The sequence below is a fragment of the Pseudoflavonifractor sp. AF19-9AC genome (assembly GCF_003478995.1).
Taxonomy (GTDB): domain Bacteria; phylum Bacillota; class Clostridia; order Oscillospirales; family Oscillospiraceae; genus Lawsonibacter.
The window spans coordinates 310,536-366,285 of sequence record NZ_QUGI01000002.1; the positions used below are offsets into that span (position 1 = coordinate 310,536).

Annotated in this window: 59 protein-coding genes and 1 riboswitch (1 of these 60 running past the window's edge); of the genes, 18 read left to right on the top strand and 41 right to left on the bottom strand. The window is 62.2% G+C overall.

Features of this window, described 5'->3' with window-relative positions; all coding sequences use genetic code 11:
• Window positions 1–113: 113 nt before the first annotated feature.
• From DWX58_RS04360 to DWX58_RS15325, 7 genes are all read right to left on the bottom strand, one after another.
• Complete coding sequence (locus tag DWX58_RS04360) at window positions 114–635, bottom strand: host-nuclease inhibitor Gam family protein (RefSeq protein ID WP_110441517.1); 522 nt, start codon at window positions 633–635, stop codon at window positions 114–116.
• 288 nt (window positions 636–923) lie between these two features.
• Window positions 924–1,898: an AAA family ATPase gene (locus tag DWX58_RS04365; protein ID WP_118641751.1), complete on the bottom strand. Its 975-nt coding sequence runs from the start codon at window positions 1,896–1,898 to the stop codon at window positions 924–926.
• Window positions 1,899–1,908: 10 nt separating this feature from the next.
• Window positions 1,909–3,978 (bottom strand): Mu transposase C-terminal domain-containing protein, encoded by a 2,070-nt coding sequence (locus DWX58_RS04370; RefSeq protein WP_199648680.1) that lies wholly within the window; start codon window positions 3,976–3,978, stop codon window positions 1,909–1,911.
• A 22-nt stretch (window positions 3,979–4,000) separates the two neighbouring features.
• Entirely contained in the window at window positions 4,001–4,222 is a 222-nt protein-coding gene (locus DWX58_RS04375) for a helix-turn-helix transcriptional regulator (RefSeq protein ID WP_021920678.1), read from the bottom strand.
• Window positions 4,223–4,256: 34 nt separating this feature from the next.
• A complete protein-coding gene (locus DWX58_RS04380; protein WP_147382234.1) occupies window positions 4,257–4,667 on the bottom strand; it encodes a hypothetical protein in 411 nt (136 codons plus the stop codon).
• A gap of 8 nt (window positions 4,668–4,675) precedes the next feature.
• The gene (locus tag DWX58_RS04385; protein WP_118641753.1) at window positions 4,676–5,809 is read right to left on the bottom strand and encodes a hypothetical protein; all 1,134 of its coding nucleotides are present in this window, start codon (window positions 5,807–5,809) and stop codon (window positions 4,676–4,678) included.
• A gap of 31 nt (window positions 5,810–5,840) precedes the next feature.
• Window positions 5,841–6,005 (bottom strand): hypothetical protein, encoded by a 165-nt coding sequence (locus tag DWX58_RS15325; RefSeq protein WP_021920682.1) that lies wholly within the window; start codon window positions 6,003–6,005, stop codon window positions 5,841–5,843.
• 481 nt (window positions 6,006–6,486) lie between these two features.
• On the opposite strand from DWX58_RS15325, the gene DWX58_RS04390 reads away from it, so the two are divergent.
• A complete protein-coding gene (locus DWX58_RS04390; protein ID WP_118641754.1) occupies window positions 6,487–6,972 on the top strand; it encodes a helix-turn-helix domain-containing protein in 486 nt (161 codons plus the stop codon).
• 667 nt (window positions 6,973–7,639) lie between these two features.
• On the opposite strand, the gene DWX58_RS04395 is transcribed toward DWX58_RS04390, so the two are convergent.
• The 6 genes from DWX58_RS04395 to DWX58_RS04415 all read right to left on the bottom strand — a co-directional run bounded on the left by DWX58_RS04395 (window position 7,640) and on the right by DWX58_RS04415 (window position 11,474).
• On the bottom strand, window positions 7,640–7,852 hold the full coding sequence (locus DWX58_RS04395) for a hypothetical protein (protein WP_118641755.1): 213 nt from the start codon (window positions 7,850–7,852) through the stop codon (window positions 7,640–7,642).
• Window positions 7,853–7,873: 21 nt separating this feature from the next.
• Window positions 7,874–8,449: a hypothetical protein gene (locus tag DWX58_RS04400; protein ID WP_147382235.1), complete on the bottom strand. Its 576-nt coding sequence runs from the start codon at window positions 8,447–8,449 to the stop codon at window positions 7,874–7,876.
• Between the two features lie 171 nt (window positions 8,450–8,620).
• A complete protein-coding gene (locus DWX58_RS15100; protein WP_147382236.1) occupies window positions 8,621–9,022 on the bottom strand; it encodes a hypothetical protein in 402 nt (133 codons plus the stop codon).
• Between the two features lie 25 nt (window positions 9,023–9,047).
• Entirely contained in the window at window positions 9,048–9,464 is a 417-nt protein-coding gene (locus tag DWX58_RS04405) for a helix-turn-helix transcriptional regulator (RefSeq protein ID WP_243093254.1), read from the bottom strand.
• A 257-nt stretch (window positions 9,465–9,721) separates the two neighbouring features.
• A complete protein-coding gene (locus tag DWX58_RS04410) occupies window positions 9,722–10,156 on the bottom strand; it encodes an ACT domain-containing protein (RefSeq protein ID WP_118641757.1) in 435 nt (144 codons plus the stop codon).
• Window positions 10,157–10,172: 16 nt separating this feature from the next.
• Window positions 10,173–11,474 carry a phenylacetate--CoA ligase gene (locus DWX58_RS04415; RefSeq protein WP_118641758.1) on the bottom strand — a complete coding sequence of 434 codons (1,302 nt, stop codon included), beginning with the start codon at window positions 11,472–11,474 and terminating at the stop codon, window positions 10,173–10,175.
• A 73-nt stretch (window positions 11,475–11,547) separates the two neighbouring features.
• A riboswitch (Fluoride riboswitch) is annotated at window positions 11,548–11,620 on the top strand.
• Window positions 11,621–11,693: 73 nt separating this feature from the next.
• On the opposite strand from DWX58_RS04415, the gene DWX58_RS04420 reads away from it, so the two are divergent.
• The gene (locus tag DWX58_RS04420) at window positions 11,694–12,905 is read left to right on the top strand and encodes a cation:proton antiporter (protein ID WP_118641759.1); all 1,212 of its coding nucleotides are present in this window, start codon (window positions 11,694–11,696) and stop codon (window positions 12,903–12,905) included.
• 3 nt (window positions 12,906–12,908) lie between these two features.
• Here the strand turns inward: DWX58_RS04420 and DWX58_RS04425 are convergent, their stop codons facing one another.
• From DWX58_RS04425 to DWX58_RS04435, 3 genes are read right to left on the bottom strand one after another with little or no spacing between them, the layout of a single operon-like run.
• On the bottom strand, window positions 12,909–13,481 hold the full coding sequence (locus tag DWX58_RS04425; protein ID WP_118641760.1) for an indolepyruvate oxidoreductase subunit beta: 573 nt from the start codon (window positions 13,479–13,481) through the stop codon (window positions 12,909–12,911).
• Between the two features lie 3 nt (window positions 13,482–13,484).
• Window positions 13,485–15,224 carry an indolepyruvate ferredoxin oxidoreductase subunit alpha gene (gene iorA / locus DWX58_RS04430; RefSeq protein WP_118641761.1) on the bottom strand — a complete coding sequence of 580 codons (1,740 nt, stop codon included), beginning with the start codon at window positions 15,222–15,224 and terminating at the stop codon, window positions 13,485–13,487.
• A 55-nt stretch (window positions 15,225–15,279) separates the two neighbouring features.
• On the bottom strand, window positions 15,280–15,597 hold the full coding sequence (locus DWX58_RS04435; protein ID WP_118641762.1) for a YerC/YecD family TrpR-related protein: 318 nt from the start codon (window positions 15,595–15,597) through the stop codon (window positions 15,280–15,282).
• A 593-nt stretch (window positions 15,598–16,190) separates the two neighbouring features.
• Between DWX58_RS04435 and DWX58_RS04440 the strand changes: the two genes are divergently transcribed.
• Window positions 16,191–17,825 carry a class I adenylate-forming enzyme family protein gene (locus DWX58_RS04440; protein ID WP_118641763.1) on the top strand — a complete coding sequence of 545 codons (1,635 nt, stop codon included), beginning with the start codon at window positions 16,191–16,193 and terminating at the stop codon, window positions 17,823–17,825.
• A 65-nt stretch (window positions 17,826–17,890) separates the two neighbouring features.
• On the opposite strand, the gene DWX58_RS04445 is transcribed toward DWX58_RS04440, so the two are convergent.
• The 25 genes from DWX58_RS04445 to DWX58_RS04560 all read right to left on the bottom strand — a co-directional run bounded on the left by DWX58_RS04445 (window position 17,891) and on the right by DWX58_RS04560 (window position 37,647).
• Complete coding sequence (locus DWX58_RS04445; RefSeq protein ID WP_118641764.1) at window positions 17,891–18,895, bottom strand: ATPase P; 1,005 nt, start codon at window positions 18,893–18,895, stop codon at window positions 17,891–17,893.
• Window positions 18,896–18,988: 93 nt separating this feature from the next.
• Window positions 18,989–20,473 (bottom strand): carbon starvation CstA family protein, encoded by a 1,485-nt coding sequence (locus DWX58_RS04450; RefSeq protein ID WP_118641765.1) that lies wholly within the window; start codon window positions 20,471–20,473, stop codon window positions 18,989–18,991.
• A gap of 251 nt (window positions 20,474–20,724) precedes the next feature.
• Window positions 20,725–21,795, bottom strand: coding sequence for an NAD/NADP-dependent octopine/nopaline dehydrogenase family protein (locus tag DWX58_RS04455; RefSeq protein WP_118641766.1), 1,071 nt, complete (start codon window positions 21,793–21,795; stop codon window positions 20,725–20,727).
• 14 nt (window positions 21,796–21,809) lie between these two features.
• Window positions 21,810–22,811, bottom strand: a complete 1,002-nt coding sequence (locus tag DWX58_RS04460) for an ornithine cyclodeaminase family protein (RefSeq protein WP_243093255.1) — start codon at window positions 22,809–22,811, stop codon at window positions 21,810–21,812.
• A 146-nt stretch (window positions 22,812–22,957) separates the two neighbouring features.
• Complete coding sequence (locus tag DWX58_RS04465) at window positions 22,958–24,394, bottom strand: sodium:solute symporter family protein (RefSeq protein ID WP_118641767.1); 1,437 nt, start codon at window positions 24,392–24,394, stop codon at window positions 22,958–22,960.
• 209 nt (window positions 24,395–24,603) lie between these two features.
• Window positions 24,604–25,173, bottom strand: a complete 570-nt coding sequence (locus DWX58_RS04470) for a DUF2313 domain-containing protein (protein WP_118641768.1) — start codon at window positions 25,171–25,173, stop codon at window positions 24,604–24,606.
• Complete coding sequence (locus DWX58_RS04475) at window positions 25,170–26,225, bottom strand: baseplate J/gp47 family protein (protein WP_243093256.1); 1,056 nt, start codon at window positions 26,223–26,225, stop codon at window positions 25,170–25,172. The genes DWX58_RS04470 and DWX58_RS04475 overlap by 4 nt, the downstream gene beginning before the upstream one ends.
• Before the next feature lie 19 nt (window positions 26,226–26,244).
• The gene (locus tag DWX58_RS04480) at window positions 26,245–26,589 is read right to left on the bottom strand and encodes a hypothetical protein (RefSeq protein ID WP_118641769.1); all 345 of its coding nucleotides are present in this window, start codon (window positions 26,587–26,589) and stop codon (window positions 26,245–26,247) included.
• 1 nt (window position 26,590) lies between these two features.
• Window positions 26,591–26,992: a hypothetical protein gene (locus tag DWX58_RS04485; RefSeq protein ID WP_158579213.1), complete on the bottom strand. Its 402-nt coding sequence runs from the start codon at window positions 26,990–26,992 to the stop codon at window positions 26,591–26,593.
• Between the two features lie 10 nt (window positions 26,993–27,002).
• On the bottom strand, window positions 27,003–27,953 hold the full coding sequence (locus DWX58_RS04490) for a hypothetical protein (protein WP_118641770.1): 951 nt from the start codon (window positions 27,951–27,953) through the stop codon (window positions 27,003–27,005).
• Complete coding sequence (locus DWX58_RS04495) at window positions 27,950–28,516, bottom strand: LysM peptidoglycan-binding domain-containing protein (protein WP_118641984.1); 567 nt, start codon at window positions 28,514–28,516, stop codon at window positions 27,950–27,952. Before DWX58_RS04495 ends, DWX58_RS04490 begins: the two co-directional genes overlap by 4 nt.
• A 42-nt stretch (window positions 28,517–28,558) precedes the next feature.
• Window positions 28,559–29,113: a hypothetical protein gene (locus DWX58_RS04500; RefSeq protein ID WP_118641771.1), complete on the bottom strand. Its 555-nt coding sequence runs from the start codon at window positions 29,111–29,113 to the stop codon at window positions 28,559–28,561.
• Window positions 29,110–29,370, bottom strand: coding sequence for a molybdopterin oxidoreductase (locus DWX58_RS04505; protein ID WP_243093257.1), 261 nt, complete (start codon window positions 29,368–29,370; stop codon window positions 29,110–29,112). Before DWX58_RS04505 ends, DWX58_RS04500 begins: the two co-directional genes overlap by 4 nt.
• Window positions 29,364–29,747 (bottom strand): hypothetical protein, encoded by a 384-nt coding sequence (locus DWX58_RS15105; RefSeq protein WP_147382237.1) that lies wholly within the window; start codon window positions 29,745–29,747, stop codon window positions 29,364–29,366. The genes DWX58_RS04505 and DWX58_RS15105 overlap by 7 nt, the downstream gene beginning before the upstream one ends.
• Window positions 29,748–29,750: 3 nt before the next feature.
• Window positions 29,751–30,140 (bottom strand): hypothetical protein, encoded by a 390-nt coding sequence (locus DWX58_RS04510; protein ID WP_118641772.1) that lies wholly within the window; start codon window positions 30,138–30,140, stop codon window positions 29,751–29,753.
• Between the two features lie 26 nt (window positions 30,141–30,166).
• Window positions 30,167–31,225, bottom strand: coding sequence for a phage tail sheath C-terminal domain-containing protein (locus DWX58_RS04515; RefSeq protein WP_118641773.1), 1,059 nt, complete (start codon window positions 31,223–31,225; stop codon window positions 30,167–30,169).
• The gene (locus DWX58_RS04520; RefSeq protein ID WP_118641774.1) at window positions 31,222–31,722 is read right to left on the bottom strand and encodes a hypothetical protein; all 501 of its coding nucleotides are present in this window, start codon (window positions 31,720–31,722) and stop codon (window positions 31,222–31,224) included. Before DWX58_RS04520 ends, DWX58_RS04515 begins: the two co-directional genes overlap by 4 nt.
• Window positions 31,719–32,051 carry a hypothetical protein gene (locus DWX58_RS04525; RefSeq protein WP_118641775.1) on the bottom strand — a complete coding sequence of 111 codons (333 nt, stop codon included), beginning with the start codon at window positions 32,049–32,051 and terminating at the stop codon, window positions 31,719–31,721. Before DWX58_RS04525 ends, DWX58_RS04520 begins: the two co-directional genes overlap by 4 nt.
• Entirely contained in the window at window positions 32,048–32,401 is a 354-nt protein-coding gene (locus tag DWX58_RS04530; RefSeq protein WP_118641776.1) for a hypothetical protein, read from the bottom strand. Before DWX58_RS04530 ends, DWX58_RS04525 begins: the two co-directional genes overlap by 4 nt.
• Before the next feature lies 1 nt (window position 32,402).
• Window positions 32,403–33,416, bottom strand: a complete 1,014-nt coding sequence (locus DWX58_RS04535) for a phage major capsid protein (protein ID WP_118641777.1) — start codon at window positions 33,414–33,416, stop codon at window positions 32,403–32,405.
• Window positions 33,417–33,439: 23 nt separating this feature from the next.
• Entirely contained in the window at window positions 33,440–33,778 is a 339-nt protein-coding gene (locus DWX58_RS04540; protein ID WP_118641778.1) for a hypothetical protein, read from the bottom strand.
• A 23-nt stretch (window positions 33,779–33,801) separates the two neighbouring features.
• Entirely contained in the window at window positions 33,802–34,734 is a 933-nt protein-coding gene (locus DWX58_RS04545) for a hypothetical protein (protein ID WP_118641779.1), read from the bottom strand.
• A 173-nt stretch (window positions 34,735–34,907) separates the two neighbouring features.
• Window positions 34,908–36,059, bottom strand: coding sequence for a serine/threonine protein phosphatase (locus DWX58_RS04550; protein ID WP_118641780.1), 1,152 nt, complete (start codon window positions 36,057–36,059; stop codon window positions 34,908–34,910).
• 28 nt (window positions 36,060–36,087) lie between these two features.
• The gene (locus DWX58_RS04555) at window positions 36,088–37,347 is read right to left on the bottom strand and encodes a PBSX family phage terminase large subunit (RefSeq protein WP_118641781.1); all 1,260 of its coding nucleotides are present in this window, start codon (window positions 37,345–37,347) and stop codon (window positions 36,088–36,090) included.
• Window positions 37,348–37,350: 3 nt separating this feature from the next.
• Entirely contained in the window at window positions 37,351–37,647 is a 297-nt protein-coding gene (locus tag DWX58_RS04560) for an XRE family transcriptional regulator (protein WP_118641782.1), read from the bottom strand.
• A 230-nt stretch (window positions 37,648–37,877) separates the two neighbouring features.
• Here DWX58_RS04560 and DWX58_RS04565 point away from each other — a divergent pair, with 230 nt between their 5' ends.
• The 15 genes from DWX58_RS04565 to DWX58_RS04635 all read left to right on the top strand — a co-directional run.
• A complete protein-coding gene (locus tag DWX58_RS04565; RefSeq protein ID WP_118641783.1) occupies window positions 37,878–39,026 on the top strand; it encodes a D-alanyl-D-alanine carboxypeptidase family protein in 1,149 nt (382 codons plus the stop codon).
• A gap of 226 nt (window positions 39,027–39,252) precedes the next feature.
• Complete coding sequence (gene glgB / locus DWX58_RS04570) at window positions 39,253–41,448, top strand: 1,4-alpha-glucan branching protein GlgB (protein ID WP_243093258.1); 2,196 nt, start codon at window positions 39,253–39,255, stop codon at window positions 41,446–41,448.
• 83 nt (window positions 41,449–41,531) lie between these two features.
• Complete coding sequence (locus DWX58_RS04575; protein WP_118641784.1) at window positions 41,532–42,740, top strand: glucose-1-phosphate adenylyltransferase; 1,209 nt, start codon at window positions 41,532–41,534, stop codon at window positions 42,738–42,740.
• Window positions 42,737–43,852 (top strand): glucose-1-phosphate adenylyltransferase subunit GlgD, encoded by a 1,116-nt coding sequence (gene glgD, locus DWX58_RS04580; RefSeq protein WP_118641785.1) that lies wholly within the window; start codon window positions 42,737–42,739, stop codon window positions 43,850–43,852. The genes DWX58_RS04575 and glgD overlap by 4 nt, the downstream gene beginning before the upstream one ends.
• Before the next feature lie 112 nt (window positions 43,853–43,964).
• A complete protein-coding gene (glgA, locus tag DWX58_RS04585) occupies window positions 43,965–45,401 on the top strand; it encodes a glycogen synthase GlgA (protein WP_118641786.1) in 1,437 nt (478 codons plus the stop codon).
• A 134-nt stretch (window positions 45,402–45,535) separates the two neighbouring features.
• Window positions 45,536–47,968: a glycogen/starch/alpha-glucan phosphorylase gene (locus tag DWX58_RS04590; RefSeq protein WP_118641787.1), complete on the top strand. Its 2,433-nt coding sequence runs from the start codon at window positions 45,536–45,538 to the stop codon at window positions 47,966–47,968.
• A 187-nt stretch (window positions 47,969–48,155) separates the two neighbouring features.
• Window positions 48,156–49,313, top strand: a complete 1,158-nt coding sequence (locus DWX58_RS04595; protein WP_118641788.1) for a DUF4317 domain-containing protein — start codon at window positions 48,156–48,158, stop codon at window positions 49,311–49,313.
• Window positions 49,314–49,816: 503 nt separating this feature from the next.
• Window positions 49,817–50,113 (top strand): PTS sugar transporter subunit IIB, encoded by a 297-nt coding sequence (locus DWX58_RS04600; RefSeq protein ID WP_118641789.1) that lies wholly within the window; start codon window positions 49,817–49,819, stop codon window positions 50,111–50,113.
• A 61-nt stretch (window positions 50,114–50,174) separates the two neighbouring features.
• Window positions 50,175–51,464: a PTS ascorbate transporter subunit IIC gene (locus tag DWX58_RS04605; protein WP_118641790.1), complete on the top strand. Its 1,290-nt coding sequence runs from the start codon at window positions 50,175–50,177 to the stop codon at window positions 51,462–51,464.
• A 4-nt stretch (window positions 51,465–51,468) separates the two neighbouring features.
• Window positions 51,469–52,104: a cyclase family protein gene (locus tag DWX58_RS04610; RefSeq protein WP_118641791.1), complete on the top strand. Its 636-nt coding sequence runs from the start codon at window positions 51,469–51,471 to the stop codon at window positions 52,102–52,104.
• On the top strand, window positions 52,101–52,976 hold the full coding sequence (gene rfbD / locus DWX58_RS04615) for a dTDP-4-dehydrorhamnose reductase (RefSeq protein WP_118641792.1): 876 nt from the start codon (window positions 52,101–52,103) through the stop codon (window positions 52,974–52,976). Before DWX58_RS04610 ends, rfbD begins: the two co-directional genes overlap by 4 nt.
• The gene (locus DWX58_RS04620) at window positions 52,973–53,887 is read left to right on the top strand and encodes a phosphoglycerate dehydrogenase (RefSeq protein ID WP_118641793.1); all 915 of its coding nucleotides are present in this window, start codon (window positions 52,973–52,975) and stop codon (window positions 53,885–53,887) included. Before rfbD ends, DWX58_RS04620 begins: the two co-directional genes overlap by 4 nt.
• Window positions 53,888–53,901: 14 nt before the next feature.
• Complete coding sequence (locus DWX58_RS04625) at window positions 53,902–54,363, top strand: PTS sugar transporter subunit IIA (RefSeq protein ID WP_118641794.1); 462 nt, start codon at window positions 53,902–53,904, stop codon at window positions 54,361–54,363.
• Window positions 54,360–55,355, top strand: a complete 996-nt coding sequence (locus DWX58_RS04630; RefSeq protein WP_118641795.1) for an Ldh family oxidoreductase — start codon at window positions 54,360–54,362, stop codon at window positions 55,353–55,355. Before DWX58_RS04625 ends, DWX58_RS04630 begins: the two co-directional genes overlap by 4 nt.
• Before the next feature lie 66 nt (window positions 55,356–55,421).
• Window positions 55,422–55,750, top strand: the 5' portion of a protein-coding gene (locus DWX58_RS04635) for a dihydrodipicolinate synthase family protein (RefSeq protein WP_118641796.1). Its footprint extends 571 nt past the window's final position; 329 of the gene's 900 nt are visible here — the first part of the coding sequence; it begins with the start codon at window positions 55,422–55,424; the stop codon falls past the right edge of the window.

A 55,750-nucleotide genomic window follows, 5' to 3' on the forward strand; every position in this document is an offset into this window, starting at 1 on the left:
CCCGCGTTTTTCCAGTTGCTTCCTTGCTGCTGAACTTCCATGGAGGGTCGGCGTAGATGACCCGGTACTTCTTTCTCGTGGTGGTGATGTCGACCCGCATGAAGCCCGCCCCCTTACATGCCGCTCTTGACCTGTTCCAGCTTCGCGAAGTCCAGCTCGTAGCCGAAGACGTCTTGCTGCTTCCAGGTAGCGCCGACCGCGTTGACGGTGTCCTCGCCGTACTTCTTGAGAGCCTCCTTCGAGACGTCCTCCTTGACGACGATGCAGTCCATCATCTGCCGGTTCTTGAGGCGGCGGATGATCTCCTCGATCTTCTCCTTCGCCCTGGGGAGGGACACGGAGGTCGAGAGCCGGAAGCCGACCTCGCCGAAGGTGAGGATCTTCGACTTCGCTTTCCCCATGTCCGCCCGGTGCTCGGTGACGAAGTCCTTGAGCTCGCGCTCGAGCTTGGCGATCCTGTCCTTGTGGGGCTTGCTCTGCTCCTCTGCGGCCTTCTTGGCCCCGAGGATCTGCTTGTTCATCTCGCCCTCAATGTCCTGGACGGCGAGCTGCGCTTCTGCAATCTGACGGAGGGCGTCGTTCGCGTCCTCCCAGGTCTTGACCCCGGAGGGTTCGACCACTCTTTTCCTTGCCATGTGTAGGCTCCTTCCTTTCTGTGCTTTTTGATATATGCCCGGGGAGTTGCCTCCCCGCTGCGGCTTGCTTCGGTGGCCTCCTCCGGCTCCTCTCCATCGTATAGGACGTAGGTCTTAGAGAGGAGCATATAGAGGCCGATCGGCCCGGTGAGGAGAGCGGCGGTCGCGTCGCTGTCCTCCGGCGTCTTCCCGCCTCGGGCCATGACCAGGATGAGGGCGGTGATCGCCAGCATAGCGAGACCCATGAGACGCTGCTTTCTCATTTTCATTGTCCCGGCCCCCTCCGTGTTAGAGCATCATGAGGCTCGAGGCTTGCTCGATGATCTTCACGGTGACGACTCTCTCACCGCGCTCCTCAAGGATGCGGGAGACGTTGGAGAGGGTTCGGTCGAGAAGTCGGAAGCATCCGGTCTGCATGTTGCAGGCCCGGGCCTTGAGCTCTACCATCGCGTCGGGAGCGACCTCGAAGCCCTCGAGGTAGCCCTCCACCTCCGAGGGGTCGAGCCCCTTGAGGGAGACGTAGAAGTCGACCCGGTTCGCCATGCGGACGAGATAGGTCTTGATCTGTGCCTCGAGCTTCGGTTCTCCGGCGATGACGAGCCCCACGTCGGATTGGTCGAAGATTGCCCGGAGGATCTCCATCTTCTTTTGGGTGTACTTCGAGACGAGCTTGTCCGCCTCGTCGATGATGAGGAGGTAGCCCTTGTTCGTGTTGAAGAAGTCCCGGATGCCGTTGACCCTGCGCCAGATAGTGCCGTAGCCGCTGGGGATGCCGAGGGCTTTCTCGATTGCCTCCACAAGATCGCGGCTGCTCATGGTGTCGTCGCACTCAATGTAGGCGACCCGGGGGAGCTTCGCGTACTGCCGGAGGGAGTAGGTCTTGCCGTAGCCGCTGCGGGCGACCACGATGCCGAGGCCGATGTACTCTTGACAGCTTTGACACACGCCGAGCACCTTGAGAGCGTCCCGGCTCTCATAGAAGACGGGCTTCCGTCCGGTCTTGCGTCCCGGCTCCGGGAGCTCCACGGCCTCGCCGGTGTGCTGGGCCAGCCAGTCCGCGAGGAGCTTCTCGATGGTGGAGATGTCCCCCTCGTACTTGCCGGAGAGGTAGCGGGAGATCGTCGGGCGGGAATAGCCCGGGATCTCGCTCGCCAGGGTGGCGATGCTGGTCTTCGAGGCTGCGAGGTAGTCGTTGATCTGCTCGGCAAGGGTCTTGCCGGTGGTGTAGGTTGTGGCCTGGGCCGCTGCTGCTGTGATTTCCATGTTGTTCCTCCTATTCGTTCATAGCCCTCAAGCGAGCGAGGGCGTCGTCTGCCTTCTTCCCGAGGAACTCGTCCCCGGATGCCTTCTTCCCGGTTTTCCGGCCCGCCGCCATCTCCGCCCGGAACTCCTTGTCGTTCGGGAGGGAGATGAGCTTCGAGGGCCGTTCCGCCTTGATGGTCAAGTCGATCATACCGACCGCCTCGGAGGGCCGTCCGCCCTCCTGGATGCGGGCCTCGTAGGGCCGCGTCATGCTGTCCAGGATCTCCCGCATTTCCTTCTCCTGCCGTTTCTGGTCGCGGAGGTGGCGCTCGAGCGCCGCTTGCGAACAGTGAGGCCCGAAGGCCAGCAGCTCGGCGGAGACGGCTTCGCATATCTTCCGGCCCTCCTGGTCGAAGACGTAGAGCTTCGTGACGTCGTCGATGTCCCACTTGATGCCGACATGCTTGCCGACGTAGTGGCAAAGCTCGTAGTCCGTGTAGAGGGTGCCGAACTTGTTGATCCCCTGGTTCGTCACGCGGGCGGTGTCGGCCTTCATGAGCAGCATCGCCGCATACTCGCGGGGCGGAGCTGCCTTCTCGTAGCGCTCGCCATTCTCAAAGAGAGAGATCGGCGTGATCCACTTCTCACCCGCGTCCTTGAGGCCCCGGTGCTCCCGGGTGTGGTACTTCTCGTTCTTCCACTTCGTCCACGCCTCGAAGAACTCCTCCATCGTCAGCAGCTCGCCGCGCTCGAGCATCCCGTCGATGTCCTTCTGCCGCTTGGCGTAGGTCTTGGAGCCGGTGAGGGTTCCCGTGTAGCTCTCGAACCATTTCGAGAACTTGGAACACACGGTCGAGAAGAAGCGCTCGATCGGCTTGTCCCACGGCTGATAGGGGAGCGACCGCCCGACCTCCTCGATGCCGATGCTCTGGTAGAAGCCCACGGTCTCGGCGTCGAACTCGAAGTCGATGTTCCGCTTCTTGCGGCTCTGTCCGGTCATGGTCTTCGCCGTGTAGTCCTTGCCGTTGTCGACGTGGAGGATGTGAGGGACGCCGCCCGGGTTGGAGTAGAGCATCTTGACGAGGCTCTCCTTTAGGGTCTGGTTGTTGGCGTCCACACAAGCGACGTCGCCCACGATCGCCCGGCTCCGCATGTCCATCCATGCGACGAGCTTCGGGCGGACGGCCTTGATCTTCCCGTTCGGGGCGACCCACTGAACCCAAAAGTCGAAGGTGTGCTCGTCGCCGACGACGTACTCCATGACCTTGAGGCTCGTCGCGTCGCGCTTGCCCTTGAGCATCTTCTTGTTCTTCCACTCCCGGGAGCCGTTGGCCGCGAGGTAGCGGGCCGACTCTCCGCCCCGGCTGTCCATGAGGTGCTTGATGTACCGGGCGACCGTCTTGATGCTGGGGTAGTTCTCCCAGCCCCGCCCCTCGGCGACCTCCTCGAACTTCTCGTAGAGCATTTCGATCGTTCCCAGGTTGGCCGCGAAGCGCCGGTCGAACCATATATTTTGAATGAGCGCCTTTTGCTCATCCGTGAGACTCGGGAAGGTGGCGGTCGCCTTCGGCTTCCGACACAAGGACAGCGCCCGGAAATAGTCCCGGCTCTGGCCGTCCTCCTTCTCCATCTTGAGGGCCCAGGCGTTCGCCTTGAGGATGTTGTCGACGTAGCGGTAGAGGGTCGGGAGACTCACTCCCAGGCCCAGCGCGTACCGCTCGGCGTAGGCCGTGCGGTCGGGGCCGTCGTAGTCGATGAAGTCTTGCACCCTCGCCGCCAGCTCGACGGCCTCATAGAACGCCTTCTTGTGCTGCTCGGTGTAGTGGTTGAGGTCGACGCCCACATACCAGGGCGCGGACTCTGTTCGCTTCTCTATGACGACATCCCTCCCGTCTATCTTCTGTGCCGCCCGCCACGCCTTCCGGCCCTTGGCTGTGAGGGAGTCGACGGAGACGAGCACCTGCTCCTTGCCGCCGTTCTCCTGGGGCTGCGTTCTGGTCTTGTACTGCTTGGGGTTGCGGGCTATGCGCTGGGCGAAAGTTCCGTACTTGACGCCCTCGAACTCCGCCGCCTCCTTCATGGTGATGAATACGTCCGGCACTCCTGTCCCTCCCTTCCTGGTGTTACGCTGCCGTTACCTTCTCGACCTTCCGGGGGTCGAGGTTGAGGGCCGCGATGATCGCCGGGAGGTACTTCTCGCCCGAGCGGACGCCGTAGAGAATGTAGCTTAGATACTGCGGCGACGTTCCGATCTCGGCGGCGAGCTGCGTCTTCGTCTTGTCCTGGTCAGTGAGCGCCTTGACGACGAGCTTCCCCAGGGGGCAAAGTTTACCGTTGCTTTTCACCGCTGTCCTCCTTCCTGTGTAGTGGTTCTTGGATTTACTTCCGGTTCCTCCATGCGGTCACGGCCAGCGCTCCCACGGCCAGCAGGGCCAGCAGGAGGCCCGGCGGGCCTACCCGGTCGGCGGCGATCCAGAACCCAGCCGCCGCCAGGAAACCCAGCCCCACCGCCGCCATGGAGGCGAGCAGCGTCGCCAGATAGTCCGCCGCGAAGCGCCGGGCCCGGGCGAGCCGCCGACCGCCCGCGAGGAGCCGTTCGAGCCGGGCCTCTCTCTCAAGCAATTTGAGAATGAGATCCAGCGCCGCGAGATCGGCTTCCGCCTTCCAGAACGCCGCCTCCTGCCCGGGCCGGGCCCGCATAGGGGCGCGGGGTTCTCCCGCCGCCCGCTTCTGCCGGAGCGCCTCATAGCGAAGGGCCTCGGCCCACGCCTGGGCGTCCCTGGTGCTCATCTTCGGCCTCACAGTTTCGCCTCCTTCCGGTACTGCTCGACGGCGTAGTTGTCTTCCATCATTTCCCCCAGCTCTCCAACCCGTTCCCGGAGTTCCTTCCGCAAGGCCAGCGCCGGGGCTCCGTAGGCGTCCAGGCTGTCCAGGGCGGCGTCCAGCTCCCGGGCCGCGTTGAAGATGTTGAGGTAGACCCGGCAATCGTTGGGCGGGCAGTTCTTGGACAGCGCCAGCCCCAGGGCGTAGATCTGCGCCGTCTCCCGGTGCCGCTTGAGATCCGGGTGAAGGTGCTCGAAGGTCTTCCGCTCCGCCGGAGCCGACCGGGCCTTGACCGCGTCCTCAATGGCTGCGGCGAAGGAGTCCCGCTCTCTCCCCGTGATGACCTGGACAGTCGCCAGCGCCCGGAGATAGGCCCGGGCCTCTGCGCCGACTCGGTCGGCCTCGGCGCTGCTCTCTCGGTCTCGGATGCGGTCGACGAGCCCATAGAGCGCCCCGAGGGCTTTCTCCCGAACTTGGAGATCCCGCCCGTCGGCCTCGTTCGCCAGTCGCTCGAGGGAGCACTCCTCACAAACCGCGTCGAGCTCCTCTTGCGTCATCTCCGGGCGGCGGTGCCGACAAAGCTCGTCGCACACATAGGAGAGGAGCTCCTCCGGCTTCTTGGGGAGCGGCCCCGGGGCATCCCCGAAGGTGTCCGGGAGGACGTAGCAGTCTTCCCGATCCAGGAGGCCAAGGTCGCGGAGGGCGACCTTGTAGCCGTAGAGCTCATGCGCTGCCGTGCGCTCGTCCACGTCCTTATAGTGGGGGCTCTCGACCTGCCCCCGGAGGACGGTCTCCCATCCGGCGATCATCTGCTGGGCGTCGACTTCCTCTTCCTCGGTGGTCTCGTCGGTCTCCTTGACGATCGTGACCTTGACCTCGGGTTCCTCGGCGTCGAGCTCCGACTCGAGGCCCCGGGCCAGCTCCACGGCCTCCTCCATGCTGCCCGCGTTGTCGTACTCCATCGCGCCCCGGTCGACGTCCAGGTTGCCGGTGTAGAGCTCGGCGTCGATGACGCCATACTCGCCGAGGGCCGTCCCCTCGTACTCCCGGAGCTCCCGGGCATTGAACTTGACGACGAGGTAGCCGTTGATCTTCTTCATCTTTCTCATGCTGCTGTTCCTTCCTTTCTGTGTGTGGGGGTCACTGTCCCAGGGGAGGGACGACCCGGATCGTGTCCGTGTGCTTGTGGAGGATGACGAGCTCCCCGTTCTGCTTCTGCTTCACGACGAGCCAGTTCTCCGGCGAGAGGCCCGCTTGTCCGAGCCGGATCTTCTGCTTCCTGGTTGGCTTCTTGCCGCGTCTCAAAGAGATCGCCTCCTTTGCGTTTCGGTGCGGTATATGGTAGAGTAAAAGCGGGCGGCGAGGGCTGCTCAAAATGAGGGAATTTTCCATTCGTAAGTACAAGACAATCATCCGCAAGGGCTCCGGCTCCGGTGCTGTTCCAGCAGCTCCGGCCCCAGGGCCCGGCCCCTTTTGCTATGCTTCGGTTTGCAAACTCTCGAAGCATCGGTGCTGCTCTTGCGGCGCTCCCATCCGTTCGGTGTCCATTCGTCGGGTGGTGCTTTGCCCTGTCTGTGGGTCGAGGAACAAATTGAAGTAAAGAGGGGGTGAACAGGCCCTCGCCGCTCGCTTTTACTCTACCGCCGCCTCCTTTGGTCTTTCCTTTTGGTGGGTGGTGTGCTATGCTTGATTTGCTTAAATTTTTAATCCTACTTCATTATAGTAGCCGTTCGGAGATTTGTCAATAGGAAAATCTCCATGTGGAGACTTTTCGAGGAGGTATATCATGTCTGACCTTGTGAATAGAATTGAGAAACGAATCAAAGAAAAAGGAACCAATTTCAAGCGCGTCGAGCAGGAATTGGGGCTCGGAAATGGTACAATAAAGCGATGGTCGACGCAAAGCCCGCGCCTTGACAAGCTGGTTCCGGTCGCCGAATATCTACAAGTGTCCCTTGACTATCTTGTCTTCGGTAGTAGCGTTTCGGAGACTTCGACGAATGGAGACCGACCGGATCTCGAGGCGGAGAAGGAGCGCCAGGGCCTCACCTGTGACGGCCTCCCGCTGTCCGAGGATGAGGTGGATCTCGTCGCCATGTACCGGCTCCTTCCGCCGTCCCATCGGGAGGAGATCTTCGACCTCGTCTACTTCAAGTACAAGCGCCACGTCGAGGAGAAAAAAGCATCTATCTACTCGACATATTTCGACGGGAGCGAGGACGAAGAAAGCGGCCCCGCTGGGAGCCGTGAGGCCCGCGACGGAACCGCCTAATTTTTTGTCCTGCCATGATTAAAAACTAAATCAAAATCATGTAGAATTGAGAATAGGGGGCGGAGGGGGCTCCGAACCCTTGAAAACCCCGGTATTACGGGCAATTCTACAATTCTACACGAGAATGTGGAAAATGTAGAATTGCTTTTCCGCATTTTCCCCCGGTTATGGCCCGGTCGCCGCCGTCGTCGTAACGCCTGGAATAACAGCTCGTAACGCCGCCGCGCCGCCGATCCACGCCGCCGAACCCCTGTTTTTGCCCCCCTGCCGTTAATTTATGCACGGATTAACGCCCCGTTTGCACAGCTCGCCCGCTTGCCTTCCGGGGCCGTCTCTGCTATACTGTGACCATGGGCCGCGAAGCCCGTCCTCTTTGTCTGCTGCTGTGACTTCCGGGACGGGCCGAGCGGCCCTCTTTTTGCCCTCAAATGCCCTTGTTTCAAGGGTTTCGCCCCGTTGTGGGTACGATATGCCCCAGCAGCGCCGCCGCCGTTGTAGGGCCTCCCAGGGCCTCCCAGGGCATGAAAAAAGGACGCCGACCGCGTCGACGCCCTCGTCTCAAGTTGTCTGATAGAGCCGGGCCGGATCAATGCCCTGTCCCGGGTGAAAATGCCCTGTTTCCCGCACAAATAGCGGGTTTTCTCGCGGTCTCCCGTCCTATCCCGGTTTATCCCGTGTTTCTCAAATACGTTGTCTCCGTACACAGCAGGAAGCAGTAGGGGGCGGCGATCAATCCGCAGACAAGAAGGCGGAGGTCTTTCTCCGATCCGGGCAGGAAATACCGCACAATGGCCCACAGGCAGATACAGCCCAGGATACCGTCTATCACCGCCGCTTTGAGGCAGTCGGAGGGGCGTGTGTTCTGATCGTTCAGCTTCATGGCGATGTTCCCCCATTTCGCTTATCGAACCGTTATTGTTGAAAATGTAAAGTCGGGATCGTCGGAAAATCCTCCCCCGTAGAAAACTTCATTTTTCTGACGAATGCCCACCTTGGGAGAATAATCTACATAGTTAAATTCAAGAGACACTCTCCAATAAAGGGTTTCCGCGCCACTGGCAATAATTTGCGCAATCAAACCCGCCGGAATATCATGTATACCATAGGCCAACAGCAACGCATGAATTGCAAATTCTCCTAGGTCGGCAATTGGAATTGTGTACTCAGTCGGATCGCTTAAAGATGGTTTCCAGTTGTCTTCTGAAGCGGCCATGGGTATTTGATTCCGTACTTCTTGACGGATTACATATCCCACAACCTGACCGTCAATCGAGATTGCGCCATTGGCATTGTCTCGTACAATCGTAGTAATTGTCCCGTCTACCTCTGTGGCGACAAAAATATCTTTGCTTCCATCCTCATAAACGGAAATACTTCCCACACCTTTTGTTGTTTCACCGCAGAACGTTTGGCCTTCTTCAGATACCACTGCTCCAACAGAGAAACTAGAAACAGAAACCATAACACTCAATGCCAAGCCAAAACAGTTCCTATAATACGTTTTAACATATTCCTTCCTCCTATTCAATGGTATTGGCAAAAATTCGCGCACTTTATTTACCGTACACTCTGCATTGGCCTGCTCCTTTCGTGCCCCCAATGGCGTGGGCTCACATTATGAATACAGTCAACGATAAGATGGAATGCTTTAATATTTCACTGTGCCTGTTACAGTTACAGTATAGGACGCATTATTGCGGATCGCCAGCGTGTATTGGCCTGTTTGGTTGACTTCAATAGACTCGTTGACACTTCCACTGGTACATTTGATAGAATAAAACAGACCGTTTGGGGCAATAAAGCCAAAATCAACACTGGCAGACTTAGGCGTATAGGTGCAATTATAACTAATAGTGTCGCCTGCAGCCAAATAAAACCCTTCTGCTGTTGTGACTGTGGATTTTGCTGGAATGCTTTGATCTATACGCCCGGAAACACGGAGAATAAACGTATCATCATCTGGAGTATGTACTGCACTCATAGGAGCAGCCATGCAGCCCAAGGTTAAGATGCTGGCTAACAGAAAAGCCCAAAGTTGTTTTTTCTTCAAGGATATTCCCGCCTTCCTACTGCAATTATTCCGGGGGCAATATGTCAAGCCCCCCGATGATAGGATTATCTATCACCTCGCCTTGCATTTCCGCTTGTGGGACAGGGCGCTCGCCCCGTTCGTAAAACACCAGAGCACCGATCAGGATCCCCGCCGCCAGTATCAGGGCGGCCGCCAGGACCAGCAGGCGCCGCCGCCCAAGCCCGTGGGGCGGTACCTGGGCGGTTCCAGTCTCCGGCGGCACCCATCCGTCGTTCAGCAGGGCGTCCGCCGGGACTTCCAGCGCCCGGCTCAGCTGGGCCAGGTTATCGCTGGAGGGAACGGCCAGACCGTTTTCCCACTTGGAGATGGTCTGCCGGGAGACGTGTATCTGTTCCGCCAGCGTTTCCTGTGAAATCCCCCGCTCCGTTCGGATGTGCTTCATCCGTTCTGCCAACTTCACTCTAACAGTCCTCTCTCGCTATTTCTATCAACTTCTCGTTCCATAGGCTGCTTTTGAAACAGAATTTCATGTCAACTTCTGTTTACATGGCCGTTTCCCGCCCGCGCGGAGCCATTGGACCTCCACACCATACGCTCCCCGCCGGAGAGACAAAACGCTCCCCCCGTGAGTGACAGTGAGGGAAACCACTGCGCTCACGGAGGGAGCGGATCCGGGACTCAGGGGAGAAGGCCCTTCCAGAGGATGGGCGGGCGTCCTTACAGGCTCTCCATCTCCTCCTGCTGCACCACCTTGATGCCGCGGGAGGCCAGAGCCGCGGCAGCCGCGGCTTCATCCTCCACCCGGAAGATCATATAGGCGTGGTCCACATCCTTGCCCCCCAGGAAGGCGTACATGTACTCCACGTTGACCCGGGCGTCGGTCAGCACCTGAAGTACCCGGTTCAGGCCGCCGGGGGTGTCGGGGATAGCCACCCCCAGCACAGGTGTAACGGAGTGGACGTAGCCGGCGTCCTTAAGAATGGTGGTGGCGGCGTAGACGTTGTCCACAATCATGCGCACGATGCCGAAGTCCTTGGTCTCGGCCAGGGACAGGGCGCGCATGTCCACCTTATTCTGGGCCAGCACCCCGGTCATGGCGTACAGGGCGCCGGGCTGGTTCTCCAAAAAGACGGAAATCTGCTTGATGCTCATGCAAGTCTCCTCCTTATCAAATTTTGCGCTTGTCGATGACGCGCACGGCCTTGCCCTCGCTGCGGACGATGGACTTGGGGGCCACCAGGGTGACCTTGGCGGCCAGGCCCAGCATGGAGCGCAGTCCGTCCACCAGCTCCTTCTGCCGGCGCTCGATCTCGCCCAGGTTGTCGGTGAACATCTCGGGGGTCATCTCCACCTGCACGTCCAGGGTATCGGTGGAGCGGACACGGTCCACGATAATCTGGTAGTTGGCGGGGTAGCCGTGGTTGAGGAGCACCGTCTCGATCTGGGAGGGGAAGACGTTGACGCCCCGGATAATGAGCATGTCGTCGGAGCGGCCCATGGGCTTGCACATCTTCACGTGGGTGCGGCCGCAGGAACACTTCCCCCGGGTGAGCATGCAGATGTCACGGGTGCGGTAGCGCAGCAGGGGGAAGGCCTCCTTGGTAATGGAGGTGAACACCAGCTCACCCTTGGAGCCCTCGGGCAGGACCTCGCCGGTCTCGGGATCGATGATCTCGGCAATAAAGTGGTCCTCGTTGATGTGCATGCCGTTCTGGGCGGAGCACTCAAAGGCCACGCCCGGACCGGACAGCTCGGTGAGGCCGTAGATGTCGTAGGCCTTGATGCCCAGGGTGTTCTGGATGTCCTGGCGCATCTCCTCGCTCCAGGCCTCGGCGCCGAAGATACCCGCCTTCAGGGGAATCTGGTCGGGGGTGAGGCCCATCTCCTTCATGGTCTCGCCCAGATAGGCGGCGTAGGAGGGGGTGCAGCAGAGGATGGTAGCAGAGAGGTCCCGAATGAACATGATCTGCCGCTCGGTGTTGCCCGAGGAGGTGGGGATGGTGAGGCAGCCCACCTTGTGGGAGCCGCCGTTCAGGCCGGGTCCGCCGGTGAAGAGGCCGTAGCCGTAGCTGATCTGGCACACATCCTCGTTGGTGCCGCCGGCGGCCACGATGGCCCGGGCGCAGCAGTCCTCCCACAAGTCGATGTCGTGCTGGGTGTAGAAGGCCACCACACGCTTGCCGGTGGTGCCGGAGGTGGATTGGATGCGGACGCAGTCCTTCAGGGGCCGGGCCACCAGGCCGTAGGGATAGGCCTCCCGCAGGTCGGCCTTGGTGACAAAGGGCAGCTTATGAAGGTCTGCCACACCCTTGATGTCGTCGGGGGTCAGGCCCTTCTCCTCCATCTTCTTGCGGTAGTAGGGCACGTTGTCCCACACGTTGCGCACCTGCTTTACCAGGCGCTCGTCCTGCCAGGCCTTGATCTGCTCCCGGGAGGCGCACTCAATTTCCGGCTGATAATACCGTTCCATCGGAATCATCCCTCTCTAAGAAAAAAGTTTTATGTTGCGAAGGGGTTGCATTCCCGGCGGTTCCCCGCTATAATAGGGCTCCGGGAATGAAGTTCTCCCTTGGGTAACCTAAACCGCTTTTGTAAGCTGATGACTTCTGCGATGACGACGTCGCGGGGGTATCAGCTTTTTTTGTGCCCTGCGCGGGGCCGTACACTCATTGGGAAAGGATCTGTTTGTATGCTCACATCCCTGGCCTATGTCTTTCTGGTGGGGCTGGCTGCCGCCGCCCTGTGCCAGAAACTCCGTCTGCCCCGCATCATCGGCATGCTGTTCACCGGCATTCTGTTGGGGCCCTATGTGCTCAATCTGCTGGACCCCTCTATCCTCTCTGTCTCCGCCGACCTGCGCCAACTGGCCCTGGTCATCATCCTCATGAAGGCGGGACTGTCCCTCAACCTGGGGGATTTGAAGCGGGTGGGCCGTCCGGCCCTGCTCATGTCCTGCCTGCCCGCCACCTTTGAGATTCTGGCCTATACTCTGCTGGCTCCGGTGATTTTCGGTGTCAGCTGGGTGGAGGGCGCCGTCATGGGGGCGGTGCTGGGGGCGGTGTCCCCGGCGGTGGTGGTCCCCCGGATGGTCACGTTGATGGACGGAGGCTGGGGGACGGAAAAGAGCATCCCCCAGATGATTCTGGCCGGGTCCTCCATGGACGACGTATATGTCATCGTCCTCTTCTCCACCTTCGTGGGAATGGCCCAGGGTGGAACCGTCTCCCTCAGCGCCTTTGCGGGCATCCCCATCTCCATCCTTCTGGGCATCGCCGTGGGCGCGGGCGTGGGCTGGCTGCTGGCCGTCTTCTTTGAGTACAACTACAACCACCAATCCCACATCCGCAACAGCACCAAGGTCATCATCCTCCTGGGCACTGCCTTCCTCCTCCTGGCGGTGGAGGACTGGCTGGAGGGGATGGTCCCCTTCTCCGGCATTCTGGCCGTCACCGCCATGGCCTGCGGCGTCCACCTCAAGTGCCCCCAGCCCGTGTCCGCCCGCCTGTCCGAGAAGTTCGGCAAGCTGTGGCTGGCGGCGGAGGTAGTCCTCTTCGTGCTGGTGGGTGCCGCGGTGGACATCCGCTACACCATGGAGGCCGGTCTGGGGGCCGTTCTCATCATCTTTGCCGCCCTGGCCATCCGGGCCGTGGGCGTCTCGCTGGCGGTGTCGGGCACCGACCTCACCGCCAAAGAGCGGCTCTTCTGCGTCATTGCCTATCTGCCCAAGGCCACCGTTCAGGCAGCCATCGGCTCTGTCCCCCTGGCCCTGGGGCTGCCCTGCGGCAATCTGGTGCTGTCCGTGGCCGTGCTGGCCATTCTTCTCACCGCGCCCCTGGGGGCCTTCGGCATGGACCACACCTACCGCCGGCTGCTCCGCCGGGCCGGGGAAGGGGAAGGCTGAGGCTCAGGCGTTCTTGCCCAGCTCAAAGGCCTTCTTGTTGAGCTCCAGGAACTTGGGGGGCACCATGGCCTCCAGGGACTTCTGCCAGGCCTCCTCGGGGAGGTCAAAGTAGTGGGACAGGCGTCCCATGAGGACGATGTTCACCGCCTTGCTGCTGCCCGCCTTCTCGGCCAGCTTCAGGCAGTCCAGGGCATCCACCTTGGCGCCGGCGGCCTTCATCTTCTCCACCAGGTTCTCGGGGTACTGGGCCGCCCCGGTGATGACGGGCATGGGGTCAATCTGCTGGGTGGAGGTGACGATCTGTCCGTCAGGCTTTAAGTACTCCAGCCAGCGGGCGGCCTCCAGCAGCTCGAAGGAGACAATGTAGTCGGCCTCGCCCTTGTCGATAACGGGGGAGTTCACCTTGTCTCCGTAGCGCACGTAGGTGACCACGCTGCCGCCCCGCTGGGACATGCCGTGGACCTCGGACACCTTCACGTCATAGCCCTGCTCCATGAGCAGGTGGCCCAGCAGCTTGCTGGCCAGCAGGGAGCCCTGGCCCCCCACGCCTACAATCATAATATTTTTCGTTTCCATGGCTTACTCCTCCTTGCCGGTGCTCTCAAAGGCACTCACGGGACACAGCTGCTCGCAGACGCCGCAGCCCACGCACAGGGTGTTGTCCACATGGGCCTTGCCCTCCTTGATGGAGATGGCGGGGCAGGCGATCTTCATGCAGCTCTTGCAGCCGATGCACTTGTCGGTGTTCACCTTCAGGGGCGCCTTGTGCTTGACGTACTTCAAGAGGGCGCAGGGCCGGCGGGAGATGATCACCGAGGGCTCCTTGGCCGCCAGTTCCTCCTTCACCGCCTGGTCGCAGGCCTTCAGGTCGTAGGGGTCCACCACACAGACGCGGTTAAAGCCCATGGCCCGGCACAGGGCCTCCAGGTCGATTTTGCCCGCCGGGTCGCCCTTGATGTTGTAGCCGGTGGTGGGGTTCTGCTGGTGGCCGGTCATGCCGGTGATGGAGTTGTCCAGGATGATGACGGTGGAGTTGGACTGGTTGTAGGCGATGTTGGCAAGGCCGGTCATGCCGGAGTGCATGAAGGTGGAGTCGCCGATGACGGCCACGGTCTTGCCCTCGCTCTCCTCACCCAGGGCCTTGTTGAAGCCGTGGACAGCGGAGATGGAAGCGCCCATGCACAATGTCATGTCCATGGCAGACAGGGGGGCCACGGCGCCCAGGGTGTAGCAGCCGATGTCGCCCAGGACGGTGCACTTATTCTTGTTCAGGGTGTAGAAGAGGCCGCGGTGGGGGCAGCCGGCGCACATGACGGGGGGACGGGGAGGAATGGCGTCGGCCAGGGCTTTGCCGGTATGTACCGTGCCGCCCAGCTTGGCAGCCACCAGATTCTGGGAGAACTCGCCCTCCATGGGCAGCACGTCCTTGCCGGCCACATCCAGGCCCAGACGGCGGCAGTGCTCCTCGATGATGGGGTCCAGCTCCTCCACCACCACCAGCTTGTCTACCTTGGCGGCGAAGTCCTGAATGAGCTTCACGGGCAGGGGATTGGCCATGCCCAGCTTGAGGACGGACACGCTGTCTCCGAACACTTCCTTCACGTACTGGTAGGAGGTGGAGGAGGTGATGATGCCAAGCTTGGTGCCGCCCATCTCCACACGGTTGATGGGTGCGGTCTCCGCCCACTCGATGAGCTTGCGGGTGCGCTCCTCCACCACGGGGTGGCGGCGGATGGCGTTGCCGGGCATCATGACGTACTTGGCGATGTTCTTCTCGTAGCTCTTCACGGGCACGGTGCGCTCGCCCAGCTCCACCAGGGACTGGGAGTGGGCCACACGGGTGCACATCTTCAGGATGACGGGGGTGTCAAACTTCTCGGAGAGCTCATAGGCCAGCTTGGCAAAGGCCAGGGCCTCGGCGGAGTCGGAGGGCTCCAGCATGGGCACCTTGGCGGCGATGGCGTGGCGGCGGGAGTCCTGCTCGTTCTGGGAGGAGTGCATCCCGGCGTCGTCGGCCACTCCGATGACCATACCGGCGTTAACGCCGGTGTAGGACATGGTAAAGAGGGGGTCGGCGGCCACGTTCAGGCCCACGTGCTTCATGCCGCAGAAGGAGCGCTTGCCGGCCAGGCACGCGCCGAAGGCAGCCTCCATGGCTACCTTCTCGTTGGGGGCCCACTCGCAGTAGATGTCGTCGTACTTGACGGCCTCCTCGGTAATTTCAGTGCTGGGGGTGCCGGGGTAGCTGGAGACGACACAGCATCCGGCCTCATACAGTCCCCGGGCAACGGCGGCGTTGCCCAACATCAGTTCTTTCATGGCTTTCCCTGCTTTCTTTCCGTTGTTCTGTCTGTGTTCTCAAGGTCCCGGAGTCTCACTCCGGCTGGTTCTCGGCCTTGTCCAGCCCCTCCCGGACAATGACCTCCTGCATCACGCCGCCGGCGCCGTTGTCCAGCATGGACCGACGCACCCGGCTGATGGTGGCGCTGCTGGCCCCCGTCTTCTCCAGGATGTCCAGATACACCAGACCCTGCTGGAGGTAGACCGCCACGTCAAAGCGCTGCTCCAGAGAGCGCAGCTCCGTGGGGGTGCACAAATCGTCAAAAAACTTGCAGCACTCGTCCAAATCCTTCAATTTCAGGATGGTCTCGTACAGCGCCAGGCTCCGGGCTCTCTTTTCCGCTTTCGCCATGGTACCACTCCTTTTCCGGCAGCCCCTCCAGGGGGCTAATTCATTCCCTTAAAGTGTAGCACATAAAAGCGCAAAGGTAAAGAGAATTCCCTGCGATTCCCACGCTTGGGGCAAAAAGGGTACAAAAAAACCTCTGGCGTCCAAAGACTGCCAGAGGACGGGGAACATCTCCCGCGGTACCACCTCTATTTGCCGCCCCCTCGCGGAGCACGGCCTCGCCGGGTGTCCCACAACACCCTGCCCCTGTAACGGGAGGCCCCCGTTCCGCTCTACTTGGCCCCACGGCCGTTCCTCGGACAGCTCGGAAGATGAAATTTCACCCACAGCGCCATGCCCCTCGCACCGACCGGGAACTCTCTGAATTGGCGGATCTGCAGACTACTTTGTCTTCGTCATCACGTTTATTGGTTGCATTATACACCCGCCGGACCATTTGTCAAGGGCCTTTTTGCGCCGCCCCGCCCGGTCCCCGGGGAAATTTTTTGCCCCCCTTGACATTTGGGGAAAAATTGGGTATGATACTTTAACGGTTTAAAGATTAAAACCATTGAAGCACAGCGGGGTCCGCCCCGTTTGGAAAGGAACGACTGGTTATGCCCATTACCGATCTGCTGGAGCGCAACAGCAAGCTCTACGGCGAGGAGATCGCCCTGGTGGAGATTAACCCGGAGATCCAGGAGGAGCCCCGGGTCACCTGGCGGGAGTACGCCCTCATTCAGCCCACCTCCTCCACCCCCTACCGCCGGGAAATCACCTGGTCCGTCTTTGATGAGAAGGCCAACCGGGTGGCCAACATGCTGCTGAGCCGTGGCCTGAAAAAGGGCCAGAAGGTGGCCATTCTGCTGATGAACTGCCTGGAGTGGCTGCCCATCTATTTCGGCATCCTGAAGGCGGGGGCCATTGCGGTGCCCCTGAACTTCCGCTATACCGCCCAGGAGATCGAGTACTGCGTCAAGCTGGCCGACGTGGATGTGCTGTTCTTCGGTCCGGAGTTTATCGGCCGCGTGGAGGACATTGTCCCCTCCATCGGCCGGGACCGTCTGTTGTTTTTTGTGGGGGAGACCTGCCCCTCCTTTGCCGAGGACTACCACCGGGCCACCGCCAACTGCTCCTCCGCCGCCCCCAAGGTGCTGGTGGATGACGAGGACGAGGCGGCCATCTACTACTCCTCCGGCACCACCGGCTTCCCCAAGGCCATCCTCCTCAAGCACCAGGCCCTCCTCCAGGCCGCCCGCATGGAGGCCATCCACCACGCCACCACCCATGAGGACGTGTTTCTGTGCATCCCGCCCCTGTACCACACCGGAGCCAAGATGCACTGGTTCGGCTCCCTGTTTACCGGCAGCAAGGCGGTCCTGCTGAAGGGCAACACCCCTCAGGCCATCTTTGACGCCGTGTCCCAGGAGCGCTGTACCATCGTGTGGCTGCTGGTGCCCTGGTGTCAGGATATCCTGGCCGCTCTGGACCGGGGCGATCTGAAAATCGAGGAGTACCAGCTCAGTCAGTGGCGGCTCATGCACATCGGCGCCCAGCCCGTGCCCCCCTCCCTCATCAAGCACTGGCTGAGCTACTTCCCCCACCACAAGTACGACACCAACTACGGCCTGTCCGAGTCCACCGGCCCGGGCTGTGTCCACCTGGGCATGGACAACATCGGCAAGGTGGGCGCCATCGGCGTGCCCGGCTACGGCTGGAAGGTAAAGATCGTGGACGAGCAGGACCAGGTGGTTCCTCAGGGCGAGGTGGGCGAGCTGTGCGTCAAGGGCCCCGGCGTCATGGTGTGCTACTACCACGATCCCCAGGCCACCGCCGCTGTCCTGAAGGACGGCTGGCTCCACACCGGCGACATGGCCCGCCAGGACGCGGAGGGCTTCTACTACCTGGTGGACCGGAAGAAGGACGTCATCATCTCCGGCGGCGAGAACCTGTACCCCGTTCAGATCGAGGACTTCCTGGCCGCCTACCCCAAGATCCACGACGTGGCCGTCATTGGCCTGCCCGACAAGCGTCTGGGCGAGATTGCTGCCGCCATCATCCAGCTCAAGGACGGCATGACCTGCACCGAGAGCGAAATCAACCAGTTCTGCATGGATCTGCCCCGCTATAAGCGCCCCCGGAAGATCATCTTTGCCGACGTACCCCGCAATCCTACGGGCAAAATTGAGAAGCCCAAGCTGCGGGAGAAGTACTGCGGCGTGCGCCTGGTGGAGGCCCAGGCCCAGGGCTGACGGTTCCTTACTTACAAGCAAAAAATCCCCGTCCGACTGTTGTGCCGGACGGGGATTTTTTATGGTTATTGGTAGTCCTCGTTGAGGAACATGGCCTTGATGGCCACTACCTCGTCGTACTCCTCCTGGTCCACCTCCACACTGGAGTTGAGGGCCTGGAGGTCTTTTTTGACCACCTCCAGGGCCTGCCCCCCGTTGGCGGCCCGGCCATACTCCAGGGCGCGCACCATCCGCCGCAGCACCACCGGGTGAGCGTAGCGGGCGGGGAGGGGGAAGTCAGGCCGGGAGGCCAGGTAGTCCTCCATGGCCTTCTGGGCTTTCTCCGCCCGGCCCATCACCGCCTTGCGGTTATTCTGGGCGGTGGGCAGGACGCTGGCGCCGGAGAAGAGGAAAATGGCCGCCAGACCCAGCAGCAGGAAGTAGACGGCAAAGCCGCCCCCATTGAGGATGGAGTAAATTCCAAAGCCCAGGGACACCACGCCCAGCAGCGTAATGGCCATGGCCACCCAGCGGTAGCTGGGGTTGGTGCACAGGTAGGCCCGCTTGCGCCGGGCCGCCTGAGAGAGCTCCAGGGTGAGCTCCGGCCGCCCCTCCAGGAAGGCGGAGGCCTCCTCCAGCCGAGCAATTTCCGCCCGGGCCTCGGGGGTGATCTCCGGCTTTTTCTCCTTCCGCCGGGCCTTCTCCCGCTGGGCCAGCCGCTTTTCCGCCGCGGCGCTCACCCGCTTGATCTCCGGGTGGGACTGCTCCAGCAGGGCCAGCAGCTGGTCCACCTGCTCCTCATACTTGAAGTTGCACTGCTTCTCCTTCCCGCCGTCGTACTCCACCACCAGATAGGCCATGGAGGCGAAGACCCCCTTGCGGGTGAAGCCGCCCTTGCTCATGGCCACCCGCTTGAAGACCCGGGTAATGGCGGAGTAGGGGATATAGTACCGGCGGTCAATGTAGAAGCTGTTGAGGTACAGGGCCTTTTCTCCCAGGCCGCAGGGCCCCACCCGGCGGCAGCGCTTTTTGTCCTCCGCTAGGACGGCGGGCTCCAGCGAGGCGGATGAGAGCTGTATGGGCTTGAACATGCAATCCACTCCATAGAAAAATCTGCCAGCTGCCGCGCTCGGGCAGCAGCTGGCAGGCCGCCGTGCCTCAGCACAGCGGGAGATTTTGTTTGATTACTGGTTCACCGGCTGCTTCTTGGTGGCGCGGATGAAGATGAACAGCAGCAGCGCAGCGAAGATGACGCCGATGGGGTAGGCCACCACGGTGTTGTAGCCGCCCTCAGGATTCACCAGGCCGCCCAGGCACTCGGGGGCCAGGATGAAGTAGGTGCAGGACACAGCGCTCATGAAGGTGGCGGGAACAGCCGTGATCCAGTAGTTCTTCTTCTGGAGATAGAGGTACATGCTGCCGGCCCACAGAACGATCATGGCCAGGGTCTGGTTGGTCCAGCTGAAGTAGCGCCAGATCACGGTGTAGTCGATGTAGCCCAGGGCATTGCCCACGCCCAGGATGGTGCCCACGCCCAGCACGGGGATGCACAGCTTCAGGCGGTTGACCCAGGTGTCCTGCTCCAGGTGCATCCAGTCAGCCAGGGTCAGACGGGCGGAACGGAAGGCGGTGTCGCCGGAAGTGATGGGGCAGACCACCACGCCGATCATGGCCAGGGCAATGCCGATGCCGCCCATGGTCTTGGCGCACACGTCGTAGATGGCGGCGGACTGGCCCTGGGCCAGAACCTCGGACAGGCCGGTGCTCAGGCCGTCGGTGACGGCGTAGATGGCGCAGCCGGCAGCGGCCCACACCAGAGCGATAACGCCCTCACAGACCATGGCGCCGTAGAACACCATGTGGCCCTGACGCTCGGACTTCATGCACCGGGCCATCAGAGGAGACTGGGTGGCGTGGAAACCGGAGATGGCGCCGCAGGCCACGGTGATGAACATGAAGCTCCAGATGGGGGTTCCGGAGGGATGCATGTTGTAGAAGTGGGTCCAGATCTCGGGGATGACGAACTCAGACTTGGTGATGACGCCGAAGCCCACGCCCACAGCCATGATGATGAGGCAGATGCCGAAGATGGGGTAGACCTTGCCGATGATCTTGTCGATGGAGATAAAGGTGGCGATGAAGTAGTAGACCAGGATAATGACCAGCCAGAACAGGGTGGTGGTCAAAAGACCGCTGTGACCGCCGTTCTTAAAGAGGGTAACCAGCAATCCGGCAGGACCCACGGCGAACACAGTGCCCACCATCACCAGCAGCACCACGGAGAACACACGCATAACGTTCTTCATCACAGGGCCCAGGTACTTGCCGGTGATCTCAGCGATGGAGGCGCCGTCGTTGCGCTCACTCATCATACCGGAGAAGTAGTCGTGGACACCGCCGGCAAAAATGGTACCGAACGTGATCCACAGGAACACCACAGGTCCCCACAGGGCACCCTGCATGGCACCGAAGATGGGGCCGAGTCCAGCAATGTTCAGCAGCTGGACCAGGAACAGCTTCCACTGGGGCATGACGACGTAGTCAACACCGTCGTTGATGCGGACAGCGGGAGTTTCGCGATCATCCGGGCCGAAGGTGTTGTCAACCACTTTGCCGTAGGTAAAGTAGCCGCCTACCAGGATGATCAGACACAGAAAGAAACTGATCATAAAGAAACCTCCCTCACACAATTTGCGACAGATTCCGCCGATGGGCAGACTGCCGCTTACCACTGGCTATTATAGGAGGATTTTAGGAAAATGCAACCCCAAGGGCTCCGTCCCTTTTTACAAAAAACATTGCATTTTTTCGTCTTTTTGCTCAGTGAAGCCACATTTTCAATTACTAACACGGGATGAAAGATGCCCCAAATCAACAAAGGCCGACGGAACAGTACTCCGTCGGCCTTGTTAAAATAGAATTACAGCTTTTTCAGCAGTTCCTCCCGGCTTAGTCCGGCAATTCCAAGAGCCTCCAGCGTACGGCCCTCCTGCCAGAAGTTCCGCTTCACCAGAGCTCCGGCCAGCGTAATCACCGCGTCCATAATGGGGGTGGGAACGCCCGCTGCCTTGCCCAGCTGCGAAATGGGCACCAGCCCCATGGGCACGTCCTCCACAATGAGGCGGGAGTCCAGCACAGCAGGTGCCATAATGGTGGCGTGGGCGGGGGTCATGTGGCAAAGATCGGACATTTTCTCCGCCTGCACATGATAGTAGTGGACGTAGGCATCCCGCAGGCTGAGAATATCCAGCCCATAGGCTTTTCCCACCGCCACCCGCTCCTTGTCCATCTCTTCGGCCAAATCGCCGATGGCGGGGGTGATTCCGTCAAAATAATGGCGGAATTGTTCTCCGCTTTCGATCCGCCCCGCGTTGAGCAGCACAGGCAGAGGGTGAACAATGGTATTCATGTTATTCAGGCTGGTCTCCAGTACGTTGGCGGCGGGGATGAGCTGAGGATACACATCGGCCAGATCGTCGATAATTGCCTGGGTGTCTCCGGCGGGCAGGGCTGCCAGACTAAGCTCGTCCTTCACTCCGGAAACCACTGCCACGGCATCCTTGGCCCGGGCGGCGTAAAAGAGGCTGTTGGTCTCGCACAGGCGCACCTGGGCAGAACAGCCCGCCTGATTCCAGATGGCCCGGAACTCCAGGGCACCGCCGGTAGCACCAGGACAGACCACCACCGTTTGTCCATCCTCCAGGCAGCCGGCCAGTTCCCCGGCTACATAGGCGTGGGCAAATGCAGGCAGAACCACGAAGATGACCTGAGCTCCCTTTACCGCCGGGGCCACCTGGTCATAAACACCGTCCAGCTGGGCAAAGCCGGCCTCTGGCAAGCCCTCCAGCTGGATACCGCCCCGGTCCCGGATGGGCTGGAGCACCTGGGCAAAGCGGTCATAGAGGGTGACCTGCTTGCCCCTGCGCTTTAAGTAGGCGGCAATCACCTGGCCGCCGTTGCCGGCGCCCAGAACCGCAAAGCGTTCCTTCATACTCCGCCTCCGGATCACTCGTCGAAGGCAAAGGTCTCGCCCATGCCCAGGGAGAAGGCCTTGCGGTAGGCGATGCCAGCCACTGCCACGTCCAGGCAGCCCATGCCGATGGGCACCACCAGCAGCTTCTGGTCGGCCACGCTGCCCACGTCCTTCAGTCCGGCAGCCAGCTCACCCACGGTACAGTAGACGCTCTCCTCCGTGATTTTCCCCTGCTCAGCCAGGGCCTTCAGATTGCCCCGGTGCAGGCACTGGCCCACGTGGTCGCAGATGAGCTTGTCGGCGCCCAGGATAGCCTCGTCATCACACTCCTGATAGGAGCCCATGGCAAAATAAATGGTGCCCTTCTCCAGCCACTCGCCCTTCAGGAAGGCCTGGGTGGCAGGGGTGACGGTAATGACGGCATCGGCCTTGGCGGCATCCTTGGGGTGGTCCACCAGAATGATTTCGCCCTGAACCTTGTCCTTCATCTCCTCCTTGAACTTGGCGGCGGCAGCGGGGACAGGATCATAGACGTAGAGCTTCTGCACGTTGAAAATGGTGGTAAGGGCCTCGGTCTGGGTACGGCCCTGGACACCGGCGCCGTAGAGGCCCACGGTAATGTCCTTCTTGTCCTTCAGCAGATAGCGCAGAATAACGGCGGTCTGGGCACCGGTGCGCATATTAGTGATCCATGCACCGTCCATCACCGCCAAAAAGTCGCCATAGTTGGGGTGGACCAGCATGATGAGGGCGTTGATGAAGGGGCGGCCAATCTCCCGGCGGCCCTTGCCCCAGCCGCCGGCCCACTTCTGACCGGCCATATCCTGCCAGGCGATGTAGGCCGGCATGGCGTTCAGAGAAGCCTTGTAGGGCAGGTTGGTGGGCTCACTGTCACCCAGATTCAGGTTGAGCTTGGTGGGATTGATGGTCTTGCCCTCGCCCAGGTCCACAAAGGTCTTGTCCACAATGTCAATGACATCCTGCATGGAGATGATCTTCTGGATGTCAGACTGTTTGAGCAGCATGGTGTTCATAATACAAGATTCCTCCTTATTATTCTTTGGGGAGGCGGCCGACACGGGGTGTCCGCGCCGGCCGCCTCTCACTGATTCACTAATGCTGTATTGTAGCACAGTTCCCATAACCGTGCAAGCAGACAGTCATAGGCCGAAGCGGAGTTTTATGCCTTAGTCTTCTCCTTCTTGGTAACGGCTGCCGCAATCAGCAGGCAAACGAGAGAGGCAAGAATGCCGTAGATGGCATAGGGCATCTGGATGCCGAAGATAGGGGGCAGAGAGCTCTCAAAGGCTTGGGCCAGACCACAGCCCACTACACCGCCCACCATACCGGCAATGCCGCTGACGGGAGTCAGAATATTCTTGTGACGGAAGGCATACCCACAGTAGATCGGCACCAGCAGACCGGAGGCGGAGTAGGCATAGGAGGCCACAATAAGGTTCAGCACCTGGGGGAAGGCGATGGCCAGCGCCACGGCGGCGATAGCCACCAGCACGGTGCAGATCCGGGACACGGACAGCAGCTTCTTATCATCGGCGTTGGGATTAATGTACTGTTTGTAGATGTCTTGAGTCAGGTTCACGGATACCGACTGCAGGGCGCTGTCCGTGGTGGAGATGATGGTAGTGGCAATAAAGCCGCTGAACAGGGCCAGGGCCCAGGTGGGAATCTGAGTAAGGAACCAGCCGCTGGCCAGCTCGGAATCCAGGCCAGGATTCAGGGCCCGGCACACATTGCCTACCACAACAACCCACAGCTCAATGCCGGCAATGAGGATACCGCCCACAATAAGAGTACGGCGGGCATTCTTGGCGGAGTTGGCCGCACACACCCGCTGCAGGGTCATCTGGTTGGTCATCATACCGGGGGTAGCGGCAATAAACCACAAGGCCGTGGTGGTAAAGCCGGCGGAGAGAAGACCGCCGGGGAAACTGAGCACCTCCGGGTCGGGGTGGGCAGCCACCACATTGCTCCAGCCACCGCCCATATCCAGGGCCAGGTAGCCAGTGAGCACACACAGCGCCAGCATCATCACACCGAAAACAAAGTCGCTCCAGGCCACGGCACTGAATCCGGCAGGGATGGTAAAGAGCACACAAATGATAACCAGCACCACAATGAGTACGTTCATGTCAATGCCAGTAATCTCAGCGTAGAGCTTGGCAAAGGCTGTGGCCTGAGAGGCAATCCACCCGAAGGGCACTACCATGGCCATAATGGCGCCTACAAACTGCAAAAAGCGGTTCTTTCCATATACCTTTTCCAGAATATCCGGAATGGTGGTAAACTCATTTTCGCGAAGCCAAGCGGCAATAATGGCCATAATAAAGCAGCCGGCCGCACCGCATACGCCGTAGGTCAGGGGGGCCAGGCCATAACTGAAGCCAATGCTCACATGACCCACCAGCACGCCGCCGCCAACCAGGGTGGCAAACTGAGTAAAGACGATGACGTAGGAGGGCAGCTGCCGGCCGCCCATGGCCCAGTCCTCAGCCGTTTTGGTTCGTTTTTGGAAATAAAGGGCAATGCCCAGGCCAATGAGCATTACCACTACGGTGCTGATTAGGACCAGTACCGTTCCGCTTGCAGATTCAGGCATAATGTTGCTTCCTCCTTCTTTCTTCAAAACACACCGCAGGGAGGAATCCTCCCTGCGCTTTGCGTCATTATAATTCCATCTCACTAATTAGTCAATAGTTTAAACTATTAAAGTGAATAATTTTTCTGTTTTTTTATTTACGGCGAATAAAAAACCGCGGGATGGAGCACGCTCCATCCCGCGGTTTTCATGCAGATCACTGCCGCTGTTTAGGAATCTCCCACATAGGTCTCCAGCTGCTCCCAGGTCAAATCCAGGGCTTCGATATCGGCCCAGCAGGAGAATTTTGCCTCCAGCTCCGCCCAGGTTAGGTACCAGAACCAGTACTCAATGGCCAGATGGGCGGGGAGGATGTCCTCCACAATTTTCTTCAGCCGCTCAAAGCCCTCGGGCACGCCGGCGGTGCCGGGGAAGCGCACCTGCACCGTGCCCACACCGGTCTCCTCCACCCACGCGGGAATGCCGCAGCCGGAAATGGTGTCGTTGATGGCCTGCGGAGTAAAGCTGTCCCCGCCGATGCGCAGCAGGGCGGCCAGGGCCTGGCCCAGCTCCTCCGGGGTGCCCGCCGCCGGGCGGCGGACAAAGAGGCGGGCCAGATTCTCCAGCCCCCAGTCCCGGGCGGAGGTGAGGTCCACCTCCCGGCCCACCTCCTCCAGCGTCCCCTCGGCCCCGTCCAGGGCCGCTCCCTCCGTGTCCAGCTCGCCCCCGGAGAAGGGGGCCTCCAGATCGTAGACCCCCAGGGGGCGCAGCAGCTCTCTGAGATATTGGGCGTAGCTCATACCAATTCCTCCACCGTCAGGGTGCCCAGCACGGGCAGCACGTCAGAGGCCACCGCCACATCGGCGGCAGGGGCGGAGATGGCGTAGTTCTCCACGCCCTCGCAGCCGTAGACGAGGCTGCCCAGCTTGGCCAACAGCACGCTCTGGCCCAGGATTTTTCCGGTAAACCAGTCCCGCAGGGCCTGCTCCACCCCCTGCTCCACCGCCTGCTGGTCCCGGCCCTCCCCGGCCTTCACCCGCACAGTCACATCCACCGACACCGTCTCCGGGGCCCGCACCTGCACATCCACGGCAATCTCCCGCCGGGCCTGGAAGTACTCCGTCAGCTCACGCAGCAGCTCCTCCCCGGGCAGGCCGGAGAGGGTGGCCACCACCACATCCACGCTGCCTGTCCCTCGGGGGCGGGGCACCACCGCCGCGGCGGCCACCCCGTCAAAGGACAGGGCGCTCTGCTCGTAGAAGGCGGCATTGGCCCCGTTGGGCAGGCGCTTGAAGGTGTCCAGCACCCGGGCCCGCAGGGCCTCATCGTCCTCCGCCTCCTCGCCGCCGGTGCAGGGCTCAGGATTGGTGCAGGACAGCACCCCCACCGGGGCCACCGCCATGGTCACAATGGTGCCCGCTCCCACGTTGCCCGCCGCACCCTCCGTGAGGGCCCGGACGGGCACATCGGCGGTCAGTTCTCCCGCGGAAATGACGCCCTCCTGGGTGGTCTCAAAGCGCACCAGGCCCACCGTCATGCACACGGTCCCCTGAGGGATGACCCGGTCCACCGCCGCCGTCTCTCCGGCGGTGAAGCGCACCACCCCCTGGGCGGCCACCGCGCCCTTCCGCTCCAGGCTTCTCAGCTGGGCGTGGCGGTCCAGATACCCCCCCTGGGCGGTCTGAGGGAAGGCCTGCCGGGCCACCCAGTCAGCCTGGACGTACAGGGCATACACCTGGGCAGCCACGGCGTACAGCCGGGCGGACAGGTCACAGCCCTCCACCGGCTCCAGCCCCGTGTACTGGCCAAACTGCTCCAGCATCTCCTTATAAATGGTCTCAACCGTTTTCAACTTGCCGTCACCTCATTTTTCACAGATCCACCTGGGCGGTAAGGGTCTCCCCCCGCCACTCCAGGCGCACCACCACCCGACCGCCGTTCTCTGTGTCCTGCCACTCCACCCGGGAGAGCTTCAGATCCGTCTCCTCCTCCAGGGCTTCGGCGGCGTACTGGGCGGCCAGGGCCTGGCGGGCGGAGGGTTTCTCCCTCAGCACCTGGTAGAGGCGGCTGCCCAGATTGGGACGGAAGGGCAGTCCGCCCCGCCGGGCGGTGAGGCGGAACAGCACCCGTGCCAGTACCTCCTGTGCCCCCTCCAGGGTGGTCAGTCCCCCCGCCCCGTTGGGTACATATTCGCCGTTTATCAGCTTCCGTTCCATCTTAACCTCCCATGGCGCCCAACATCTCGCCCACGATCTCCCGGATGTACCGCTCCAGGTCCATGCCGTTGACCATAATGTGGCCGTTGAGCTCCAGGCTGCCCTGTCCCAGCCGCACCTGGCTGCTGCCGCCCCGGAGGCTCACCTCCCCGGGCTTCAGATCGGTCTCCTGCTGGACGGTGCCCACAATGCAGGGCAGCTCCCGCTCGCCCCCCGCCTTGAGCACCAGCACCTTTTCTCCCGCCGCCGGGCGCCAGCTGTACCCGCCGGGGGCGTAGACGCTGAGCCATCTCCGCTCCCCGCCCAGGGCCACCCCCGCGGGGTCGCCCCCCAGGGTCACCGCCCCCAGCTCCGCCGCCGGCTCCTGCTGGACCGGCCTCCGTGTCCGTTCCGATGTCCACATACCCCTCACCTCACATCACAAAGTCCGGCCGGGCCAGATCCAGCCGCGTCCAGTAGCCCCGCTCATCCATACCTACCGTGGCCTGAGCCACCCGGTAGCGGCCATTCCGATCCCACTCCTTGCGCTCCAGCACCACCAGGTCCCCCGGCCAGGCGCAGAAGGGCAGGGCCACCTCCACCTCCAGCCGCTCCAGCTGGGCCTTGGATTTGTCCAGCTGGAACTGGCCGGAGTAGCGCATGGTCTTGTAGGAGCTCCGCCCCGGCATGGTGATGACCCGCCGGGCCATACCTCCCCGGGCCAGAAAGTCCCCGTTTTCCACCGTCTGCACCGCGCCGGAGTACCGGTCCCGCACCAGCACCCGGGAGAGAACGCCATACCGCCGGTCCCGGCATACCAGTTTTGTCACCGGCACGCCGTCTCCCAGCACCCGCTCCTCTCCCTCCGTCCAGCCGGTGAGCACCAGCCGCCCTAGCTTGTCAAAGCGGGGTGCCACGCCGCCGTAGTACCGGGCAAAGTCGTAGACCACCGACCACTCGCTGCTGCCCACCGCCACCGAGAACTGGGACACGGCGGGCAGGCTGGCCCCCGGGGCCGCCGTGATGCCGTAGGGGGTCACGTGGTCCCGCAAAATGTCGGCCAGGGTGGCGGTCTCATAGTCCTGCCCCAGGGCCTCGTTGTCCAGAAGGCGGGCGGCCATCCCCCGGCCGGAGATCTCCATAATCTCCCCGTCGCTGTCCCGTGTGCGCTCGCACTCATCCACCAGGCCGGTAAAGACCCGCTCACCGTTGTCTTCCGCCTGAAATTCCACCCACTCCCGTGGGTCGGTGTCGCTCCCCAACTTCCAGAGAAAGCGCAGCCAGAAGCTGTCACAGGGTACTCCGGCGGTGTAGTCCAGCTGCCAGGCCAGCAGGGACGGCAGCTGCCACCGCACCCCGGCCCGGTCAATGACATAGCCCGTCACTTCACTCTCACCTCATCTCCCACATAAATGAGGTTGGGATTTTTAATCTGGGGGTTGAGGGCGATGAGCTCGCTGAGGGTAAGCCCGTAGGTCTTGGCCAGCGCCCACAGGGTGTCTCCCTTCACCACCCGGTGGTACTGGGGAACAGAGGAGACCGACGCACTCTGTGTGCCCCCCTCCGTCCCGCCGGCAGAGCCGGTGACCCGGAGCACCAGGTCGCCCTCTGTGCTGTGGTCCTCCCAGAAGACAAAGGAGTAGCGCACATAGTCGGGCCGGGGCTCCTGCTCCAGCCGCAGGGACACAAAGTAGGCGTTGGACACCTGCCACAGGGGATGGACCAGCAGCCCGGGCTTTTCCTCATAAAAGACGTTGGCCAGCATGCCGAACTGGCTGTACGCGTTTTCGCCCACAAACTCCCCCTCGCCCGCCATAATCCGGTTGGTCCGGCCCAGATTCTGCAGGCGGTAGAGCTCAAAGGGAATCTTGTGCACCACCAGCTCCTTGTTGTAGTCGATGGAGTACACCCTGGGGTTATGGGGCCAGATGTAGTTTTTGTATCGCATGGGGGACAGCATCCTGTGATCGCTCCCTTTCCGCTTGCTGTCTCAGTATAGAAAAAAGCCGCCGTCGTAGCGGCGGCTGTCCCGGCGGAAGGCCCGGTCCACCTGTTGGGCGGTGTCCAGCTCCCCGCCGGTGCCGTCCCGGCCTCTCTGGGCCCGCCCCACGGCGGTCCGGGCCAGGTCCTCCGCCTTCGTCCGGTCTCCGGTGGGGTGGACGGCAGACGCGCCCCGGGTCAGCGCTCCGGCCTGGGCGGCGCTCCGGTCCGCCCTCTGGAGGGCCCCGGCCAGGGGCCGGGCCTCAGGCCGGGCAATTTCCGGGGCAATCCCATCTTCCGCCCCGCCCCGGAGGGCCGTATTCATCGCTTCCTGGGCAAACTCCCGGGGCAGCCCCTGGGGAAGCCCGGCCTTTTCCTTGGGGGAGCGGTCCGTGTCCAACCGTTCGGTCTCAGGCTCCGCCCATGCCGTCTCGTCAATAGGGTAGGATTCCTCCCTCTCTGTCTCCCTGGGCCTTCCCCCGGCCAGGGCGTTTTCCGCCTGCCGGAGGGCCCACTCCAGGGCGTCCTCTTCCGGGCCCAGAAGCTGGGTCAGATAGTCGGTCACCGGTCCTCTCCCCCTCTCATCCGTTCAAACCGGTCCTGGTCAAAGGCGGCATTCACTCCGCCCTTCCCCCAGGAGCCTTGGGTCCGTCCGCACACCGGACAGCGTGCCTCCTCCGCCCGGGCTCGGCACTCCGGGCACAGGCGGTCGAGCTCCTCCTCCCGGTCCAGCAGCTGGTTGACCAGGCACCACAGGTAGTCCCGGTCCTTCATCTCCCGGGCCCGGACTTCGGTGGGCAGGGCGGAAAAGTCCCTCAGCACCCGCCATCGAAGCCGCTCACCGGGCTGGTCACGGAGTTTTTTTTTAGCTCTTCCAACTCCCCGTCGGTGAGGTTCAGCCCGGGGTTATTCTCCTCCCGGAACCGGGCCCACCGCCCGGCCAGGGCGGCAATCTCCTCCACGGTGAGGGCGGAGAGCACCGCCCGGCCGTCTGCAAACACGGGGGTGTGGTCCTCGGCCTGCTCCAGGGCCCGGGCCAGCAGGCAGGCGTTGGAGCACAATGCCCGCTCCCGGTCCTCCTGGGCCAGCTCCCCCGCCTCCCGCCGGGCCTGGAGGACCTCCAGGGCGGACAGCAGCCGAAGCTCCATGCCGTTATTCAGGGGCAGCCGGTCCTGTCCCGCCAAAATGGAAGGGGCCACCGGTTACACCTCCGTCTCAATGCGCCGGGTGGCCACCAGGGTGACCTCCTCCAGCACCATGCTGCCCAGGGTGGCGCTCTCCTCAATGGAGCTCCACTGGCAGCCGCTGTAAATGATTTTCCGGTCCGGCTTGCAGATGACCAGGGAGAAGCCGGACATGTTGTAAAAGTCGATGCCGTCCCGGATGGCCTCGTCGGTGGCGTACAGCCGCTTGAGCTGTACGGTGTGGACGGCCTGGCCGGGAATGGTGGCCACCGGCTCCGATTCGCCGAAGGCCTCCACGGCGGTGCTGCTCTTGGTGGTCTTGGCGGTGTAGCTCTGCACCACGGCCACCCGGGTACCGTCCACTTCCAGATAGATGTCGCTGCTGGTGGGGAATCCTGCCACGCTCATAGAAACTTCCTCCTATTCCTGCCCGCTCACACGGTGATATGGGCGGTCAGCCAGATCTGGTTGATGCCGTGGGCCACGGTGAAGGAGAAGTCCACCAGGCAGCGGGTGGGATCCTGGGTGTCCGCGGACACCTCCACCCCCTCATAGCCGGTGATAATCTCCTGCTTCAGCTTGTTTTCCAGCTCCAGCACCACCTGGGCCCGGATGGCGCTGCGGCTCTGGGCGGTGTTTTTGGCCCGGGCAAACTTGGTGCGCAGGGCGGTGCGGAGGGAGGGAATCACATCGTCCACCACCCGAATGGTGGCCAGGTCCCGCCAGGTGGCGTCCTGCACCTCGCCGGTCTTGGTCCGGGTGGTCACACCCCGCACCACGGACACGATGCCGGACACACTCTCCACGGGGGTGACGCCCCCCAGAATGAGCAGGTCCAGGGCGTTGTCGTCGTAGCGCTGCTCCAGGCCATAGAGGCCCTTCAGCTCCGCACCCCCCAGGGGGATGGCGGGGTCGCTTTCCCCGGCCAGCACGCCTGCCACCGCCGCGGCCACACCCAGTCCGGAGATGGCCTCCCCGTCCCGGTCCAGCCCGGCGGGGGCCACCAGCACCACCCGCTCACTGTTCAGGGCCTCCGCCCGGGCGATGAGGGCCTCCTCATCCTCCCCGGCGGCTCCCGCCACCACGCACAGCCGCTCCCGGCGGTTCTCCGCCGCCGTCACCGCGCTGTCCCGCAGCTTCTGCTGCACACTCTGGTCGGTGCTGCCGCACAGCACCACCGCCAGGTCCTCCTCCTGCTCCAGCAGGGCAAAGGCGGCGTCGTAGCCCTCCTCGTTGGCCACCGCCACTGCCTTCACGCCGCCGGCGCCGTTTTTCAGGGCCAGGCGGATGAGCTCGGCCATATCCTCGTCCCCGTCGGAGCCGAAGACCGCCACTGCCTTCTCATAGCTGGTGATGGTCTGCACCTCGCCTGCCGTGGCCACGGTATTCACCGCCGCCAGGCCCACCAGTCTGCCCCCGCCGCTGCCCGAGACGATGGTGCTGGCGTCATAGGCCGAGTACACTCCCGGCCGCTGATGGGTTGTCACATTCATGCTTTTATGCCTCCTCGCAGTTCAAAATCGGTAAACAGCCCGTCGGCCTGCTCCGCCGCGCAGAGGTAGGCCCGGCACACCGCCTGGGTGCTCTGGCGCAGCAGCCGCTGCTGGGTGTCGAAGGTAAGCTCTCCCCAGGAGAACTCCTCCACGGCCAGCCCCTCCGGCGCGCCCACCAGCAGGGCGGCGGATAATTGGTCTAAAAGGGCCTGGAAGGCCCCGTCCTCCGTCCCCTCCGGGGCGCAGAGGTCCAGGCCGAAGGTAAGGGTGGCCTCCCGGCCGTACCAGTCCTCCCACACCCCGTCCTCCCGCTGCCGCTGGCCCAGGTAGTCCTGAAAGCCCACCGGGGCCACCCGGCATCCCCGCAGGGATACCACTGCCGTGGGTCCGCTGAGCTTCTGCCTCGCCCCGGTGTTCCAGGCGGGTACCGCCGCGGCGCCCTGCTCCGTCAGGTAGTCGGCAAGGGCCTTGGTAATGCCCTGTACTCCCCCATTCATACGGTCCCCTCCTCATCCACGGGCCGCAACAGGGCCCAGAAGTGTCCGCCCGTCTCCGGCCCCACCGGATGGGCGGACTGGACGGCGTAGCGCCCGCCCTGCCATTCCACCTGGTCTCCGTCCGCCAGAGGCACATCGGCGGGCCCCAGATATAAAAAGCGGTCCTCCCGCCGAAATCCCAGGGGAGAGGGGACCTGCTGGTCCTCGCTCTTCTGGAGCACCGGCTGGAGAAAGGCTTTTAGCGAAATTCCCTCGCCGCCCCCGGCGGGGTGGAGGGTAACCTCCTGCCCGTACCGGCTCAAAATGCTCTTCCACGCCCGGTCCGTCATCCCTCCACCCCCCGGAAGGCAAAGCCCGTCTCCCGCAGCCAGGGGGCCAGCAGCCGCTCGGCCTGCTCGCTCCGTCCGCCGCCGCTTTTCTCCCGCAGCTGGACGGACACCTCGCCGGCGGAAAAGGAGCTCACGTCCCCCTCTCCGGCGGCCCCGCTGAGGCCGTCCATGGCCATGAGAGCCGCCGCCAAAGGGAAAGCGGAGCCGCAGTCCTGGGGCGAGACGCCGGCCTTCAGCCGCCGCTGAAGGCTGTCCTGGGCGGCCTCAATGAGGGGGAGGAGCAGCGTGTCCTGCTCCTCCCCGGCGCCCATCTGGCGGCACAGGGCCAGAATTTCCTCGCCCAGCTCCATCTCAGACCTCCAGGACCCGGCTGGCGTTCTGGAAAATCTTTGCAAAGCCGCTGATAGTGGTGATGGCGGCCCGCTCCAGCTGGCGGTCAATGAGCTTGTCGTACTCCACCGTCACGTCGCTGCCCTGCACCATCTCCAGGGCGAAGCGCTTGTCCAGACCGATGACCGTGCCCTCGGGGAGGACGGAGGTGCGCAGCAGGGTGGCCCCCAGGGGGGTGGTCAGCTTGCCGGTGCCCTGGAAGTTGAGGCCGGTGAGGGGGTTCTGGAACTCGGTGAGCTTCAGCAGCTTCACCATCACGTCGCCGGACACCAGCAGAGCGTTCATCTCGTAGGGGTCAAACTTGGCCCAGAAGTCCACCAGGTCGTCGTAGGTCAGGGTGCCGGAGGAGGACACCTCGTCCACCTGGGCGGCGTTGCCGTTGCCGTCGCCGTTCATCAGCACGTCCACCGCGTCCTCCAGGTGGGCCCGGGCGATGTGAGCGCCAATCTGGCGCAGGGTGACGGAGAAGAGGTCCAGCTTCTGGTAGCGGACGGCCTCGTAGGAGGCCACCAGCATGCGGCCGCGCTTGCGCAGCTTCACCAGGTTACTCTGCACCTTGATGGTGGTGGCGGGGATGGAGGCGCCCTCGTCCACCTGGCGCAGCTCCTTCTCCTCGCCGCCGGCCTCGGAGGCGATGGAGCGGTAATCCATGCCGTCGAACTTGGTGACGGCGGCGGTGATGTGGGGGAGGATGTCGCCCTCCTCCATGCCCTGGCGGACGGAGCGGGCGATGTACTCAGGGAAGAGGACGGCGGAGTCGGCGGTGCGGAAGAACTTCTCCACCACGTCGCTGCCGGCGCCCTTCACCTTGATGTCAAAGCGCTTGAGCTGGCGCTGAAAGGCGTCCAGGCCCTCCAGGGAGGTGCCCTTGTACTGCTCGCTGGGGTCCTGGCGCTCCAGCACCTGGGTAAAGGTGGACCCGGCCTCCTGATACATGCCCTTGTCCAGTCTCAGATTGTCATAGGAAAAAGCCATTTTTCTTCACGCTCCCTTTCTTCTCACAGACACAGTACGGCGGAGTTTTCGCCGGCGCTGACCACCAGCACGGGGATGCCGCCGTCGGCGGAACTCTGCACGCCGCCGTTGCCGTCGGCCTCCACATTGGCCCAGCCGGGGGTGAGGGAGCCGGTGGTGCTGACGGTGACAAAGCCCTTCACCTGGACGGCGGCGCCCCCCTTTCGGGGCTCCATGGCCACGCCGCAGAACTTGTCCTTGGCCGAGCACAGGCCCACCGTGCCGTTTTCGGTGACCTTGACCACCTTGCCGCCGGTCACGTCCTCGCCGCAGGCGAAGGTGGCCACCACGGCTCCAATGTCCTCAAAGGAAAACTTGCTCATGGTTTGTTGACCTCCTTAAAAAATCAAATCAGAAAAGCGCCGTCCCGGCTGTCGGGCTGGCCGCTCTTTTCTCCGTATTCCAGCTGGGGACAGATGGGGTAACGCCGGGCAGCCTTTGCGCCCCAGGCCTCCTTCAGGGCGGTAAGCTCGGCGAGGGAGAGCTTCTCCGTCATGCCCAGCAGCAGCTCCCGTTCCATGCCCAGCCCGGCCAGCAGGCCCAGGCGTACCGTCTCCTCTTTGAGTTCCTTCCGGTACTGCCGTCCCGCTTCCGCCTCCCGCTCCAGCTGTTCCAGCTCTCCGGCCAGACCGGGATTTTTTCGGACCAGGTCCTTCAGGGTCCGGGCGCTGCCCGCCCCCTTCACCACACCCGCCTCGGGCTGGGCGGGCACCGCCACAAAGGAGAACTCATAGGCGTCGCTGGCCCCCTCCAGGCTGGCGTAGCACAGCTTTCCGTCGTAGTACTCGCCCTTCTTGTGGCCGCACTGCCCCTTTCGAAGGTCGGCCCCGCAGATGGAGCACACCGACTGTTCCACGGCGCAGCCCACGCTGACCTCCTTTTTGATGCCCGCCTCAATTTCGGCAATCAGGTCCTTTGAGCCCTCGGTCCGTGCCATGTAGGCCCAGCCCTTCAGCCAGCAGTAGCCGTCCCCGGCCTTGGTGGTGCGCTCCGGCTGGAAAATGACCTCGGTCTTATAGATGCGGGCGGCCTGACCCCGGGCGGACCACTGGTGGTCAAAGATGCCGCTCTTGCCCACAAACAGCCTGGAGAGCTCCTCCAGTGTCTGGGGGGCAAAGCGCTCCTGGTCCCGGTCCACCTCGTTGTCGCAGAGGCGCAGGGAGAAGACGTACACGTCCTCCTCCTTTAATTCCTTCCGGGAGAGCAGGTTGATGAGGGCCAGATCCTCCGCCGTCACCGCCGCCTGCTGGCCTCCCTGGGATTCCTTCAATACCTTCATTCGGCTTCCTCCTTCATTTTCTCCGCCTGAGCATCGTCGTCGCAAGCTCCAGATCCCTCGGCCCGCCGCATCCGGCAGGCCTCGCTCCTTCCGCTGCTCCTCCTCTCCCCAGAAAAGCGCTCCGCGCTTTCCCGGGGGCCCCGACCTGGCGTAATCGCTCCGGGCGGGACTTTTCAGCCCTTCCGGCTCTCCTGCTCCAGCTTCAAGCCCTCTGCCTGGGTCCGGTACAGTTCTGCCCGGGCCTCTTCCACCAGGTCCTGGAGATTGATGTCCTCCCACTCCAGCGTCACCCGGGGGTCATAGCCCCGCAGCCCAAGCCACAGCTGGGCCACCCTCTGGAGCGCGGGCTCCACGCTGCGGCGGATGGCGGTAATCTCGCTGGTAAGCAGGTCGGCCTGCTGGGCGCTCATGCGCTCGGTGGAGGACCAGGACAGCCCCAGCATGAAGGGGGGAATGCCCGTCCGGGCCACCAGCTGCTCCAGAATCTGGCGCACGGGCACCTCGCTGTCCAGAATGGGGCTGTCGGCGCCGATGACCTTGATGTCCACGTCGCCCACGGCCACAAAGTCCCGCACCGTCCCTTCCCGGCCAGCCTGCATGGCGGCCGACCACTCCTGGGCAATCTGTGAGCACCGCTCCTGGGCAAAGGCCTCCTCGCCCTCCCCAGGCTTACAGACCACCGCAAAGCGCAGGTTGCCTGCCCGCTCCCAGTTCTGGCCCATGGCCTGGTAAATTTTCAGCAGAATGCCCGTCAAAAAGGGCATGGACCGCATGAGGGACACCCCGAAGGGGCTGTCGGAGGTAGGCTGAAAGGGGGTGAAGAGGAGCAGCTCCTGCCAGGGCAGCTCTCTGGGCTCCCCCACCTCCCTCCGGCACAGCCGGAAGTCCAGGGGGGTGTCCCCCTCCCGGGCCTCCACCTGCTCCGGGTCGGCACACAGCACCGCCGCCACATCCCGCCCGTCTCCGGTGAGCACAATCTCACCCAATGCGTGGCCGCAGGTAAAGAGGTCGTCCAAATACCGGTCCAGAAAGGCCTGCATCCCCTGCTGGCCCCAGCCGGTGTTCACCCCCTGCCAGAAGGCGTCCAGTTCCTCCTGTGCCCTCTTGTCCCGGCAGATGGGATGCACCCCGCCGCACAGCCGCACCAGCTTCCACACGGCGGCCTCCACCACGGGCACGCCCTCCCGGATAGCCCGGTACAGCTCCACCGAGCCGCCGCCCAGGGGGGTGTACCGGTCCAGTACGCCGAAGGGGTGCCCCTCGCTCCGGCGCACCTGCACCACGGGGGGCGACGCCTCCCGGTGCCTCTGTTTCCACCATCTCATGTTGTCCCGCTCCCTTTTCTGTCAATTTTCAGCGCGTTTTCCGCTCCACGCAGCCGGCAAAAAAGCCGCCGCTGCTTTCCCGCCCCGCCACAGTAGAGGCAAAGTAGCGAATTTCATCCATCGCGTGGTCATATTCTTTTTTCACCCGGTCCTGACCGTCGCCCTTGTCCTCCCAGCGGTAGAGGGAAAACTCCCGGATGGCGTCCTTACAGGGCTGGCAAATGACCAGCTTTCTGGCCTTCATCAGCCGGGCGGTGAGGCGGATGCCCGAGAGCACCTCGTTGTCCGCCCGCCGCACCCGCCAGCCCCGGCGGCGCAGGGTCTCCAGAAAGCTGGCAGCGGAGGGATCGGCCACCACCGCCTCAATCCGCCGTCCCCCGGCAAGCCGTGCCAGGGCGTCGGCGTGTTCCTCGTCGGTTTTCTGTCGCCGCTCCTGCCGGGCGTCGTAGTAGTACTCCGCCACCCGGTACCACACCCCGTCCTGCTTGCCCCACAGGCCCATGGAGGTGGGGTTCACCGTGCCGTAGTCGCAGGAGATGTACCACTGCTCCATCTCCCCCTCCGGCACCGGGGATACATAGCTCTCGTCAAAGAAGTCATAAATGATGCCCTCGGCGGCCACCCACTCTCCCAGCACAAACCGGCGGTAGAAGGTGCCTTCAAACATGGTCTGGTAGCGCTCCAGCACCTCCCGGGAGAGGCCGGGGTTGTCGGTCATGGCAAACTGGAGCCGCAGCACCTTTTTCTCCTCCGCCTTTTCAATCCACTCCCGGTAAAACCAGTGCCCGGGGGACTCGGGGTTGCAGGAGAACCACAGCCGGCTCCCGGTCACCGAGCACCGGGCCGCGGTCTGCTCCACGAAGGAGCGGGGCATCAGGGCCACCTCGTCCAGCAGGGCCCCCGCCAGGGTGATGCCCTGGATGAGGGCCGCCGAGCCCTCGTCCTTGCCCCCGAAGAGGTAGAAGGTGTTTTTCCGCCGCCCCAGCCGCACCTGAATGAGGTTTCGTCCATTCTGCATCCGGCACCGGAAGCCCATATTCTCCAGCAGGGGAATGAGCTCCGAGAGCAGGTTTCGCCGCAGGGACGAGATGGTCTTGCCGCACAGGGCGAAATTCCGGTTCTGGAAGGAGCGCATGGCCCAGCAGAAAAAGGACAATCCGGTGCACAAGGTCTTGCCGCTGCGCACCGCCCCGTCGCAGATGATGGCCTGCCTGTCCCGGTCGGGGGAGCCGGGCCGCCACCAGGTGAGCACCCGGCGCTGCTTGGGGGAAAAGACCAGATCCTCCACGGCTTATTCCCCCTTCTCCTCCATGGCCCGCAAAAAGCGGTCCACCTGCTCCTCACCGCTCTGGTCGGCGGCGTCCAGCAGCCGCTCCAGCAGCCGGGCCCGGTCGGCAAATTTCAGTTCAATGACGCCGTTTGTCCCCCGTTTAAACTCGGTGAGGGCGTCCAGATCCAGCTTTTGAAGCCCGCCCCAGTCCTCCTCCGGAAAGCAGGCCAGGCGCACCGCGTCGCCCACATCGGCGTTGGCCAGCTTCCACATGCGCTTTAAAATCTCCTCCCGTCCCGGGAGCCCACCTCTGGCCATTCCATCCCTCCTCACCTCTGGCTGGGAGAGGCCGGAAAGTTGTATGGTGCCGGTCACGCAAGAAAAAAAGAAGGGACTCGCCCTTCTTCGTCATATCTCACGCCCGGTTTGCATTAAGGTAATACACAGGCCTGTCCAGAAAAAAATACCGGCTTTGCCCACTGTATAGAACCGGCAGTCTCTCCATATCCTGTTTTCATCCACAAATGATGGAGCAGGAGGAACCATTTATGAAGCGCATTTCCACGTTGATTCTGGCGGCGCTGCTGTTGGCGGCCGCCATACCGGCTGCGGGGGCGGAGGAGGCTGGCGGACTGTCTCTCTCCTGTGCCTCCGCTCTTTTGATGGAGAAGGAGACAGGGACCGTGCTGTACGACCAGAACAGCCACCAGAAGCTGGAGCCGGCCAGCGTGACCAAGATCATGACCCTTCTTCTGGTGATGGAGGCTCTGGACGACGGGCGGCTCACCTCGGATGATCTGGTGACCGTCTCCGCCAACGCGGCGGGGATGGGCGGCTCCCAGGTCTATCTAAAAGAAGGGGAGCAGATGCCCGTCCGGGAGCTTATCAAGTGCGTCACCGTGGTGTCGGGCAACGACTGTGCGGTGGCCCTGGCGGAGCACCTCTACGGCAGTGAGGCGGCTTTTGTGGCGGAGATGAACCGCAAGGCCCAGGAGCTGGGCATGGCGGACACCAACTTTGTCAACTGCACCGGCCTGCCCGCCGACGGCCATGTGACCACGGCCTACGACATCGCCCTCATGTCCCGGGAGCTCATTTTGAACCACCCGGATATTCGGGATTATACAACCATTTGGATGGACTCCATTCGGGACGGCACCTTCGGGCTCACCAACACCAACCGGCTCATCCGCTTTTATGCGGGGGCCACGGGTCTGAAAACGGGGTCCACCGACTCGGCCCTCTACTGCATGTCGGCCACGGCGGAGCGGGACGGCATGGAGCTCATTGCCGTCATCATGAAGGCCCCCACCAGTGCCCAGCGCTTTGAGGACGCCAAGGCCCTTCTGGACTACGGCTTTGCAAATTACGCTCTGGTAAACGTCTACCCCGAGACCCCTCTGGCCCCGGTGGACGTGCTGCTGGGGACGGCGGCCCAGGTGCAGCCCCAGCTGAAGGAGGACTGCTCCCTGCTGGTGGACAAGCGCCAGGCGGACCAGGTGACCACCAAAGTGACGGTGGCCCAGGATGTGGAGGCTCCGGTGGACCCGGGCCAGACCCTGGGCCAGCTGGAGGTGTACGTGGGGGAGGAGCTTCAGAAGACCATTCCCATCGTGGCCGCCCAGGGCGTGGACCGGCTGACGGTGCCTGGAATTTTCTCCCGCATGCTGCGCCAGCTGCTCATGGCGGAGGGATAAGTGGGGAACCGGTTCCCTGCCCGTTCCGCCCGCCGGGATTTCCCGGCGCTTACATAAAGTTCCAGTCTTTTTGCCGAAATGTACAAAATCCAGCTTTACGGCTATTTTACTTGACGGGTTCTGGACCGCGTTGTATAATTTATATAAATATCCGGCAATATTTTCGTCTGCGTGTTGTGCTTTTTCGCTCAGCGCGGCGAGGAAATTTACCGCAGAGGTGATCACTTTGTCCAAATATCAGGAAAATCTTTCCGCCAACGACCTGTTTTTAGAGTTGGAGGCCTTTTCCGAGGGCCGTTCCACCCGGGCCTGGCGGTGTTTCGGCGCCCATCCGGCCAAGACTGAGGACGGAACCGAGGGCTACTTATTCCGGGTCTGGGCGCCCAACGCCCCCCGCATCACCATCATCGGCGACTTCAACGGCTGGGACCTGGAGGCCACTCCCATGGAGAAGGTGGAGGGCGGCATCTGGGAGGCTTTTGTCCCCGGCCTGCAGCGCTACGACGCCTATCAGTATGCCATCCATCAGGAGGACGGCACCTATGTGGGCAAGGCCGATCCCTTCGGTTTCCACAGCGCCACCCGCCCCGACGTCTCCACCAAGATCTATGATCTGAATACCGGCTACCAGTGGGGCGACAAGAGCTGGATGGAATACCGGGCAAAAACGCCTCTTTATACAAAGCCCATGAATATTTATGAGTGCCACCTGGGCTCCTGGCGGCGTACCGGGGAGGGCGAGTTCCTCTCCTACCGGGACATCGCCTCCTACCTGGTGCCCTACGTGAAGGAGATGGGCTTCACCCATGTGGAGCTGCTGCCGGTGACGGAGCATCCCCTGGACGCCTCCTGGGGCTACCAGTGCACGGGCTACTTCGCGGCCACCAGCCGCTTCGGCATCCCCGACGATCTGAAGTACCTCATTGACCAGCTGCACCAGGCGGGCATCGGAGTCATCATGGACTGGGTTCCCGCCCACTTCCCCCGGGATGCCTTCGGCCTCTACCACTTTGACGGCACTCCCACCTATGAGTACGCCGACCCCCGGAAGGGGGAGCACCCCGACTGGGGCACCCAGGTCTTTGACTTCGGGCGCAACGAGGTGCGGTCCTTCCTCTTCTCCTCGGCCATGTTCTGGCTGGAGGAGTACCACATGGACGGCCTGCGGGTGGACGCAGTGTCCTCCATGCTGTACCTGGACTACGGGCGGCAGAACGGGGAGTGGATGCCCAACATCCACGGCGGCAAGGAGAATCTGGAGGCTATTGACTTCTTCCAGAAGCTGAATACCGCCGTCTTTGCCGACCACCCCGACGTTCTCATGATCGCCGAGGAGTCCACCGCCTGGCCCAAGGTGACCTACCCCGTGGACGAAGGCGGCCTGGGCTTCAACTTCAAGTGGAACATGGGCTGGATGAACGACATCTGCCATTACATCAAGCTGGACCCCTACTTCCGGCAGTTTAACCACCGGGACATCACCTTCTCCCTCATGTACGCCTTCTCGGAGAACTACATCCTACCTCTGTCCCACGACGAGGTGGTCCACATGAAGGGCTCCTTCTTCGGCAAGATGCCCGGGGACAACCCCCAGAAGTTTGCCGGTGTCCGGGCCTTCTACGCCTACATGATGACCCACCCGGGCAAGAAGCTCACCTTTATGGGGGCGGAGCTTGCCCAGTGGAACGAGTGGCACTACGAGTACTCTCTGGACTGGCATCTGCTGCAGTATGAGCCCCACCGCCAAACCCAGGCCTTCTTCCAGGCCATGAACAACTTCTACCTGGCCGAGCCCTCCCTGTGGGAGCAGGACGACTCCTGGCAGGGCTTCCAGTGGCTTTGCGCCGACGACAACACCGCCAACACCGTCTCCTTCCTGCGCTGGGATAAGAGCGGCAAGCCCCTGGCCATTGTGTGCAACTTCTCCCCCAACCACCGGGAGGGCTACCGCATCGGCGTGCCCTTTGCCGGCACCTGGACCCCGGTGTTCAACACCGACGAAACCCGCTTCGGCGGCCAGGGTCTGGGCGACCAGGGCCCCCTGAAGTCGGAGAAGGTCCCCTACCACGACCAGGAGCAGTCTCTGGTCATCGACCTGCCCCCCATGTCGGTGATGATCTACCGCTGCACCCGCCGCGCCCCGGTGCGCAAGCCCAAGGCGGACAAGGCCGCCGCCCCTGAGGCGAAGGCCCCTGCCAAGAAGCGCACCGCCAAGGCCAAGGCGGAGCAGGAGGAGGCTCCCAAGACCCGGGCCAAGACCACCCGCACCAAGGCGGCCAAGGCCCCCAAGGAGGAGGCCCCCAAGGCCGAGGCCAAGCCCGCCAAGGAAGAAGCTCCCAAGACGGAGGCGAAGGCTCCCAAGGCCAAGCGCTCTGTGAAGGCGGCCGCCAGAAAGGCCGCCCGAGGCAAGTCCACCCCCTGATCGTCAGGAATTCCAGGGCCCGCCGTTTTGGCCCGCCTTGTTCCATAGTTCCCCGCGTGAAACAGACAAGAGGTGACAGACGTATGAAGAAAGAAGTCGTTGCCATGTTGCTGGCCGGCGGACAGGGCAGCCGCCTGTACGCACTGACCAGCCATGTGGCAAAACCCGCCGTACCCTTCGGCGGAAAGTACCGCATCATCGATTTCCCCCTGTCCAACTGTGTCAACTCGGGCATTGACACGGTGGGCGTGCTGACCCAATACCGTCCGTTGGAGCTGAACAGCTACATCGGCAACGGCCAGCCCTGGGACCTGGACCGGTCCGACGGCGGCGTCCACATTCTCCCCCCCTACATGCGGGAGGGGGACCAGGGCACCTGGTACAAGGGAACCGCCAACGCCATCTACCAGAACATCGGCTTTTTGGACCTCTATGACCCGGAGTACGTGGTGATCCTGTCCGGTGACCACATCTACAAGATGGACTACACGGACATGCTGGACCTGCACAAGAAGGAGAACGCGGCCTGCACCATCTCCGTTCTGGAGGTCACCATGGAGGAGGCCACCCGCTTCGGCATCATGAACGTGGATGAGAACGACCGCATCTACGAGTTTGAGGAGAAGCCCAAGCACCCCAAGAGCAACCTGGCCTCCATGGGCATTTACATCTTTACCTGGAAGAAGTTGCGTCAGGCCCTCATTGATGACGAGGCTGACCCCAGCTCCTCCAACGACTTCGGCAAGAACATCATTCCCAACCTGCTCTCAGCAGGGGAGAAGCTGATGGCCTACCGCTTCCACGGCTATTGGAAGGACGTGGGCACCATCGACTCCCTGTGGGACGCCAACATGGATATGCTGGCCCCCCGCAGCAGCATCGACCTCTATGACCCCAGCTGGCCCATTTTCGCCCGCTCTCCCATCAAGCCGCCCCACATCACCGGGCCCAACGCCCGCATTTCCCACTCTCTGGTCACCGGCGGCAGCCAGGTGGACGGCCTGGTGGAGAACTCGGTGCTGTTCCACTCCGTAACGGTGGAGGAGGGCGCCAGCGTCCAGTACTCCATCCTCATGCCCGGCGCCGTGGTCAAGGCGGGGGCTCAGGTATCCTATTCCATCGTGGCGGAGGACGCCGTGGTGGAGGCCCGCGCCCTGGTGGGCTCGGCGCCGGATGACAACCCCAATTGGGGCATCGCCGTGGTGGCCGGTGGGGTCACCGTGGGCGAGGGGGCCGTGGTGTCGCCCAGCGCCATGGTCCGGGAAGATGTGAAGGGAGGTGAGCAGGTATGAACGATCTCCACGGAATTTTGTATGCCTACCGCTCCGATGCCAATTTGGGCGAGCTGACTCGTCCCCGCAATACCTGTTCTCTGCCCTTCGGCGGACGGTATCGCCTCATCGACTTCATGCTGTCCAACTATGTGAACGCGGGAATCTCCAACGTGGGCATCATCGTCCACGAGAGCTATCAGTCCCTGCTGGACCACCTGGGCTCCGGCAAGGACTGGGACCTGAGCCGTAAGCACGGCGGTCTGCGCATCCTGCCCCCCTTCAGCTATGCGGAAAAGGGCGGCGGTGAGTACCGGGGCGACATGGCCGCTCTGGCGGGCGTGGCCAACTACCTCCAGAACATCCGGGAGGACTACGTCATCATGGGCCGGGGCGACATGGCCATCAACCTGCCGGTGAACAAGGTGCTGGAGCAGCACATCGCCACCGGCGCGGATATCACCCTGGTGTGTACCCCCATTCTCCACGGCGCCCCCCGCTACTCCGAGTATGTGGAGGTCAATGACGAGGGCCGGATCACCGATCTGTCCATCCACCCCTCCTCCGCCGCCAACAGTCTGGAATCTCTTCGTCTGTACGTCATCTCCAAGCAGCTGCTGCTGGACATGGTGGACTACTGTGCCGCCCACGACATCCAGCACTTCAGCCGGGGCGTGCTGCAGCCCCGCATCAAGTCCCTGAAGCTGTGTCCCTATGTCCACGAGGGCTATGTGGCCCAGTTCCAGTCCATCAGCGACTACTATCAGCGCTCCATGGACCTGCTGGACCCGGCGGTGCGGGCCGACCTTTTCAACCCCGCCCGTCCCATCCGGACCAAGGACCAGTCCAACCCCTCCACCTACTACGGACCGGACTCTGTGTCCAAGTGCTCTCTGGTGGCCGACGGCTGCTACATCGAGGGCGAGGTGGAAAACTCCATTCTCTCCCGCGGTGTGGTGGTGGAGAAGGGCGCCAAGGTGTCCAACAGCGTGCTCATGCAGGGCACGGTGGTGAAGACGGGCGCCTCCCTGTCCTACGTCATCACGGATAAGAACGTAACGGTCCAGGAGGACCGGATGCTCATGGGGCACCAGACCTATCCTCTTGCCATCGCCAAGGGATCTGTGGTGTAACCGGAAGCAGCAGCCCCACCGGGGGTGCGCGGCGGAATGGTCCGCCCCCGCGGTGGGGCTTTGTCCTATCTCAAGCATCAGCCTAGGTCATGCGGAAAGGAAAGGGATCGGAATGAAAATTTTGTTTGCTGCCTCAGAGGTTGCCCCCTTTATCAAGACCGGCGGACTGGCCGACGTGGCGGGCTCCCTGCCCCAGGCCCTGGCCAAAGAGGGCCACGAGGTGAAGGTCATCCTGCCCCTCTACGAGGGCATCAACGGGGACTGGCGCAGCCAGATGACCTTCCTGAAGTACTTCAACGTCACCCTGTCCTGGCGGCAGGTGTACTGCGGCATCTTCGAGCTGGAGCGGGAGGGCGTCACCTACTGGTTTGTGGACAACGAGTACTACTTCAAGCGCTGGCAGCTCTACGGCCACTTCGACGACTGCGAGCGGTTCGCCTTCTTCTCCCGGGCCATTGTGGAGTCGGTGGGCCAGCTGGACTGGGCGCCGGACATTATCCACTGCAACGACTGGCAGACGGCGCTGGTGCCGGTGTACCTGCTGGAGGAGAAGTACCGCATCCCCCAGCTGGGCAATGCCAAAACCGTCTTCACCATTCACAACATCGAGTACCAGGGCCGTTACAGCGACCAGGTGCTTCAGGACGTCATCGGCCTGGACCGCAGCTACTTCAACGAGGGCATGCTGGCCTACTTCGGGGACGTAAACCTGATGAAGGGGGCCATTCTCTCCTCCAACTTCGTCACCACCGTCTCGCCCACCTACGCCCAGGAGCTGCGCACGCCCTTCTACGGCCGGGGCCTGGACGGTGTGGTGAACCAGCAGCAGGAGAAAATCCAGGGCATCCTCAACGGCATCGACATGGACCTGTACGACCCGGCCACCCATCCCGGCCTGGCGGCCAACTTCTCCCCCAAGTCCCTGGTGAAGGGCAAGGCGGAGTGCAAGCTGGCCCTGCAGCAGGCAGTGGGGCTCCAGGAGAACCCGGACACCCCCATCATCGCCTGCGTCTCCCGCCTGGTGGGTCACAAGGGCTTCTCCCTGGTCACCGACGTGCTCCACGAGATCATGAGCATGGACGTGCAGATGGTGGTGCTGGGCACCGGCGACTGGCAGTATGAGGAGGCCTTCCGCCACGCCCAGAGCCAGTATCCCGGCCGCTTCGCCGCCCAGATCACCTACTCGGCCCCTCTGTCCGATATGATCTACGCAGGGTCCGACCTGTTCCTCATGCCCTCCATCTCCGAGCCCTGCGGGCTCAGCCAGATGATCGCCATGCGCTTTGGTACCGTCCCCGTGGTGCGGGAGACAGGCGGGCTCAAGGACACCGTCATTCCCTACAACAAGTTTACCGGCGAGGGCCGTGGCTTCACCTTTACCAACATCAACGCGGGGGATATGCTCTGGGTGCTGCGTGAGGCGGTGGAGCTCTATACCAGCGACAAAAAGGCCTGGCGTGGACTTCAGAAGTCGGGCATGACGGCCGACTTTTCCTGGACCAATTCGGCCCGTCAGTATCTGGATATCTATCAACGAATCCTCGGCTGAAGCCCTGTGTTTTCAGCCCTTCCGCCAGTTGACGCTCCTGTGCAAAGCTGATAAAATGGAAAGCTGTGGGAAAGACTTTCTTTTCCACAGCTTTTTCTTGAAACTTACTTCAAAAATTTTAGGGAGGTACTGCTATGGCTGAATATACCAAGGCCCAGCTTACCGAAATGATTATAGGCAAGCTCCAGCGCAACTTCGGCCGCACCGTGGAGGAAGCCACTGACAGCCACATGTTCAAGGCCTGCGCTCTGGTTCTCCGGGACATCATGTCCCGCCGTCAGATGGAGACGGACAACCGGGTGTGGGAGGGCCAGCAGCGTCAGGTCCACTACCTGTCTCTGGAGTTCCTCATGGGCCGTTCTCTGGAGAAGAACGCCTACAACCTGGGCCTTCTGAACACTTTGAAGCAGGCTCTGGAGGGTCTGGGCTTCTCCGCCTCCGACCTCTTCGAGTCCGAGCCGGACGCCGGTCTGGGCAACGGCGGCCTGGGCCGCCTGGCCGCCTGCTATCTGGACTCCATGACTACCCTGGAGATCCCCGCCACCGGCTACTCCATCTGCTACGAGTTGGGCATCTTCAAGCAGAAGATCATCGACGGCAAGCAGGTGGAGCTGGCGGACAACTGGCTGGGCCTGGGCGACGCCTGGCTCATCCCCAAGCTGGATGAGACCGAGGAGGTCCGCTTCGGCGGCAAGATCGAGGACGGCTGGGACGAGAGCGGCCACAACCGGCCCATCCACACCGGCTACACCACCGTGCTGGCCATTCCCCGGGACATGGAGATCGCAGGCTACAAGACCCGTCACACCAATGTGCTCCGCCTGTGGGACGCCAAGAGCCCGGTGCCCGTGGACATGTCCCTCTACTCCCGGGGCGAGTACCTGAAGGCGGTGGAGCAGCAGGCCATGGCCGAGGTCATCGCCAAGGTGCTCTATCCCGATGACAACCACTACGAGGGCAAGTCCCTCCGGCTCAAGCAGCAGTACTTCTTCGTCTCTGCCACCGTGCAGTCCATCGTGCGCAAGCACCGCTCCCAGTACGGCACTCTGCGGAACTTCCACGAGAAGCACGTCATCCAGATCAACGACACCCATCCCACCCTGGTCATCCCCGAGCTCATGCGCATCCTGCTGGATGTGGAGGGCTACACCTGGGACGAGGCGTGGCACATCGTCACCCACACCGTCTGCTACACCAACCACACCGTCCTGGCCGAGGCCCTGGAGCGCTGGCCCCAGTCCCTCATCGAGACTCTGCTGCCCCGCATCTGGCAGATCCTCAAGGAGATCGCCCGCCGGTACCAGGAGGAGCTTCAGTACCGCTACGGCAACGACATGGGCAAGATCGCCCACATGGCCATCATCTGGGGCGGCGAGGTGCGCATGGCCAACCTGTGCGTGTGCGCCTGTGAGTATATCAACGGCGTTTCCGCCCTCCACTCCGAGATTCTGAAGCAGGACGTGTTCCGGGACGCCTATCAGGCCCAGCCCGACAAGTTCACCAACGTGACCAACGGCGTGGACCACCGCCGCTGGCTGTCTCAGATCAACCCCAAGCTGGACGCCCTCATCCGGGACTGCACCGGCGGCCCCGCCTATCTGCTCCACCCCGAGAAGCTGAGCAAGCTGGAGAAGTTCAAGGACGACAAGTCCGTCCTCCAGCAGCTGGAGGCCATCAAGTCGGAGAACAAGCGCCGCTTTGCCTCCTGGGTGGCCCGGGAGTCCGGTGTGGTGCTGAACACCGACGCCATCTTCGACGTGCAGGTGAAGCGCCTCCACGAGTACAAGCGTCAGCTTCTCAACGTGCTGCACATCATCTACCTGTACCAGCAGCTGCGGGATAACCCCAACATGAACTTCACCCCCCAGACCTTCCTCTTCGGCGCCAAGGCGGCCCCCGGCTACCACGTGGCCAAGGAGATCATCCAGCTCATCAACTCCCTGTCCGCCCAGATCAGCGCCGACCCCATCTGCAAGGACAAGCTGCAGGTGGTCTTCCTGGAGAACTACCGGGTGTCCCTGGCGGAGAAGCTCATGCCCGCCAGCGAGCTCTCCGAGCAGATTTCCACCGCCGGCAAGGAGGCCAGCGGCACCGGCAACATGAAGTTCATGATGAACGGCGCTCTGACCATCGGCACCCTGGACGGCGCCAATGTGGAGATGCACCAGCAGGTTGGGGACGAGAACATCTTCCTCTTCGGCCTGACCGCCGACCAGGTGGTGGAGCGCAAGCGCCAGGGCTACCGTCCTCTGGACATCTACCAGCATAACTCCGCCCTCAAGCGGGTCATCGACCAGATCTCCTCCGGCTTTGCCGACGGGGTGTCCTACGCCGACCTGACCAACCGCCTGCTCTTCGGCGCCGGCGGCAGCCCGGCCGATGAGTATATGCTGCTGGCTGACTTTGACAGCTACTGCCAGGCCCACCAGCGCGCTCTGGCCACCTACGCCGACCGCCAGCAGTGGAACCAGATGTCCCTCATCAACATCGCCCGGTCCGGCATCTTCGCCGCCGACCGTTCCATCAGCGACTACGCCAAGAACATCTGGCACGTGCCCACCCGCTGATATCTGTTCCCTGTTTTTTCGCCCCGCGGCCCGTTGGGCCGCGGGGCTTTTCCATGAACACCCGCCCCCGGATTTTGTCGGACAAGTCTGTTTGCAATTTGGGCCGGGGTGGGCTAAAATAGGCTCTGCTGAATCAGCCGGCCCGGCCGTCCTTGCCGGGCCCAATTTTTCCCACGGAGGAACCGCCATGAACAAAAAAGAACTGGGCGAGCTGCGCCGCCGCTTCCGCGCCGACCGCAGCGCCATCAGCCGGGTCTACGGCTGTTTTGTCAACTGCAACGGAGAGATTGTCTCCGACCTGGATATTTCCCTGGGCATGACCTCCCAGGAGACGGCGGAAAAGTACCTGGGCTTTCTGAAAAAGTCCCTGTCGGGGGGCCTGGGCAAAAATCTGGTGGATATCTCCTTTTCCACCCAGCAGGTGATGGACAGCCCGGAGCACCGGCTGCTCACCACCCTGCGGAAGTCCCGCCTTCAGGACGAGCAGGCCCGTCAGGCCTTCTACCAGCAGGTCATCTCCAGCGCCCCTGTGGAGGGCAACTACCTCATTCTCCTGGCCCACGACGCCTACGACGTCCCCCACCACGGGGAGGACGGGGAGCTGGACGCGGAGGGCTCCGACCAGGTGTTTTCCTACATCGTGTGCGCCGTCTGCCCCATTAAGGACGGCAAGACGGAACTGGGCTACTTCCCCGGGGAGAATGCCTTCCGCTGCGTCTCCGGGCAGACGGTGGCCCAGCCCGAGGTGGGCTTTCTCTTTCCGGCCTTTGACGACCGGGCGGCCAACATCTACCACGCCCTGCTCTATTCCCGGGACACGGAAGAGCTCCCCCAGAGCTTTCTGGATGCCATCTTCCACACCCAGCCGCCCCTGTCCGCCGGGGAGCAGAAGGAGAACTTCCGGGGCGCTCTGGTGGAGGCCCTGGGGGAGGAGTGCCACATGGACGTGCTCCAGACGCTCCACCAGCAGCTGGCCGAACGGGTGGAGGAGCACAAGCAGAGCAAGGACCCGGAGCCTCTGGCCATGACGGCGGGGGAGATCGCGGGCATTCTGGAGGACTGCGGGGTCTCCCAGCCCCACGCCGAGGCCTTCCGGGAGATCTGTACCCAGCAGTTTGGCCCCGACGCCGCCCTCCAGCCGGGCAACCTCATCAACACCAAGAAGGTGGAGCTCAAGACCACCCAGGCCACCATCTCCCTGGATCCCGAGACCTGTTCCATGGTTCAGGAGCGAATCATCGACGGTCGACGGTACCTGCTCATCCCGGTGGGGGAGGGGCTGGAGCTCAACGGCCTGCCCATCCGGGTAAAGCGCCCGGGGCAGGAGCCAAGCGCAAATACATAAATACAAAAAGAGCCTCTCTTTTCTGACGAGAAGAGAGGCTCTTTTTTATTGCGTGCAGGCCGCAAGCTCTCCTATGTGGGATGCATAAACTTATTTTGGGGAGATCGACCGTCCCGGTTACATATGGAGGTAATTTTGCATTTCCCCCTTTTAGTTCCTTCGTTTTTCACGACACGCTTTTGAATTGTCTCTCTTTTTTTGCTCGATTTTTGTTCTTTTTTGTCGAAAATATCCCCTAAGTTTCCCCATTTTCTCTCTTTAGCGAAATAGACTTTTTTGCACATGCATTTTTGCCTTTGTGGACACGCCAAGAAACGTTTCATTTTTGCCACTTTTTGTTTTGAACAAAATGATCAAAAGTATGTGCCCATTTTCCCTTGAATTGTGTGCATTTTTTATTATAATAATCAAAAAAGAACAGTCGAGGAGGTGTACAATTTATAGACCACGGCAAAATGTGGTAATTCATTTCAAGCAACAAGGATCAGAAAGGATGGAACGGAATGAAGGTATTAGCAGTTTGCGGATTGGGCATTGGCTCCAGTATCATTTTGAAAATCAATGTTGGCAAGGTGCTGGATGAGCTGGGTGTGAAAGATTACAGTCTGGATGTGGCAGATATCGGTTCTGCCCAGTCCATTCACTTCGACCTGGCTGTCACCTCAGTCGAGCTTGCCGGCATCTTGAGCAAGAACATGAAGGACGAAGACAAGTTCCGTGTGCTGGCAATCAGCAACTTCGTAGACAAGAACGAGATGAAGGAAAAGGTAAAGGCCTGTTTGGAGCAGCTTGGCGTTTAACGGCGAGGCGTGCATCCAAGGAGGCGGTTTGAATTTCATTTTAAGAAAGGCTGGGAAATAAATGGAAATCCTATGGGGCATTATCAATAACTTTTTGACAGACTCCACCATCTTGATTGGCCTGGTCGTTCTACTGGGTCTGATCATTCAGGGCAAGAAACTGGACCAGATCATCATCGGCACCATGAAGGCCATCATGGGCATCATCATTCTGAACACCGGTGCCGGAGTGATGTCAGGCGTTATCACTAACTATCTCTCTCCTCTGCTGATGGAGTCCTTTAACATCGAAGGACTGGTTCCCATGACCACCTCGGTGGTGGCCATCGCAACCGAGCAGTACGGTGCCACCGTTGCTTACATCATCGTGGGCGCATTTATCATCAACCTGCTGCTGGCCCGCTTCACTCCCTTCAAGTTTATCTTCCTGGCCGGCCACCACTTCCTCTATGTGGCCAGTGCCATGACCATTTCCATGGCCTGCGCCGGCGTGGGCGGCGTGCCTGCAGTGGTAATCGGTTCCGTCATCGCCGGTATCCTCTATACCATCCTCCCCGCCATCAACCAGAAGTCCATGGACGAAATCACCGGCGGTCAGCCCCTGGCTCTGGGCCACTTCGGCGCCACCGGATACTGGCTGGCAGGCCAGGCGGGCAAGCTGTTCAAGGGCAGCAAGGATAAGAGCACCGAGAACATGAAGCTGCCCAAGGGCCTCGCCTTTGCCAAGGAGACGGTGTGTGCGGTGGCAGTGGTCATGTTCATCATGCTCACCATCTGCACCGTGGTGGTAGGCTCCGACTACCTCCACGAGGAGCTGGGCGTCACCCAGGCTGCGGCCACCTTCGTTATCACTCAGAGCATTACCTTCGGTGCCGGCCTGACCATTCTTCTCCAGGGCATCCGTATGATGGTCTCCGAGATCCTCTCCGCCTTTGAAGGCATTGCCTCCAAGGTGGTCCCCAACGCTCTGCCCGCTCTGGACGTCCCCGTGGTGTTCCCCTACGCCCCCAACGCGGTTCTCATCGGCTTCCTGTCCGCCACCATCGCCGGCGTGTGCTGCTCCATCCTGTTCAGCTTTGCTGTCGGCGTGTTCGTGGTTCCCCCGGTCATTGAGTTCTTCTTCATGGGCGGTGCCGGCGGTGTGTTCGGCAACCGCACCGGCGGTGTCAAGGGCGCCATCCTGGGTGGCGCCATCAACGGCATTCTCTTTATCATTCTCCCCTGGGTCTACTTCACTGCTTGCAACGGAATCCTCGGTCCCTACAACGTCACCGTGGTGGATCCGGACTTCGTGTGGGCCGGCCTGCTGGCCCTGGCGGCAGCGATTGGCGTAGGCGGTCTGGGTGGTTAAGACCATGAAACTTCTGGACATCACCCAAACCTACGAACCGGGTATGCAGCATTACCCCAGCATCCCGGACTTCCACCTGGAGTGGGTCCGCCACTACGATAAGGGCAGCGGAATGGCCCTCTCCCGCTTCACAACCACCAGCCATCTGGGCACCCATATCGACGCACCCTACCACTTTCTTTCCCAGGGGGCCCGCACCATTGATCTCCCTCTGGAAACCCTGTGCGGACCGGCCCAGGTGGTGGATGCCCGGGGACTGCCCTGTATCACCCGGGACGTGCTGGCCGGCTGTGATATCCATACCCCACGTCTGATTTTTCTCACAGACAACACCCGTCTGCTGAAGGAATCGGACTCCTTTGAAAACGTTTATTTTACGCCGGATGCCTGTGACTATCTGTCCCAGGCGGGGGTTCAGCTGGTAGGCATCGACTATTTCAGCGTGGATCCCAAGGGCGACAAGAGCCGTTCGGCTCATCTGCCTCTGCTCAGCAGCGGCATCATCATTCTGGAGGCCGTCCAGCTGGACGGCGTGGCCCCAGGCGATTACGAGCTGTGGTGTCTGCCTCTGAAAATCGCAGAGGTGGAGGGAGCTCCCTGCCGGGCAATCCTGCGGACGAAGGAGGAACTTCCTGTATGAAGGTATTGGTAACCGGAGCGTCGGGCCTGCTGGGCTGGGACATCGCAGATGCCTTTCAGGCCGCCGGCCACACGGTAAAGCGGCTTTTGGGGCGTCGGGATGTGAACATCCTGGACACCAAGGCAGTTGCCGACTGTGTCAGCTCCTTTGCCCCGGACCTTGTGGTCCATGCTGCGGGCTACCGGGATCTGGACGACATGGAGCAGCACCCCCACGAGGGCTACGCCATCAACACCCTGGGCACCTGGAACATGACCCTGGCCTGCCGTGCCACCAACTGCAAGCTGATTTACATCAGCAGCGACACGGTGTTTGACGGAGAAAAAACGGACGGCTACCACGAGTTTGATACGCCCTGCCCCGTCAACGTGTACGGCAAGAGCAAGCTGGCCGCCGAACAGGTCATCCGCTCCCTGTGGGAGAAGCACTTTATCGTACGCACCGCCCTGCTCTTCGGCTATAAAGGGCACCGGGAGAACAGCTTTATCTTCCACATCGTGGATGAGCTGACCGCCGGACGCAGCATCTCGGCCAGCGAGGACCAGATCTGCTGTCCCTCCTACACCGCCGACCTGGCCAAGGCTCTGGTGGAGCTGGGCCAGACAGAGTGGTACGGCACCTATCATCTGACCAATTCGGGAACGGCCTCCCGCTGTGACATCAGCCGGGCGGTGGCCCGCCTGGCCGGTCTGGACCCGGAGATGGTAAAGCCGGCCAAGGCCTCCTCCACCAAGATTGCCCGCCGGGCCAAAAATACGGTCTTCCGCTCCCTGGCCTGGCCCGCAGCCTTCGGCTATGAGCTCCCCCCCTGGGAGGAAGCGCTGGAGCGCTGCTGGAAGGAAAGCCAGGAACAGGAGGCGAGCACCCCGTGAAGACGGTACTGGTGGCCTCCAAAACCTGCCGTGCCATCGCTCCCGCAGAGGAACTGATTGCCCGGTTTGCCCAGGCCGGCCTGCAGGCTGAGCTTGGCAGTCTGGCCGACCGTCCGGATTGTCTGGAGCGCTGTGACGCCGTGGTGCTGGGCACCGAGATCATGGACGAAACACGGCTGCGAGCAGGAAAAAACCTGAAGCTGGTGTGCAAATTCGGCGTTGGTCTGGACAACATCGACCAGGCCGCCGCCCAGACTCTGGGAATCGCCGTACGAAATCTCCCCGCCGTCAATTCCGGCGCGGTGGCCGAGCTGGCCTTCGGACTGATGCTCACCCTGGCCCGCCGCATCGCAGAAGGGGACCGGGCCGTCCGCAGCGGCGCCTGGCCCCGTCTGGTGGGAACCACGCTCCGGGGCAAGACCCTGGGGATTCTGGGCACCGGAGCCATCGGCAGCACCCTGGCCCGTCTCTCCTCCGGCTTTGGGATGAAGCTCCTGGGCTATGACGCCATGGAGAATCCCGCGTTCCTGTCGGCGGGAGGGGCGTACGCTCCGCTGGATCAGGTGCTGGCTCAGGCCGACTTTGTCTCCGTACATCTGCCCCTCAACGATGCCACCCGCAACTGCATCGGTGCACGGGAGCTGGGGCTCATGAAGCCCACCGCCATTCTCATCAACACCGCGCGGGGCGGTCTGGTGGACGAAGCTGCTTTGGAGGAAGCCCTCCGGGCCGGCCGTCTGGCCGGGGCGGGGCTGGATGTTCTGGCCCACGAGCCCCCCTCCGAAAGCCCGCTTCTGGGCATGGAGCAGGTCATCTGCACCCCCCACATCGCCGCCTATGACGACGCCACGCTCCGCCACATGCTGGAGCGCTGTATCGAGACGCTGACCGACTTTTTGAATGAGAAATAGGATGTGAAGCATACATGCTTACAAGCTTATTAACCAAAGAAACCATCGCCCTCCAGGTGGAGGCGGAGGACTGGATGGACGCCATCCGGAAATCAGCCCGTCCCCTGCTGGAGAACGGGTCCATTGAACCCCGCTACATTGACAGCATGATTCAGGCGGTTAAGGACCTGGGTCCCTACATCGCCATTGCGCCCGGTGTGGCCATTGCCCACGCCAAGCCGGAGCAGGGTGTGGTGCGCATGGGGATGTCCCTGGCCACCCTGAAGCACCCCGTTTCCTTTGGAAACACGGCCAACGATCCCATTCGTCTGGTACTGACCCTGGCGGCCCAGGACCATGACGCCCATCTTAACGCCATGGGCGACATGGTGGAGCTGCTGGGCAGCCCGGACCGATTCCAGCGTATTCTGGATGCCCAACAGGTGGACGAAGTCTGTGCCTGCCTGAAGGAATGTGAACAGGAGGCAGAAGCATGACCGTTACCAAAACTCTGGACGAAATTCGTTCCTACGTCACTCAGATTCTTCAGACAAAGGGCGTTCCCCCCGAGGCCTGCCAGACCGTGGCGGACAGCCTGGCCTACGCCGATGGCCGGGGCACCCGCTCCCATGGTCTCAACATGCTCAGCGCCTATCTGGAGCGCATTGACGCCGGAGGAATTGACGTCGCCGCCGTCCCTCAGGTGGTGCGGGAAGACGCCTGCACCCTCTGTCTGGATGCCAAAAACGGCTTCGGCCAGGTGGGCGTCCAGGCTCTGGTGGACGGGCTGCTGAAAAAGGCGGAACAGTCCGGTGTGGTCTGCGGCAGCGTGCGCAGCCTGAACCACTGCGGCGCTCTGGCCTACTATACCGAGCAGTGCGCCCGGCAGGGGTACATTGCGTTCCTGTTTGTCAATGCCAATCCCACCGTCGCCCCCTTCGGCGGCATGGAAGCTACCCTGGGCACCAACCCCATGTCCGTGGCGCTGCCCAACGGCGACCTGCCCATTCTTCTGGACATGGCCTCCAGCGCGGTGGCCAAGGCCAAAATTTACCAAGCCGCCAAGCTGGGCCAGAAAATCGATCCCTCCTGGGCGCTGGACCAGGAAGGAAACCCCACCGACGATCCTCAGAAAGCCATCTCCGGTGTGCTCACCTCCATGGCCGGCCCCAAGGGCTACGGCATTGCTCTGGTGGTGGAGGCGCTGGCCGGCGTGGTCAGCGGAGCAGGCATTACCAGTCAGGTCTCCTCGGTTCATAAGGGTCTGGACCGCGGCATGAACGCCGGCGGCTTCCTGATCCTGATCAATCCCAGTGCCTTCCTGTCCCCCGGGGACTACCGCCACCGTCTGGCTCAGCTGGTGGAGAGCGTCAAGTCCTGCAAGCCTCAGCCCGGCCGCGAGATCTTCCTGCCCGGTGAGATCGAGCACCGCAACCTGGCCAAGGCCAAGGCGGAGGGCGTCACCTACGACTCGGTTTTCTTCACCTGACCAGAACATTCTCTTTATTTACCCTGTGCGCAAAGTCCATTCACTATATAACTTGGAGGTATTATCATGAAAGCAAAAGAATTTGTCGGCATTATTCCCCCCGCCCTGTCCTCCTTTGACAAGGACGGCAACATCTATGAGAAGGGCCTGCGGGAAAATATCCGCTTCATTCTGCCCTACGTGGACGGCCTGTATCCCATCGGCACTTACGGCTGCGGTCCCTGCATGGACCTGGACGAGCGCAAGCGGGTTTTGGAGATCATCCTGGACGAGGTCAACGGCAAGGTTCCCGTGGTGGCCCATGTAGGCACCGCCGACACCAAGACCACCTGTGAACTGGCCCGCCATGCCAAGGCGGCCGGCGCCGCCGGTGTGGGCGCCATCTCCCCCTACTA

Excerpts from the sequence above, each read along its gene's own strand:
- DWX58_RS04385 (WP_118641753.1), bottom strand. The coding sequence starts at position 5,809 with ATGAGAAAGATGAAGAAGATCAACGGCTACCTCGTCGTCAAGTTCAAT.
- DWX58_RS04510 (WP_118641772.1), bottom strand. The coding sequence starts at position 30,140 with ATGAGCGTGGCAGGATTCCCCACCAGCAGCGACATCTATCTGGAAGTG.
- DWX58_RS04595 (WP_118641788.1), top strand. The coding sequence starts at position 48,156 with ATGAACAAAAAAGAACTGGGCGAGCTGCGCCGCCGCTTCCGCGCCGAC.
- DWX58_RS04455 (WP_118641766.1), bottom strand. The coding sequence starts at position 21,795 with ATGAAGGAACGCTTTGCGGTTCTGGGCGCCGGCAACGGCGGCCAGGTG.
- DWX58_RS04530 (WP_118641776.1), bottom strand. The coding sequence starts at position 32,401 with ATGGAGCTGGGCGAGGAAATTCTGGCCCTGTGCCGCCAGATGGGCGCC.
- glgD (WP_118641785.1), top strand. The coding sequence starts at position 42,737 with ATGAACGATCTCCACGGAATTTTGTATGCCTACCGCTCCGATGCCAAT.
- DWX58_RS04415 (WP_118641758.1), bottom strand. The coding sequence starts at position 11,474 with ATGGAACGGTATTATCAGCCGGAAATTGAGTGCGCCTCCCGGGAGCAG.
- DWX58_RS04360 (WP_110441517.1), bottom strand. The coding sequence starts at position 635 with ATGGCAAGGAAAAGAGTGGTCGAACCCTCCGGGGTCAAGACCTGGGAG.
- DWX58_RS04390 (WP_118641754.1), top strand. The coding sequence starts at position 6,487 with ATGTCTGACCTTGTGAATAGAATTGAGAAACGAATCAAAGAAAAAGGA.
- DWX58_RS04535 (WP_118641777.1), bottom strand. The coding sequence starts at position 33,416 with ATGGCTTTTTCCTATGACAATCTGAGACTGGACAAGGGCATGTATCAG.
- DWX58_RS04365 (WP_118641751.1), bottom strand. The coding sequence starts at position 1,898 with ATGGAAATCACAGCAGCAGCGGCCCAGGCCACAACCTACACCACCGGC.
- DWX58_RS04540 (WP_118641778.1), bottom strand. The coding sequence starts at position 33,778 with ATGAGCAAGTTTTCCTTTGAGGACATTGGAGCCGTGGTGGCCACCTTC.
- glgA (WP_118641786.1), top strand. The coding sequence starts at position 43,965 with ATGAAAATTTTGTTTGCTGCCTCAGAGGTTGCCCCCTTTATCAAGACC.
- DWX58_RS04575 (WP_118641784.1), top strand. The coding sequence starts at position 41,532 with ATGAAGAAAGAAGTCGTTGCCATGTTGCTGGCCGGCGGACAGGGCAGC.
- DWX58_RS04525 (WP_118641775.1), bottom strand. The coding sequence starts at position 32,051 with ATGACGGACCGGGCGTGGAAGAGCATTTTGAGCCGGTACGGGCAGGAG.
- DWX58_RS04545 (WP_118641779.1), bottom strand. The coding sequence starts at position 34,734 with ATGAAGGTATTGAAGGAATCCCAGGGAGGCCAGCAGGCGGCGGTGACG.
- DWX58_RS04440 (WP_118641763.1), top strand. The coding sequence starts at position 16,191 with ATGCCCATTACCGATCTGCTGGAGCGCAACAGCAAGCTCTACGGCGAG.
- DWX58_RS04460 (WP_243093255.1), bottom strand. The coding sequence starts at position 22,811 with ATGAACACCATGCTGCTCAAACAGTCTGACATCCAGAAGATCATCTCC.
- DWX58_RS04605 (WP_118641790.1), top strand. The coding sequence starts at position 50,175 with ATGGAAATCCTATGGGGCATTATCAATAACTTTTTGACAGACTCCACC.
- DWX58_RS04590 (WP_118641787.1), top strand. The coding sequence starts at position 45,536 with ATGGCTGAATATACCAAGGCCCAGCTTACCGAAATGATTATAGGCAAG.
- DWX58_RS04420 (WP_118641759.1), top strand. The coding sequence starts at position 11,694 with ATGCTCACATCCCTGGCCTATGTCTTTCTGGTGGGGCTGGCTGCCGCC.
- DWX58_RS04435 (WP_118641762.1), bottom strand. The coding sequence starts at position 15,597 with ATGGCGAAAGCGGAAAAGAGAGCCCGGAGCCTGGCGCTGTACGAGACC.
- DWX58_RS04600 (WP_118641789.1), top strand. The coding sequence starts at position 49,817 with ATGAAGGTATTAGCAGTTTGCGGATTGGGCATTGGCTCCAGTATCATT.
- DWX58_RS04515 (WP_118641773.1), bottom strand. The coding sequence starts at position 31,225 with ATGAATGTGACAACCCATCAGCGGCCGGGAGTGTACTCGGCCTATGAC.
- DWX58_RS04565 (WP_118641783.1), top strand. The coding sequence starts at position 37,878 with ATGAAGCGCATTTCCACGTTGATTCTGGCGGCGCTGCTGTTGGCGGCC.
- DWX58_RS04425 (WP_118641760.1), bottom strand. The coding sequence starts at position 13,481 with ATGGAAACGAAAAATATTATGATTGTAGGCGTGGGGGGCCAGGGCTCC.
- DWX58_RS04610 (WP_118641791.1), top strand. The coding sequence starts at position 51,469 with ATGAAACTTCTGGACATCACCCAAACCTACGAACCGGGTATGCAGCAT.
- rfbD (WP_118641792.1), top strand. The coding sequence starts at position 52,101 with ATGAAGGTATTGGTAACCGGAGCGTCGGGCCTGCTGGGCTGGGACATC.
- DWX58_RS04625 (WP_118641794.1), top strand. The coding sequence starts at position 53,902 with ATGCTTACAAGCTTATTAACCAAAGAAACCATCGCCCTCCAGGTGGAG.
- DWX58_RS04395 (WP_118641755.1), bottom strand. The coding sequence starts at position 7,852 with ATGAAGCTGAACGATCAGAACACACGCCCCTCCGACTGCCTCAAAGCG.
- DWX58_RS04450 (WP_118641765.1), bottom strand. The coding sequence starts at position 20,473 with ATGATCAGTTTCTTTCTGTGTCTGATCATCCTGGTAGGCGGCTACTTT.
- DWX58_RS04495 (WP_118641984.1), bottom strand. The coding sequence starts at position 28,516 with ATGCGATACAAAAACTACATCTGGCCCCATAACCCCAGGGTGTACTCC.
- DWX58_RS04480 (WP_118641769.1), bottom strand. The coding sequence starts at position 26,589 with ATGGAACGGAAGCTGATAAACGGCGAATATGTACCCAACGGGGCGGGG.
- DWX58_RS04485 (WP_158579213.1), bottom strand. The coding sequence starts at position 26,992 with ATGTGGACATCGGAACGGACACGGAGGCCGGTCCAGCAGGAGCCGGCG.
- DWX58_RS04520 (WP_118641774.1), bottom strand. The coding sequence starts at position 31,722 with ATGAATGGGGGAGTACAGGGCATTACCAAGGCCCTTGCCGACTACCTG.
- DWX58_RS04550 (WP_118641780.1), bottom strand. The coding sequence starts at position 36,059 with ATGAGATGGTGGAAACAGAGGCACCGGGAGGCGTCGCCCCCCGTGGTG.
- DWX58_RS04465 (WP_118641767.1), bottom strand. The coding sequence starts at position 24,394 with ATGCCTGAATCTGCAAGCGGAACGGTACTGGTCCTAATCAGCACCGTA.
- DWX58_RS04380 (WP_147382234.1), bottom strand. The coding sequence starts at position 4,667 with ATGAGCACCAGGGACGCCCAGGCGTGGGCCGAGGCCCTTCGCTATGAG.
- DWX58_RS04560 (WP_118641782.1), bottom strand. The coding sequence starts at position 37,647 with ATGGCCAGAGGTGGGCTCCCGGGACGGGAGGAGATTTTAAAGCGCATG.
- DWX58_RS04445 (WP_118641764.1), bottom strand. The coding sequence starts at position 18,895 with ATGTTCAAGCCCATACAGCTCTCATCCGCCTCGCTGGAGCCCGCCGTC.
- DWX58_RS04470 (WP_118641768.1), bottom strand. The coding sequence starts at position 25,173 with ATGAGCTACGCCCAATATCTCAGAGAGCTGCTGCGCCCCCTGGGGGTC.
- DWX58_RS04410 (WP_118641757.1), bottom strand. The coding sequence starts at position 10,156 with ATGAGCATCAAGCAGATTTCCGTCTTTTTGGAGAACCAGCCCGGCGCC.
- DWX58_RS04630 (WP_118641795.1), top strand. The coding sequence starts at position 54,360 with ATGACCGTTACCAAAACTCTGGACGAAATTCGTTCCTACGTCACTCAG.
- iorA (WP_118641761.1), bottom strand. The coding sequence starts at position 15,224 with ATGAAAGAACTGATGTTGGGCAACGCCGCCGTTGCCCGGGGACTGTAT.